The sequence below is a fragment of the Anabaena sp. 54 genome, assembly GCF_017355725.1.
GTDB lineage: Bacteria > Cyanobacteriota > Cyanobacteriia > Cyanobacteriales > Nostocaceae > Dolichospermum > Dolichospermum heterosporum.
Genome location: NZ_JAAVWA010000026.1, coordinates 1 through 57,671 on the forward strand (window position 1 = coordinate 1; position 57,671 = coordinate 57,671).

A 57,671-nucleotide genomic window follows, 5' to 3' on the forward strand; every position below is an offset into this window, starting at 1 on the left:
TAGGGGGAGTAGGGGGAGTAGGGGGAGTAGGGGGAGTAGGGGAGTAGGGGGAGTAGGGGGAGTAGGGGGAGTAGGGGAGTAGGGGGAGTAGGGGAGAAATTTCTTCCTTCTGAACTCCTGAACTCCTCTCAATTATGAATTTCTATGAAGATGCGATCGCTAATTTTTACTTCTTGATGACTTAATTGTTTTAATTTATGGGTTAAATCTGCCGTCAGCCTTTTGGCTTCTAGTTTTAAATTTCCATTCATATAATCTGCGGCTTTGATAGGTTCACCAATATGAATATTCACATCAGTACCCCAATTAGGATAGGGTTCACTGTAGTGGATACCGACAGGGATAACCTTAATATCTAATCCTGGATAGGTAGATTCAGCAGTCACAGCTAAACGAGCGATTCCCGGCTTCAGGGGGTGAAGTTGACCATCACGATGAATGCCACCTTCGGGATAAATAACTAACATTTCCCCCTGCTGCATTAACTCTACTGTATGCCGGAGAGTTGCGATCGCCGGACGTTCAATATTCACAGGAAAACCACCCATTCGCAGCACAAACCAACCTTGCAACCCTTGACATTCATTACTCGTTACCATAAATCGCATATCTCTACCCGTCACACAACGACCAGTAGCATAGGGCAAAACCAAGGAATCCCAGCGGGAACGATGGGTAGGGGCAAGAATTACCGGTCCACTTGTAGGAATATTTTCTCTTCCAGTCACCTTAATATGCCCAAAGAAAGATGGCAAAACTATGTAGTGTCCCAGAAAATAAGCAACACGGATTAACAAAGGCGAAACCCGCGAGGTATTCTGAAGCACCGAAGGTTGCCGAGGGGAGTCGAGGTGAGGATTTACAGGCGTATTTCTAGTTTGAGAATGGCGGTTAGTAGAAGCAAAGTATGATTTGATCATGACGGTGGCTGATTTTTTTGCGAATAAAAGATGACACAAACTTGATTATGTCCACCGTAGATTTTCTTGGGTAATTTGTGTTTTTCCATTTGGACAGTTTGATCTGTGTCTGTTATTTTTGCTGACGTTGGGTAACAAACCAACTTTGTAATTGTTCTCGACATTCTGATTCTAGAATACCCCCCACCACTTTCACTCGGTGATTAGATGCTGGGTGATCAGGAATGTTAATAACAGTACGAATAGCACCAGTTTTGGTATCGTCCACGCCGTAGATCAATTTTCCTAATCGGGCATGAACTATAGCACCGGCACACATCGGACAGGGTTCTAGAGTGACATATAAAGTACATTGATGCAAGCGCCAACTTTGTAAAACTTGACTAGCAGCCCGAATCGCCATAATTTCTGCGTGTGCAGTAGGATCTTGATCTCGCTCTTTGCGATTTTCACCCACAGCAACCAATTGATTATTCATATCAACAATCACAGCCCCCACAGGAACTTCACCAGCATCACCAGCCACTCGTGCCAATTCCAGAGCGTGATTCATCCATTTTCGATGTTTTAAATATTCTGGGTGTTCCAGCATTAGAGGAAGAAGTGGGTAGGGGCGCAGGGCCTGCGCCCAGGAGTCAGGAGTTAACGAACCACAAAGGCACGAAGGACACGAAGGAAGAAGAGGAAGAGGAAAATTACCAATTACCCATTACCCGCAACCTGACATAACAGAGGGTCAAGTTGAGCTTTTGCATCTAATTGATACAGGTCATCACAACCACCAATATGCTGATTATTAATAAAAATTTGGGGGACGCTACGGCGACCGTCGGCGCGTTCTGCCATGATTGTTCTAGCTGTTTCGTCACCGTCAATTTTGTATTCGGTGAAATTAACACCTTTCCATGATAGTAGCATTTTAGCGCGAATGCAGTAGGGGCAAGTTTGCCAAGTATAAATTTCAACATTAGCTTTGATTCGCTCTGGGTGGCGACCGAGAAGAGAGTTGAGAAAATTTAGCATATTCTTAATTAAGAGGTTTTTTGTAGGTAGGTCAGTAAAATTGATTATATAAAAGATTTGAATTTGATGTAGGGGTAGCGCCCCCGTGCCTACCCCGGTATTTGGGGCAACTATAAGGGGTTTGCCCCTATGTAATTCACGGGTTTAGGTATTTTCAAAATGTTTAATTTTGCTCTCATAAGAAGATATATTTGCCACGAGTATCAATAAATGTTTCAATTATGTGGAAACATCCAAAGAAGATTCTTGGGAAAAACAATTATGAAATTTAGTAAATTATCTGTAATTTTACAGGGGATAGGGATGCCTTTAGCGATCGCCCCTTTAATCATAATTCTGAGCGCCTGTAATGATCAACCACAAAATAATCCCAACACACAAAATCCCGACAGCACCCCCCAAGGACAAGTTACTCGCGTTCTCTGGAATCGCATTAAAAGCCGTGGACAGCTTGTTTGTGGCGTTAGCGGTGAACTACCAGGATTTAGTTTTGTCGGCACTGACGGCAAATATAGCGGCATTGACGTTGATATTTGTCGGGCTGTTGCAGCAGCAGTATTTGATAATCCAGATGCGGTAGAATATCGCAATCTCAACACTAAGGAGCGATTTACAGCTTTGCAAACTGGAGAAGTAGATATTCTCAGTCGCAATACTAGCTGGACTTTTAGCCGTGCAACTTCCCAGGGTTTAGATTTTGCCCCTGTGGTATTTTATGATGGTCAAGCGGTCATGGTGCGTAAAAATAGCAATATTAAATCTATCAAAGACCTGAAAGACAAAGCCATTTGTGTGCAAACTGGAACTACTACCGAACAAAATTTAGCAGACCAAATGCGGAAACGGGGAATTACTTATAAACCCGTTGTTTTTGAAGATGTGAATATCACCTTTGCCACTTATGCAGAAGGACGTTGTGATGCTGTCACTACAGACCGTTCTGCACTGGTTTCTCGACGCACAACCTTACCTAAACCAGAAGATAATATCATTTTAGATGATGTTCTTTCTTCTGAACCTCTAGCGCCAGCAGTTGCTAAGGGTGACACCAAGTGGAGTGATATAGTCACATGGACTGTTTATGCTTTGGTGAAAGCAGAAGAATTAGGCATTAATTCTCAAAATTTAGCCGCGTTTGCTAATAGTAAAGATCCCGATATCAAACGTTTTTTAGGAACAGAAGGAAACCTGGGCGAAGGAATTGGTTTAACAAAGGATTTTGCTGCCAAAATTATCAAGCACGTTGGTAACTATGGCGAAATTTATGATCGCAATTTGGGAGCAAAAACAAAACTAAATCTCCCCCGGGGACAAAATCAAATTTCCACAAAAGGAGGATTACTCTATTCTCCACCTTTCCGCTAAGGAAGCAAGAGAAATTTCTTACTATTAACAACTGACCAATGACTAATTCAAAACCTCCTCTCTGGCGTGATAATCGCTTTTGGCAAAATGCTATCCAGCTAATTTTTGTATTTTTAGCAGTATTTGTATTTGTTATCTTTTGGGGGAATGTCAGCCGAAATTTACAGCAATTAGGAATTCAATTTGGATTTAATTTTCTCAAGCAACAGGCATCTTTTGATATTGGGGAAACTCTCATTAACTACAAACCAACGGATGCTTATAATTATGCTTTATTAGTGGGATTAGTTAATTCTCTAAGAATAGCAATAATGGGAATTTTCCTCACCACAATTGTGGGAATTACTGCGGGAATTGCAAGATTATCAGATAATTGGTTAGTAAGAAATATTACGGTTATCTATGTAGAGGTTTTTCGGAATACTCCATTATTATTGCAATTGCTATTTTGGTATTTTGCAGTTTTCTTGAGTTTTCCCAAAGCCGAAAATAAAATTTCCTTTTTGGGTTTTGCTAATTTTAGCCAAAACGGAATTGAACTTCCTTGGTTTACCTTGTCTCCAGAATTTTCTAGTTTATTATTGGGGTTAACTTTTTACACAGGTGCGTTTATTGCGGAAATTGTGCGCGGGGGAATTCAATCAGTCCCGACAGGACAACTAGAAGCAGCCAAATCCTTGGGGTTAAACCCAGGTTTAGCAATGCGATTGGTTATTTTTCCCCAAGCTTTGCGGGTGATTATTCCCCCATTAACTAGTCAATATCTCAATTTAACCAAAAATTCCAGTTTAGCGATCGCTATCGGTTATCCTGATATTTATTTCGTAGCTTCTACCACTTTTAACCAAACTGGGAAAGCTGTAGAAGTGATGCTGTTAATTATGATTACTTATCTGACTTTGAGTTTGATAATTTCTCTAACTATGAATTTATTTAATCGTTCTGTGCAAATTAAGGAAAGATAATGTTGAACGCAGATAAACGCGGATAAACGCGGATGAATACGGGTGATGATTATTCTATGCAGTCTCACATTTTTATGATGATTAAACTTAGTTGGTTAAGGAAAAATCTCTTTAATAATTGGTACAATAGTTTACTAACTGTTGTTTGTTTTATCTTTCTATTTTGGTTAGTTCAAGGATTTGCAATTTGGTTAATTACCAAAGCACAATGGCAAGTAATCCAAGTTAATTTACATTTATTTTTAGTAGGAAGATTTCCCCAAAGTTTATATTGGCGGATTTGGGTTGTTTTGGGAATATCTACAACTTTAACCGCAATTACAGCGAGTGCATTTACCAAAAAAGCAATATTCACAAAACGCAATTCGTTGATTGCTGCTGTGATTATGGGGACTTTATTGTTTATTTTACCCATACCATTAACAAGCCGTTTATGGTTATTATTAATTACAGGTTTAATAGTTGCAGGTTTGATAATTGGTCAGAAATCTACTAAAATCATTACACCTTGGCTTTCGCTAACTTGGTTATTATCTTGTCCCCTAATTATCTGGTTAATTGGTGGTGGTTTAGGATTACAACCTGTATCTACAAACTTATGGAATGGTTTATTACTTACCCTATTAATGGCAATAATTAGTATTGTCCTTTCCTTCCCCATAGGAGTTTTCCTCGCATTAGGAAGAACCAGCAATTTACCCGTAGTCCGGTGGTTTTCTATTCTTTATATTGAAATCGTCAGAGGATTACCATTAATTGGGATTCTATTTTTAGCCCAAGTCATGTTACCCTTATTTTTACCAGCAGATTTACGTTTAGATAGATTACTCAGAGGTACTACCGGATTAATATTATTTAGTGCAGCATACATGGCTGAAAACGTACGTGGCGGACTACAAGCAATTCCCAGAGGACAAATAGAAGCAGGAAAAGCATTAGGATTAAATACACCTTTATTACTCATATTAGTAATATTACCCCAAGCCTTACGTGCAGTTATTCCTGCAATTGTGGGTCAATTTATTGGTTTATTTAAAGATACTTCTCTTTTATCATTAGTAGGATTAGTAGAATTAACAGGAATAGCGCGTTCCATATTAGCACAACCGCAATTTTTAGGAAGATATGCAGAAGTATATTTATTTATCGGTTTGATTTATTGGGTATTTTGTTATTCAATGTCCTTAGCTGCTAAAAACTTAGAAAAACAATTAACATCTTAGGTTGGGTTGACGTAAGGAAACCCAACATTCTTAAAATTTTAACCTACACAAAAGGAATAACTGTCAGAATCAGGATACCCAGGATGAAAAGATGAACAGGATAAAAAACAATGATTTTATCACCAATTACCCGTAGGTTGGGTTGACGTAAGGAAACCCAACATTCTTAAATATTGGTTCTTCGGTTATTTTTATGGAAAACCTGGTTCAAAATCATTGAAAGCCCTATTGTGTAGACATTTCATTGAAAATATGGAAATAATTGTTTATAACCCTTGTCCCGCAAGGGTTTTGTTATCATCAATCCTCAATCACCATAAAAGAGACGCAAGAGCCTAAATATTTAAATATAACTTGTATGACACAAAAGGAATATATGACAGAATCAAACCCGATAATTATTGCTGAAGATGTTCACAAATGGTATGGTAAATTTCATGCCCTCCAAGGTGTAAATTTAACTGTACAACGAGGAGAAGTCGTTGTTTTAATGGGACCATCTGGTTCAGGAAAATCAACCTTTATTAGAACATTTAACGCTTTAGAAGAATATCAACAAGGAATTATTACCATTGACGGAATTACCCTTAGTCATGATTTAAGAAATATTGAAACAATTCGTCGAGAAGTGGGGATGGTATTTCAGCAATTTAATTTATTTCCCCATTTAACAGTTTTACAAAATATCACCTTAGCACCAATATATGTCCGCAAAATATCCAAAGTTAAAGCGGAAGCATTAGCAATGCAATTATTAGAAAGAGTGGGAATTTTAGCCCAAGCACAAAAATATCCCGGACAATTATCTGGTGGACAACAACAACGAGTAGCCATAGCGCGTGCATTAGCAATGCAACCAAAAATTATGTTATTTGATGAACCGACATCAGCTTTAGATCCAGAAATGGTGAGAGAAGTTTTAGATGTAATGCGAAACCTAGCTAATGACGGAATGACAATGGTAGTTGTTACCCATGAAGTCGGATTTGCGCGAGAAGTTGCTGATAGAGTAGTGCTAATGGACAGCGGTTTATTAGTTGAATCCTCTACCCCCGACACCTTTTTTACTAATCCCAAAGAAGAAAGAACCAGGAAATTTTTATCCCAAATTCTCTAGGGTGATTCAATTCAGGCTAAAGATCCCCGACTTCTTAATTTAATCTTTTGTAAATAATGATAATTTATCAAAGAAGTCGGGGATCTAAATGCAGGTTTAACGATGTCCAAATATTGGGAAGATTTGATAATGTTCTTTACCCATAGACATCGCTAGGTTAACCGTATATATGGTATCTAAACTTACATTTATAAAAATTGTTTACACGATTTACAAGTATATTTGTACTATAAAAGAATAAATGTGATCATTCCATAGAGATTCCCACTGAGATTTTTTCCAACTGTAGGCTCTCTGAAACAAGGGAACAACATACTGTTTATTACCTTCAATAATCTCTTGCAGCTTAGTTTCTGATGCTTGCATGGTTAATGTACTCTGATTTACTCGATAGTTATGCTTTTAGTATAAAAGAATCTTGTATAAATAGCACAAGATAGCGTAACAAAATTAAACATCAAATATATCCAGGGAATAAATTCCCTGTCTAAAAGCAAAAGTCGGTTAAAACCGACTCATAAAAAATATCGGTTCTACCGCTCCCCTTATGGAGAAGAATATTAATTTTTGTAGGTTGGGTTGAGGGACGAAACCCAACACCCCTTGCTATCCTACCGCTAATGTTGGGTTTCACTTCGTTCTTTCTACCCAACCTTGTATCTTAGAGGTATGTTAGAAGAAGTGGTAGACCGTCCCAACCTGGGTCAGAAAAGACCGCTTTGTAGCAAGGATCACCACAACAATCTCCATGACAGAACTCGAACAGTCGCCTGGGGTAAAAACTATGAACAAAGACATAGATAATATAGCCCGTATCGTGCAAGGATGAGTGAAATCAAGGGGATGAATAAAAACAAAACAAATTAAAAAGAAGTAATTGAAATTGGAGAGTTAAAAATGGATTATATCTCCCAATGGGTAGGCATTGACGTAAGTAAAGCAACACTTGATGTTTATATCCGTCCAATGGGTAAAGCATTTCAATTTGCTAATACTGAAACAGAAATAGCTAATCTAGTTAAGCAACTTCAATCTAACGATTTAAACCTAATCGTACTGGAAGCAACAGGAGGACTAGAAACAGAATTAATCATTCAATTGCAAGCGGCTCTTTTACCAGTAGCATTAATCAATCCTCGTCAGGGAAGAGACTTTGCTAAAGCTACAGGTAAGTTAGCCAAAACCGATGCCATTGATGCACAGATTTTGGCGCATTTCGGTGAAGCAATGAAACCGGAGGTGTTAGCATTTTGATTGTGAAATGTCACGTCAATTAGGCGAATTAATTAGTCGCCGAAGACAATTAGTAGAAATGTCTACAGCGGAAAAGAATCGCCGTGACCGCGCTCGTGGTAAAGCTTTGACAGATATTGAATCCCATATTGATTATCTTGAGCAACATCTTCAACAACTCAATCAAGAAATTGAGACGTTGACCCAAAATAATCAACAATGGATTGATAAAGTCAATCTACTCAAAACTACTCCTGGCATTGGTCAAGTAATTTCTACCACTTTAGTTTCTGACTTACCAGAATTAGGTCAATTAACTGCCAAACAAATCTCTCGCTTAGTTGGTGTTGCACCAATTAATCATGATAGTGGTCAGCACAAAGGTAAGCGCATGATTAATGGTGGTCGCGCCCATGTTCGTGCCATTCTTTATATGGGTGCTGTTGTTGCCATGCGTCATAATCCTGTTATCAAAACTTTTTATGAGCGCTTGGTTGAACGTGGTAAACCCAAAAAATTGGCCATTACTGCTTGCGTTCATAAAATGTTAGTTATTTTAAATGCGATGATTCGAGATCATCTTCCTTGGTCTATTTCTCAAGACTCACAACCAATTTCTGCATAAAGTTCTACTGTCGTTTTTATACCTCCAATCTAGTTTGGTAATTTATGGCAATCTATAATTTACCTGTTTTGTTCTGTTCTGTTTTTCTCCTCTATTTTCTGACTTTTTTCCTAGACTTTAAATTTTTCCTTAACGATCGCTTGACAATCAAGACAGTCGCTACAATAAATGTTGTTTTACATAAAGGGAACGGTAGAGCCAAAATATCTTTTCCTCTTTGCGTGAGAAAATATTTTAACTTTGATTCACCATCCAAATTACCAAATTATCAGGTTGTGAAAAATCCAAAATAGCTTCCGAAATCTCATCTAAATTTTCACCTGATAACTCTTGAGTCATATATCTATGCTTGCATACAAAAGGGAGAAAACTCGGTTCAATTCCGAGGCAGTCCATTTACATTTTGCGTATTTGCTTGGGAAAAACCCTAAACTTTCATAAACTATCTAACTTGGCCAAAGATATTTTCACACAATTACAAACACCAAGCCAATCACGCTCTGACAAATGACCAATTAAAATAAAATTAGCTGAAGGTGGCAGTGTCACAATATAACTGCGAAAAATAGACGCAACTCGTAAACCAGCCTCATTCCAATCTTGAAGTATATAGTCAGTAATACCTAATGCAGTTGTTTGAGAAGTAATTAATCCAATGATAACATCAGGACGATTTGCGTGATAAATTACAGATGATAAAACTACAGCCGGACGGCGTTTAATACCTGTAGCGCCAGGAAAATCAACCGTTACCACATCCCCAGGATTAAATTTCACTGTGTTATTTCCTCACTTTCTGGAAATATCGAAGCAGCATATTGTAAAGAAAAAGAGGTGATATCAAGTTGGTCTTCTTCTGTCCAAGTATGACTTTCATCAATAACAGACAAATTTTTCTCAGCTAAATTATTTTCTAAAGCGTTGAGAATGAGTCTAGCAATTATATCTTGTTCGGTTTCAGGAAGTTGCTTTATTTGTTTAATGGCTTCTTCAAGTAATTGAGTCATAGTTTTTACCGCTAATCATTATCTATTATACTAGATATAAGACAGCCAGGGAATAAATTCCCTGTCTAAAAGCAAAAGTCGGTTAAAACCGACTCATAAAAAATATCTTTTCCTCTTTGCGTGAGAAAACATTTTAACTTTGATTGGCTATCCAAATTACCAAATTATCAGGTTGTGAAAAATCCAAAAGTGCTTCCGAAAGCTCATCTAAATTTTCACCTGATAATTCTTGAGTTTATGACTCTAACTTTGCAGATTTTGATTGTGATATTTCCTCAAAGCCGCAATAATTTCCCCATTCGCTTCTGGAAAAGTAAAATTATCCAATTCATCCAAACTCACCCAACGAATTTCATCGCATTCTATCGCTTGAGGAACACCCGCTAAATGCTGAGAATGATGGACTGTTAAAGTTACTCGTAAATGAGTGTAAGTATGATCAATAGTAATTAGATGTTCTCCAACGGCAATTTCTATGCCTAATTCTTCAGCAATTTCTCGTTTAATACATTCTTGAATAGTTTCACCAATTTCAATTTTTCCCCCTGGAAATTCCCATAAACCACCCATTGCACCTGTAGGTAAGCGTCTATCAATTAATATCTGTTTTTGGTCATTCCAAATAACAGCAACACCAATAATTTTATGAGGGATAGAAATACTTTCATTCATATAATTACCAATTATCAATAAATAACAAAAAAAACTCGGTAGATTAATTATATCTCTACTGAGTTGATATTTATTTTGATAATTTTCCTACAAAAATACTATTCAACTTCGCTACTGTTAGCTTCTGTTCCTTGAATAACTGTATCAAAACCCATTCTTTGTTCTGCATTGCGTAAAAAATAGCCACTAATCATAGCTGATGCTAATAAGCGACCCAAGTTTTCCCGACTAGTAGAAATAGTAATCCCGAACTGTTCAGAAGGGAGATTTCCTAAAAGTCCGATAATATTCCGTTCCATTACCTGCAAAACTTCCGTAGAAGTAGGTTTAGATAATTGGTTAACTGTTTCTGGACTTAATGATTTAACATATTGCCATAATAAATTACTTGTTTCCGACTCACTATTAAAAAATTCTGATACTCGATTAGATTTGTTACTCACGTTTGACCTCCTGTACTGCCACTATTAACGACGGTGTTTGTGACTGGAATAACTTGTAGTTATTGCTTATTCGATCTAGTTGACTATTATATAATTCATGTCAACCAATCTAACAGTTTATTCCTTTCGAGGGAGTCGGTTTAACCGTACTAAAATGGGAGTGTTTTTCACATATTGAGTGAGTATGGGTGGGGAAACTCCACCCACAAAGCAAAAAATAACTGACCATTAACTGATAACAACTGACTAACTGGCAAGATACTCATTCATAGTTGCTTTAGATTTGCGAAGTTTGTTGAGGGCTTCACGTTCAATTTGGCGGACTCGTTCCCGGCTAATATTCAGGATTTCACCAATTTTAGCCAAAGTTAAGGATTGCCCATCTACTAAACCAAAGCGGAGACTAATGACTTCCTTTTGCTGGGGTGTGAGTTCTGACATCATTCTTTCTAAGTCATAGGATAGGGAAGTTTGCATGACAAAATCTTCCGGTGTTGCCCCTGTGTCTTCTAGCATTTCTCCCAGTTCAGTGTCATAGTTATCTCCCAGACGTAAATCTAGAGATAATGGTAGACGGGCTTTTTCTAGGTACTCTCGCACCTGTTTGGGTGTTAAATCTAGTTCTTGGGATAATTCCGCTACTGTGGGCGCACGTCCTAGTCCTTGGGATAGTTGACGCTGGGCTTTTTTAATTTTGTTGAGTTTTTCCGTAATATGAATGGGCAAGCGAATTGTTCGGGCTTTTTCGGCGATCGCCCGAGTAATGGCTTGACGTATCCACCAATAGGCATAGGTAGAAAATCTGTACCCTTTGGTGGGGTCAAATTTTTCTACACCTCGTTGCATTCCGATGCTGCCTTCTTGAATGAGGTCAAGTAAATCAACATTGCGTTTAATGTACTTTTTGGCAACGGACACGACTAAACGGAGATTGGCTTCTACCATTTTCCGTTTGGCTATTTCACCAACAGCGATCGCTTGATTTAATTCTGATACTTCTATACCAGAGGCTGCTGCCCATTCTTCTACAGTTGGTTCATGACCTAACTGGGTAGCCAGACCTTCCCGGATCTCATGCAAGGCAGTAGATCGTTGCACCTGTTTACCATAAAAAATCTCTTCTTCGTGGGTGAGGAGTGGCACACGGCCAATCTCACGCAGGTAAGTCCGCACGAGGTCGGTGGCTGATTGAGCGGTCTTCATGGCGCTACTCTTGGGTAATGGTGGGTTTGCTGATAGGGTCGTTAACGAAATAATGTTTTGAGATTTGTCGCACCCGATAAACTCAGGTTGCCCATATTTGGGTAAATTAGGTACTTCACTGCCAAACGTTACATCTGTCTCCTTGTTTCCACAAGTATCTATAGTTAGATACACAGTAGCAAGTCAAACATTTTTTGTGTTTTCGGGAATATTAATAATTGTAACATTTATGAGAATAATTTGACTATAGGGAAACCCGCACTTCGGCAGTAATGTGAGATGACCTCAGACTCTGAAATTACTGAACGGCATACATTTCCTTAAATAACGGCTAATCCTCTAGCGGAAAAATAGCTTCCTCATATTTGTTAAAATATCTCAATGATAACGATAATGATTTTTTTGTAACAATTGCTTAATAATGTCGGACTATGATTTTTAGGATTATTTTGATGAAGATGAGGAAAACGTCTGAACTATGATTTTTCTGATTATTTTGATTAATATGAGGGATTTTCCCGATAAATCCGCAGGATTCATCATAAAAATCATCAAAGGTCTGAACTATGATTCTTGTGATTCTTTTAATTAAGATGATATATCTGTCGTAAAAATCATAGATTTCTGCGAAAAACTAGCCAAATAATCATAAAAATCATCAAAATCACAAAAATCATAGTTTAGACAATTAACTTCTTGGACAGTATTCTTGGATCACCTTGACATCCAAAGTTGTATTTTGCAGAGAACGGATAGCTGCGGCTGTGGCTCTAGCACCTGCAATAGTGGTAATAATGGGGATTTTGTAGCCTAATGCGGTGCGACGAATTAACTTAGAATCGGCATGAGCTTCTTCTCCAGAAGGTGTGTTGATGATCAGTTGAATGTTGCCATTTTTAATGGCATCCAGGACATGAGGACGACCTTCATGGAGTTTGAGAACTGATTTTACCTCTAACCCTTGTTCTTGCAAGACTTGGCGTGTCCCTTGGGTAGCCATGATTGTAAAGCCTAACTTAATAAACTCCTTAATGACATCTGCTGCGAGAGGTTTGTCTCTGTCACTCATGGAAACAAATACAGTTCCTTGAAGCGGTAATTTTTCCCCTGCGCCTAATTCTGCTTTGGCAAAGGCGCGACCGAAATCGCTGTCAATACCCATTACTTCGCCAGTTGAGCGCATTTCTGGACCCAAAATGGTATCTGTACCAGGGAACTTACTAAATGGTAAAACCGCTTCTTTAACAGCAATATGAGAGGGAATGACTTCTTTGGTAAATTTCACTTCCTCTAAGGTTTTCCCCGACATAATTAAGGATGCAAGTTTCGCTAATTGTACCCCTGTAGCTTTAGATACAAAGGGAACAGTCCGTGATGCTCTGGGGTTAGCTTCTAAAATATACACTTGGGGAGAATAGCCATTTGCACCGACTACGGCAAATTGAATATTCATCAACCCAACTACAGATAGAGCTTGTGCTAGTTGAACTGTCCATAAACGGATTTGGTTGAGGACTGCGGGAGAGAGGGAAATGGAAGGTAAGGAACAAGCTGAGTCACCGGAGTGAATCCCCGCTTGTTCAATGTGTTCCATGATGCCACCAATGACGACATTACCAGTATGATCGGCGATCGCATCTACATCCACTTCAATGGCGTTTTCTAAGAACTTATCAATTAAAATCGGGTGATCTGGTTCTACTTGCACAGCAAAGGTCATGTAACGTTCTAATTCAGTATCGGAATAAACGATTTCCATCGCCCTTCCCCCCAATACATAACTAGGACGGACTACTACAGGATAGCCAATGCGCTTGGCAACAATTAAAGCATCTTCATAGCTTCTCGCCATACCATTAGGTGGTTGAGCGATATTTAATTCTTGCAGAATCTTTTCAAACCGTTCCCGGTTTTCCGCCATATCTATAGAATCGGGAGATGTTCCCCAAATCTTGGTGATACTATTGGCGTTTTGTAAATACTCTTGCAGGGGAACGGCTAATTTTAATGGTGTTTGTCCACCGAATTGGACAATTATCCCCACGGGGTTTTCGGCTTCGATGATGTTGAGAACGTCTTCTTTAGTTAAGGGTTCAAAATACAGGCGATCGCTGGTATCGTAATCTGTAGAAACCGTTTCTGGGTTAGAATTGACCATAATTGTTTCATACCCGGCATCATGTAGAGAATATGCAGCATGACAACAACAATAATCAAACTCAATTCCTTGACCAATGCGGTTTGGACCACCACCCAAAATCATCACCTTGGGTTTATCTGTTGGTAATACTTCCGTTTCTTCTTCGTAGGTAGAATAGTAATATGGAGTCAGGGCTTCAAATTCCGCCGCGCAGGTATCAACGGTTTTGTAAACGGGGATAACTTCTAGCTGTTTGCGATATGTGCGAACTTCGTCTTCTTTGGTTTTTGTAGCATAAGCTATTTGGCGATCGCTAAAACCATTTCTTTTCACCTCATACATTTGCGCTTTTGTCAACTGTTTTAGAGGAGTGCGTTTGAGAAATTTTTCTATTTCTAAAATTTCTTGTAATTTATCTAAAAACCAAGGGTCAATTGCTGTTAGTTCGTAGATTTCCTCATTACTCATTCCTAGCTGCATAGCATGACGCACAGAAAAGATGCGTTCTGGGTTAGGAGTCCGCAATTGGGCGCGAATTTGTTCACCACTGGGCAATTTTTCGGCTTTATCACAACCCCAACCAGCGCGTCCGGTTTCTAAAGAACGCAAAGCTTTTTGAAAGGATTCGTTAAATGTCCGGCCAATAGCCATTGCTTCCCCTACAGACTTCATTTGGGTAGTTAAAATCGCTTCTGAACCAGGGAACTTTTCAAACGCAAACCGGGGAATTTTCGTAACTACATAATCAATTGTCGGTTCAAAGGAAGCGGGGGTTTTTTTGGTGATATCGTTTTGTAGTTCATTCAAAGTGTAACCCACAGCCAACTTCGCCGCGATTTTGGCAATGGGGAAACCTGTAGCCTTGGAAGACAAAGCCGAACTGCGGGAGACGCGGGGGTTCATTTCAATTACCACTACGTCACCATTCACGGGATTTACCGCAAACTGAATATTAGAACCACCAGTTTCTACACCAATTTCGCGGATAATTTTAATTGCCATATCCCGTAACCGTTGATATTCTTTATCGGTCAGGGTTTGGGCGGGGGCGACGGTGATAGAATCCCCTGTATGAATCCCCATAGGGTCGAGATTTTCAATAGAACAGATAATCACGACGTTATCGGCTAAATCCCGCATGACTTCTAGTTCATACTCTTTCCAACCCAATAAAGATTGGTCAATGAGAATTTGGGAAACGGGACTAGCGTCAATCCCTACTTGCGCCATTTCTTCAAACTCTTCTTGATTATAGGCGATACCGCCACCAGTCCCCCCCATTGTAAAGGCTGGACGGATAATTAAAGGATATGTGCCAATTTGCAGAGCGATCGCTTTTGATTCGTCTAAAGTAGAAGCTGTACCACTGGGACATACTGCAACCCCAATTTTAGCCATAGCCTCATTAAACAGTTTCCGGTCTTCGGCTTTTTCAATTGCGGGTAATTTTGCACCAATTAACTCGACGTTGTATTTCTCCAAAACGCCATTTTTGGCTAACGCTACAGCCAAGTTGAGGGCGGTTTGTCCTCCCATTGTTGGCAATAAAGCATCTGGACGTTCTTTGGCAATGACTTTTTCCACTATTTCCGGTGTCAACGGTTCAATATAGGTGCGGTCGGCGGTTTCCGGGTCGGTCATGATTGTCGCTGGATTGGAGTTCACCAGCACGACTTCATAGCCTTCTTCTCGCAAGGCTTTACAGGCTTGAGTTCCAGAGTAGTCAAATTCACAGGCTTGACCAATCACAATTGGTCCTGAACCTAACAGGAGAATTTTTTTGAGGTCTTGACGACGGGGCATAGTTTTTACCTTAGATTACAAAAATACAAATCTTGACTATTTTAAGGGTCTTTACGCCTCATCATGCCATTCATTATTAACTTTTCCGGGTTTTGATGACGGTAAGGGGAAGGATTTATAGATATGGGGGATTTTTGGTACTGGTTTTTACGTTTTTTCTCGGCGTTGCATAATTTAAGTATGAATTAAGCTCACGCAAAGGCGCAAAGGCGCAAAGGTAAGAGTTTGAAAAATTAAAGCAAGAGAATTTTATGTCTAAATTCTGAGTTTATTTAATTGTTATGGATTATAACAATAAGACTTCACAGATAATTAATTTATCTTTCTTTATCTGCGTTCATCTCCGTTCATCTGCGTTTGATAATTTATTGTTAGATATATAAAATATGTAATAAAAATAATTGGTTTTAAGTCCTAATATAAAGAATGGCAGAAAGGATAGGTTACACCTCTCTGCCAAAATTATTAATTTTGTAAAATTCTCAATTACTAAAATTTATTTAGTCTTGATTTAGTTGAATCGAGATTATCAAAAGTTTAATTTTCAGCCCGTTGCACAAAACCTAATGTTAAACTATCTTTAGCCAAAAAGTGAGCTAGATGATAAGCTCTCTCTTCAGTTTTTAAGAGAATTTTCTCGTATAAATAGCGTGTACCTCTATCGCCTAAACTTTCAGCCTGTGCAGCTTGGCGGCGAATTACACCAATTAATGCTTGTTCGGCAACTAGGTCATTTTCTACCATCTTTCGGGCAGAAAATACGCCATCTACTTCTGTTTCAAAACAGCATAATTCAGCTAATTTAGTGAAACTTGCTGCGGGGATGCCACCCAAACCATTTAAGCGCTCGCCAATTTCGTGGATGTGATCTTGTACTTCTTTGTAGCTGGCGTTAAAGAATTCATGCAGTGAATTGAATTCTGCACCTTCAACCACAAAATGATGTTTTTGGTATTGTAAATATAATGCCTGAAAACTAGCTAATACGACATTAAATCCTTCGACAACTGGCGCAGTGACACTGTGATCTAGTAAGACGGGATTGTCATAAACCTGACCAAAGTTGTGTAATATAGTTTGCGTATCAGACATGGTTCTCCTCTTTTTTTTACAGTTATGATTTTTAACTGCTTACTCCTCACATATTAGCATTTTCAAAATAAAATCAAGGCTACTAAATCTAAAAAACTTTGGCATTATTAGTAATCGTAAGTATCAATTTTTTTTCATATATCTGTGCTTAAAGATATATATTTGGTATTTATCTTGACTTCAATCTCAAAGTGTGCATATCTCTCAACAAAGAAAAAATGAGATTTTTTCTCAAAATTAATGACAATATTTTGCAGTTAGTGTATCCTAATAAAAGAGGCTAAACTCCGACTAAATCACAAATTTAGACGATGAGTTTTTAGTTTTACTGCAACTTTATGGCATTTTGAGGGCTACTCGCTTGAAATCTTTCAGTTCAGACACAGATAGAAAGCACGTTATTGATATAAATTGGGCAGACCGTTGGCAGGTTTATCAACGCTTACAAGAATTAGATATAATTTGTGTTTGTCAGACTAATCAGCCCTTAACCGTAGAGATAAATAACCCTGCCGCAGCTATTCAGCTTTGGAGTGTAATTCAACAATTCACTGCTTCTCGTCAAGACTTGATTGGGAATCTTGAAAATTGTTGGCGTTGTCGTTACCAAAAATTTTAGTGAGAAAAATAGGTTGAAAAATGAATATATCTACTAATTCAGCAGTCACAGAATTTTGTTTTGAAGGCAGATTTCTAGATTTTGTGATTAAGGATGGATATAAGCTGAGAGGATTGTTATTAGGGACTTCTGAGGGTGAATTTTATATAAAATTAGCCAAGCATTTACGGAGTGCTTTTGATTTGCGGTTAGCTAAAGGGACCTGGCTGCAAGTTGTGGGGACAAAACAATATAATCCGAAAAAAGATCAGGTAACTCTCGTAGCAGAAAGAGTTATGGCTGCAAGTTCCGATATGGGAATAGTTGCAGCACAGAATCAAATTAAGACGAAACCTGCTAAAACACAAACAATTTTAGTTTGTCAAAAATCTGATTGTATGAAGCGTGGTGGTAAAGCTTTGTGTCAAGCTTTGGAGTCGGAGTTAATAAACAGCGGGTTAGAAAATTCAGTCACGATTAAAGGTACTGGCTGTATGAAAAACTGTAAATCTGGTCCTAATTTAGTTATGCCCGATAAAACTCGTTATAGTAAAATTCAAGCTGTCCAAGTTCCCGCTTTAATAGATAAGCATTTTTCTGATAAAAGTCAGGACAAAGCAAAAAATATGCCAGAAAATATACACACTCTTGTTAAAGTTTAGTTATCTTGAGGATGCAATACGATTGAGGGCGCAGTCCCTGCGCCCCTACAGGCTTTACAATTTGCGCCTGACTCGGTGACTCCTTGAAAACTACAACTTATTTTTAGTAGGGATAATAATCATCGAGAAATAAGGTACATCAAGAGGGTCAACTTCGTCAAGAGGTAATATGCGCTGTTGTGTAGTTGTAGCGCGTTCAATGTATCTAGCCCGTGAAGCTAGTCCTAATTCATGGAGAATATCCCTGACCTTGAGAAAATGGCGACCAAGTTTCATAATAGCCGCCGCGTCAGTGGCTAGGAGTTGGCTAATTAAGGCTTCTCTGGGTAATGGTGCAGGTAAAACCGTGAGGACATCATTGTAATAGGTAAATGGTAAACCTAAAGCCACGGGACAAGCCATGAGAGAGGAAACTCCGGGGACGACTTCTGTTTTATACTTACCAGCCAATCTGGTAAAAAGATACATGAAAGAGCCGTAGAAAAACGGATCTCCTTCACAGATAACTACCACATCCCGACCTGCTGCTAAATGGTCAGCAATGGGTTGAGTTTCTTGGTCATAGATAGATTTAGCCTTTTCTGGTTCTAAGGCGCGAGGAAGATGAAAGGCTACCTCAATCTGACTATTATCCAAGTATGGAGAGACAATTTTTCTGGCGATACTTTCTTTATTTGTTGCTGATTGATAAGCAATAACTGGGGCAGAACGGAGGAGACGCAAGGCTTTTAAGGTGATGAGTTCAGGGTCTCCAGGTCCCACACCAATTCCATAAAGACGACCTCCAGGGTTATTCATTATTCTTCCTCACTAGCTAAGGCGTTAACAGCAGCAGCAGCGATCGCACTTCCGCCCCGTCTTCCATGTAAAGTTAAAAATGGTACGTTGCGGCTATCTGCGGCTAATGCGGCTTTTGATTCGGCTGCACCCACGAAACCAACAGGAAAGCCCAAGATTAACGCCGGTCGAGGAACTCCCTCGTCTAGCATTTCTAATAACCTAAATAGGGCTGTAGGTGCATTCCCAATCACCACAATTGCCCCTTCTATGTGGAAACGCCAGAATTCTAAAGCTGCTGCTGACCTTGTATTTCTTAATCTTTTGGCTAGTTGTGGTACTTCTGGATCATTGAGGGTGCAAAGAACTTTATTATTTTTGGGTAATCTTTTTTTGGTAACACCTTCGGCTACCATGTAAGAATCACACAAAATCGGTGCGCCGGCAATTAGGGCTTTTTTCCCGGATGCTACCGCTGTAGATGAATATTCTAAGTCTTTGACAATATCCGTCATTCCACAGGCATGAATCATGCGAACAGCAACTTTTGCTACATCTTCAGGGAATCTTTCGAGATTGGACTCTGACCGAATAATTTCAAAGGAATTACGATATATTTCGCTACCATCACGGATGTAATCAAACATGATATTTTCAGGTTGTAAAGGTTAAGTTGGGCGTTGTTTGGCTAAATAGTTGATTTAATTGATGGCTATGACGATCAATAAATTGTCCAAAAGTTTCGTGTAAAGTTAGACGTTGTTTTTGATACACTGCCAGCATTTCTTGAATCAAAATCGGAATTTTCGCTATAGTCACATATTCATAAAGTAAATGACCAAGAACATACACTTGATAAGCGGGAAAAGTTGCTTTTGCGGTTTCTGTAATAATACCAAGTAAGGTAATATCAGCTTGAGTGTGTTGAGCGCAAGATTTACTGCAACCACTAAAGTGAATATTCACAGGTGAGTCTAGAATCATCAGATTTTCTAGGTATTTTGCCAAGTTTATGGCATCATCTTTAGTTTCTGTGGCCGCAGCAGCACAACCCTTTTTACCGGAACAAGCTACTAGGAAACTTTTGATGTTGGTTGGTGATGAGTTTAAACCTAAATTGGCAATTTGTTGATCAACTTCGCTAATTTGATTTTGGGGAATATCGGTTAATAGTAAGTTTTGCCAAGGTGTTAACCTGATATTATCATCGCCATACCTTTTGGCAATATTAGCTAAACCCCTAATTTGCGAAGTTTCTAATCTTCCCAGGGGTAAGACTATGCCGATATAATATAATCCGGTTTGGCGTTGGGGATAAATACCAATATGAGTTTTTTCTCGCAGAGGCGCGGAGGCGCAGAGAGGAGTTTTTGTAAAGTTCAATATATCTGAGTTGAGGTTTTCTTGGATTTGATGAAGATATTCTTTGACTGTGATCTTATTGATTATTTCTCGTAAGCGTAGTTTACGGCGGTTTCTAGTATCTATGTGTTTGAGGTAAGTTTGCGCTAAGGCTGCTAAAGCTGTTGTTGTCTCTTCTGGTTTGAATAAGATTCCTGTATCCTGTGCTGGTTGTCCTTTTTCTCCATAACTGAGATATAACCGCAAATATACATTACGGTTAATTATTTCTGCTGCCAATATAATATCATTGGGTTGATATTTTACAGCAACTTTGCCTCCACCATCAAAGCAAACGCTAAATTTTGCCGATAATTCGGAAAGTTGAGAATGTGCGGTAATATATTTTTCCCAGGCTTTCACTAAGGGACGAGTATCTAGTAATTCTTCACCATCAATACCCGCTGTGGGATTGGTCATGATGTTGCGGATATGATCTATTTTGGCATTGGTAGAGGCTAAACCTAATGCTTGTAATTTTTTCAGAACCTCAACATTTATGCTGTTTTTAATTTCTCTAATTTGAATATTGGCGCGGTTAGTAATATCAATATAACCACTGCCATAATTATCAGCAATATCTGCGATCGCCTGAAATTGGTTATAATTGATGATTCCCCCTGGTATTCTCAACCGATAAAGAAGACCATCCTGGGCGGCTGTGTTGTAAAATAATCCTGGACAAGCGGTAAATGGAATTTGCAAAATCATGACTCCTTCTCTGTGTGACGCAGAGACAGAACGGAAGTGAACACTTGAGAGTTAGCATTCTGACTTACTCAATTTGGGATTCTGGATTTTTAGTTAAACTCCAATCATCTCTAAATTGCTTTACAGTTGCGGCACAGTCCCGGAATTGAACCGAAGTTTCCTAACTCTAAGATTTAGTAGCTTATCATGAGATGGTATTTTTGGCTATTATCCATGAATTTTGTTTCTCGCAAAGGTGCAAATGCAAGAGTTTAATTCCATACTTTACAAATTTAATCAAACCTCTTTGTGAAGAGGTGCGTTGGTAAACGCACCCTAGAAAATATTAACTGTCAGTTTTCATTTTCCAATCTGGTTTGACTACCTGACGACTTCTAGCAATTACCAAAGAATCATCTGGGACATCTTCTGTCACCGTTGAACCTGCGGCTATGTAGACATCATTACCGACAGTAATAGGTGCAACTAACACAGTATTAGAACCGATTTTGCTGCGATCGCCTATAGTTGTTCTATGTTTCTTCACACCGTCATAATTAGCAGTGATTGTCCCCGCACCGACATTGACCTGAGTTCCTGTTGTGGTATCGCCTAAATACGATAAGTGTGCTACATTAGTGCGATCGCCTAATTGGGCATTTTTCAACTCCACAAAATTACCAATTCTGCAACCTATACCCACCTCAGCATGACCACGTAAATGTGCGTAAGGTCCAATTCGAGTTTGAGATTGAATCACACTATCTGTAATTACAGAATAGAGAACCGTGACATTTTCACCCAATTCACTATTCTCAATTAAACTTCCCGGACCAATGCGACTACCAGCTTGAATTACCGTTCTTCCTCGCAAATGAGTTTGCGGTTCAAGAATCACATCCGGCTGTAATTCCACCGTTTCATCAATAGTAATACTTGCCGGATCAATTAACGTCACACCTGCTAACAACCATTTTTCCTTAATCCGTTTTTGTAAAATATCATTAGCAGTTGCTAATTGCAATCTATCATTAATTCCCAAAATTTCTTGATTATCTTTCACATCTACAGCCATTACCTTACCAACTTGAGTAACAGCATCAGTTAGGTAATATTCTTTTTGAGAATTATTAGCTTGCAAATCTGGTAAGATCTTAGCCAAATCAGGCCAATGAAAACAGTAAATACCAGCATTTACCCGATCATTTTCTCTTTGGTTAGGAGTACAATCTTTATCCTCAACTATTTTTTGGACAATACCCTCACTATTCCGAAAAACCCTACCATAACCTTGAGGATTTGCTAGTTGTGCAGTCAGAATAGTACAGGAATTTTGATTTTCTTTGTGAGTTTGTAAGAGGTTTTTTAAAGTTTCTGTCCGTAACAAAGGCACATCACCATTTAAAATCAATAAATCCCCAGTATAACCCTCTAAATGGGGAAGTAATTGTTGGATAGCATGACCTGTGCCTAATTGTACAGCCTGTTCTACAAATTCCACACCATAAATAGAATCCATAGCTGTTTTTACTTCTGTGGACTGATAACCAACAATCACTAACTTACGGGTAGGTGAAAGAGGTTCAGCACTTTCAATAACGCGTTCAACTAAAGATCTTCCACCCAAAGAATGTAAAACCTTGGGTAGATTAGATTTCATTCTTGTGCCTTTTCCAGCGGCGAGAATTGCTACAACAACCATAATTAAATATCAGTGAATTTGCGATAAATGCTTTTTTAATTTGCTTCCTTCCACGCCAGATCATATCAGTTAATCATTGCTAACTGTTGACTGTTCAGGCAAAATCTCCTGCGGTGTTGAGGATCTTAACCACCTTTTGCGCCACTGTGAACTTGATTCCAATGTAGAGACTTGAATTTCTTCTTGTCGTCGGTTGAGTATCATTGCCGCAGTATCACTCAAATTAGGATCTCGATAAGGAATAGCAGCACGAGTTAATAAATGTTCGGCTTCAGTTTGGGAAAGAGGCGGCAAATAGGATATAGTTGATTCCTCTTCATGTTGAGGATGTCCCGCAATAGTCCCCGGAGTCCGTCTTCCTATCGGTGGAGTCGAACTGACAACCAAACCCGCAGCTAACAGCGCAGTCCGTACCGCCGCAGCACAGGAATAAGTAGCTAGTAACCCATTCTCCTGCAAGCATTCTGATACTTTTTGTATAAATTCCACTGTCCATAATTGTGGACATTGCGGAGGTGAAAAAGGGTCAAGAAAAATTGCATCTGCTTGAAAGCCTGATTCATGTACTTGGAGGATTAAGTTTCTAGCATCACCAATTAGTAAAGTAGCTTGCAAATAATCTATGTGGATTTGATGTTCAAACGCTATTTGAGTTAAAATTTTTATATATTTGTCGTCCCAACCATTAAATAACTGATGGTTAATTGCCGCTTGGGGGACAATGGGATTTAGTTCTAACCCAATCAATTCCACATGGCAACGAGGATTTACTTGCCAAATTGTCTGTAAAGCTGCCGCTGTGTTGTATCCTAGACCATAACAAATATCTAACAGCCGCACAAATCCTGTTTCGGCTAATATTGGTAATCGAGTCGGAATCGCAAATTTCAGCAAACTTTCCTGTTTTGCTCCATAGTGACTATGAAAGGCTTCATTAAACTCTGTGGAAAAAAAGGTAAAAGAACCATCTTGCGTTTGTTGGGGTGTAAACATTTTAGGATTTTAGGAGTCAGGAGGTAGGGGCGCAGGGCCTGCGCCCAGTCAGGAGAAAGAAGAAAGAAGAAAGAAGAATAGTTTTCACCAATTACCAATTACCAATTACCCATGAATAATCAATTTATTGTTTCTCCAGAATGGCTGTTTGAAAATCTCAATAATTCTCAAGTTGTGATTGTTGATTGTCGGTTTTCTTTAGCTGATAGCCAATTAGGAAAACAACAGTATCAAACTAATCATATCCCAGGCTCTTATTATTTAGACTTAAATCAAGATTTATCTAGTCCTGTGCAAGAACATGGGGGCAGACATCCTTTACCAAATATCACAGAATTAGCTGAAAAGTTATCAGCAATTGGGGTAAATTCCCAAAAAACTTTAGTAGTGGCTTATGATGATTCTCGCTTGGCTTTTGCCTCTCGTTTATGGTGGTTATTGCGGTATTTAGGACATGAACAAGTAGCTGTTTTAGATGGCGGCTTTGACCGCTGGCAAAAAGCGGGTTATGCCATTACAGATGTTATTCCTACTGCGGAAAGAGGAACATTTATTCCCCAATTACAAGCGGATAAAGTTGTAGATTTTACTTATGTCAAAAATCACCAAGATAGTCAAAGTGTGGTTTTAATAGACTCTAGGGAAGGAGAACGTTATCGAGGAGAAAAAGAACCAATTGATAAAATTGCTGGACATATTCCCGGTGCTGTTAATTATCCTTGGCAAGAAGTAACGGACGCTTCTGGGTGCGTAATTCCCCAGTTAGAACAATCTCAACGGTGGCAAAATATAGATACAAATAAAGAAATTTTAGTTTATTGTGGTTCTGGTGTCACAGCTTGTGTAAATTTACTTTCTTTAGCCATAGCTGGAATTCCCACCGCTAAACTTTACGCTGGTAGTTGGAGTGATTGGATTAGTTATTAGTCAATTCTCAGATCCCCGACTTCTTCTTTGATAATGTCAATAAGTGATGAATCAATCCTAGAAGTCGGGGATCTGGTTTTATATTTTTAGTTGTCAGCTACGCTAGATTAAATCTAGGCAATCTGACTATATATAGTTCAACAGCCTATTTTTAGTTAAAAAAGTAGAAATTTATGACTTTTGATTACGACTTGTTTGTGATTGGTGCTGGTTCTGGGGGTTTGGCGGCTTCTAAACGGGCGGCTAGTTATGGTGCAAAAGTGGCGATCGCCGAATATGATTTAGTTGGTGGTACTTGCGTAATTCGTGGTTGTGTCCCCAAAAAACTCATGGTTTATGGTTCTCACTTCCCCGCCCAATTCCAAGAAGCCGCCGGTTATGGTTGGACAGTAGGAGATGTAAAATTTGACTGGGAACATTTCATCACATCCATAGATAAAGAAGTTAACAGACTATCAGCACTTCACATCAGCTTTTTAGAAAAAGCCGGAGTAGAATTAATTTCCGGTCGTGCTACCTTCATAGACCCCCACACAGTTGAAGTCAATGGAAAACAATATACAGCCGCGAAAATTTTAATTGCTGTCGGTGGTCGTCCCGTTAAACCAGAGATTCCAGGTATAGAACACGCCATTACTTCCAATGAAATCTTCCACCTGAAAACTCAACCCAAACATATCGCTATTATTGGTTCTGGTTATATCGGTAGTGAATTTGCCTGTATCATGCGCGGTTTGGGTTCAGAAGTCACCCAGATTATCCGCAAAGAGCAAATTTTGAATGGTTTTGATCAGGATATTTGCACCAGTATCCAAGAGGGAATGAGTAATCATGGCATTCGCATTGTTGCAAATACTGAGGTGACAGCCATAGAAAAAGTGGACGCAGGACTGAAATTAACTTTATCTGGAGACAATCAAGAACCAATCATTGCTGATGTATTGTTAGTAGCAACCGGTCGCAGTCCTAATATTGAAGGATTAGGCTTAGAAAATGCCCAACTTGATTGTGTTCCCAGTTCTGAAGAAGAACCAGGATACAGCACCTCAAATGCAATTCCCGTCAATGAATATAGTCAAACTTGCCAACCCCATATTTATGCTGTTGGTGATGTCACAGACCGCCTAAATTTAACCCCCGTCGCCATTGGTGAAGGACGTGCCTTTGCTGATACTGAATTTGGCAACAACCGCCGCGAATTTAGTCACGAAACCGTTGCTACGGCCGTATTCACCACCCCAGAAGCGGCAACAGTCGGGTTAACAGAAGCCCAAGCTAGAGACAAATTCGGTGATGATAACATCAAAATTTATCGTACCAGCTTCCGCCCCATGTACTACACTTTGGCAGGTAAGCAAGAAAAAACCATGATGAAGCTAATAGTAGATACTAGCACTGATAAAATTCTAGGCGCTCACATGGTGGGAGATAGTGCCGCAGAAATTATTCAAGGTGTCGCTATTGCAGTAAAAATGGGTGCAACCAAAGCTGATTTTGATGCCACTGTAGGTATTCATCCCTCCGCAGCAGAGGAATTTGTCACTATGAGATAATTGTATTTGGTAGGGGTTTAGCAGTGCTAAACCCTGACAATTGTGATAGATTTAGTTTGCGTATATTTCATCAAAGTGAAAACTATTGGTATTTAGTTTCAGCCAATTTTTCTTTAATTAAGTTCTCCACTTGCTGCAACTCATGATTTGATTTTGGTATATCAAAAATCTCGCTGGGAGTTTCTGAAGCAAAACGATCAATAAATGTATGAAATGCTGCTTTATCATTGGGGTGAGCAATTATATAAGCTCTTAATTCAGTTTTAGTCATGCTAATAAAGTTAGGTATAATCACAAAAACCTCCATAAACCATTAGGATATATTTCTATTTCTATGTTATCTCCTGCCAAGATAAACAGATTACCTGTGCGCTCATCTAAACGGACGATGAAAATAGGTGTAAATGTATTTGTCAAGGTTTGACAGAGAATAACACATCTAATACTTTGTTCGGAAGTTGGCAAGATATATTTATCTCCTAATTATATAACTTAAATAATTATATTGCATCAAGGTTGATAACCGCTATAAAGGCGTGATATTATTTTCTTTGAATAAATGATGATAACAAATGATCAAATTTATAGACTTATTTAGTGGTACAGGTGGATTTAGATTAGCAATTGAAAAGATTTGTCATATTTATAAAATTGATTCTCAATGTGTTTTTTCCAGTGATATTGATATAAATGCCCAGAAAATCTATTCAGAAAACTTTGAAGAAACACCCATAGGAGATATTACAAAAATTGACGAAAATGATATTCCTGACCATGACATATTATTAGGTGGTTTTCCTTGTCAACCCTTTAGCATTTGTGGAGAACTAAAAGGTTTTCAAGATACCAGAGGAACATTATTTTTTGATATTGCCAGAATTATTAAAAATAAACAACCGTCAGCCTTTATATTAGAAAATGTCAAACAATTACAAGGACATCAACAGGGGCAAACATTAAAAATAATTATTAATACCTTAAAAGAATTAGGCTATTATACAGATTATAAAATTCTCAATGCTCTTAATTTCGGTTTACCACAAAAACGAGAAAGAATTTTAATCGTCGGCTTAAAAAATCAGAATCATTACCATAACTTTAATTGGCCATTAATCAAAATGCCCATGCAGCCCTTGTCAGAAATATTAGAAAAATCTGTTTCTGAATTTTATTATGCTTCCGAAAAAATTCGCCAAAATCGGTTACAAAAAGTCAAAACTGAGCAAAAATATGAGCAACCCACAATATGGCATGAAAATAAATCTGGTAATATTAGTATACATCCTTATTCCTGTGCATTAAGAGCAGGAGCATCTTATAATTATTTATTAGTCAATGGCGAAAGAAGATTAACCGAAAGAGAAATGTTGAGGTTGCAAGGTTTTCCAGAATCTTATAAAATAGTGGGCAGTTACCAAACTATGCGAAAATTAACTGGTAATGCGATCGCTATTCCTTGTGTTGCTACTGTGATTGATTCTGTAATTAATGCAATATTAGTAAATCTGAATGTTAAAAAAATTTCTCATTCCCATACTCTGTATGGGAATGAAGTCTAGAAAGCTCTGCCTTAATTTTCTCGTTTTTCTCGTTCCCATACTCTGTATGGGAATGAATTATAGAAGGCTCTGCCTTCATTCTCCATAACAGTAGAGGCAGAGCCTCTGTGATAGTATTCCCAGTCAGAGACTGGGAACAAGATATATAATCACCAATTATCAATCAATGACAAATGCTTAAATTTATTCGTTCCGATTTATCCCAACTTAACGCTTATAAAGCTCATCCTGGTAGTGATAGTGCTGAACCAGTCGCTATCCAATTTGACAGACTAGATACTAATGAAAGTCCCTTAGATTTACCATCGGAAATCAAAGAAAAATTAGCTTGGACTTATCAACAACTTATTGAAACTAATCGTTATCCCGATGGTGGACACGAATCTCTCAAAAATGCCATTTCCCAGTATGTAAATGAATCAGCGAATCTAGCAAATTCAGCTTTCACCGCTGCGAATATTTCCGTCGGTAATGGTTCAGATGAATTAATTAGATCCCTATTAATTGCTACTTGTTTAGGGGGAGAAGGCTCTATACTAGTCGCCAATCCTACCTTTTCCATGTATGGAATTTTAGCTCAGACTTTAGGCATTCCTGTAGTTACAGTAGGCAGAAATCACAGCAACTTTGAAACTGATTTAACAGCCGCAAAATCGGCAATTTCCCAAACACAAAATCCGCCCATTCGCGTCGTTTTTGTTGTTCACCCCAATTCCCCTACCGCTAATTCTTTAACAGCAGCGGAACTAGAATGGTTAAAAAGTTTACCAGAAGAAATTTTAGTAGTCGTTGATGAAGCTTACTTTGAATTTAGTCAAAGGACTTTAGCCGGTGAATTATTACAACATCCTAACTGGATTATATTACGCACCTTTTCTAAAGCCTTTCGTCTTGCCGCCATGCGTGTAGGTTATTGTATCGCTCATCCAGAGGCGATCGCAATTTTAGAAAAAGTTCGTCTTCCCTACAATCTTCCCAGTTTTTCCATCGCCGCCGCCCTCATGGCATTAGAAAATCGGCAACTTTTGCTAGAGTCAATCCCCCAAACCCTCAGCGAAAGAACGAAAATGATCACAGCCTTATCTGCACACCCAACCCTGGAAATTACACCCAGCAGCACCAACTTTATTTACTTGCGGATTAAAACCGATGACTCTCAATTATCAACCACCGTTTTAACAAATCTCAACCAAAAACTGAGAAATCAAGGGACTCTGATTAGACTTTTACCCAATGGCTTAAGAATCACCATCGGTACACCCGCAGAAAACACCCGCACCCTGGAGCGAATACAAGCATTATTGTAAAAGTAGCAACTAATTACCACTCATTTATTTTTGGTATCAATGCCTACGCGACGAACAATCGTTACAGTTTGTGTTAACACACCTACTAACATCGCAAAAGCCTCATCTGGGATACAAGCCACTATTTCAGACGGGAAAAATACCTCAAACTGATCAAGAATCTTTTGTACTCGTTCTTTAGCAATTGGACTCTCAGTAATTTGTTTAATTAAACGTATCCATTGTCGCCTAAGCAAATAAGCTTTCTGACGATGTTCATGGGATTCAGGAGTCAACAAAGAAAGATTGCCTATGGGTAAAATCCCTTGGCAATCACTATCATGATCTCCACCAATCGCTGCTCCAGGTCCGGCAAACTCCGCATGATATTCTTTAAAAAGTATTAACCCATTCCTTCTCCGACTATTAACCATAAAAACCTTGCCACCATGAATTAGTGTGAGGAGATTAGAGCCATTAAATTGCCCATTTCCATCTGGCATGATAATTTGGTTAATAACACTGTTTTGAATGTGATAGTTTGATATAAGTAGGTGAACACAATAAAAACAAACTGTGTAAAGAAATGTAAAATCGCCTAAACCCTCTTCACTCTTGCCTCTTGCCTCTTGCCTTTTGCCTTGCCATAACGACAATTTTCAACGCCAACCTACTTACTGTTCTCTGATATTACTTGAACAGTATCATTTATTTCAGAAATAAACACGCACTTTTAGTTATTTTAATTATCCTATTCTATGGGATTAATGCTGGATTTCAATCAATCCAGAGTCAATACTCCTCGGTTAAGCCTAAAAAGTCATTATCCGGTAGGTTGGGTTGTGGAACGTATCCCTGACGGGAGGCGTATCCCTGCGAACTGCTTGCAGCAGCGCTTCGCTATCGCCGGAGGCATCAGCCATAACCCAACATTATCAAGGATTTGGTTGGGTTTTGCTGTCGCTCAACCCAACCTACATTTCCTTAACTTTACTTTCCGTTACTTAGAGGGTGTCTGAAAAAGTTGTCTGTGAGGGCTAGAAGTATGGCTAACGCCACGCTACGCTATCAGGAGGTAGGGGCGCATGGCTTGCGCCCATTCAGGAGTATGGCTAACGCCACGCTGCGCTATCAGAAGGTAGGGGCGCAGGGACTGCGCCCATTCGGGAGTATGGCTAACGCCACGCTGCGCTATCAGGAGGATTTAGAAGAAGTTATAAGTAATATCAAGTCTGGAAAATTGAGCGATTTTTGATGCTATGACATATTTTTCTTGCACCTCATTTACCTTTTATACAGATGAAACTCTTCATGTGTCTGGGTTGTAGGTTTATATGGCTAACGCCACGCTACGCTATCAGCAAACCCTACTTAGGCACTTTCATGAAATCCAAAATGTGACTTTCTTCTGCCTTCCTTCTCTCCGACTTCTCCTATATACGTTTATGCAGTAATATCTCACGTGAGCGATTAAGGAAAAGCGCATCCCAGGGAGATTCAACCTTATGTACGCGATATGCCAACTTAAAATAAAGCTGACGGGCATGATGATTATGTTCTAAAACGTGGAGATATAAATCTTGAAATCCCCATTCCTGGGAAATTTGCTCACAGCGAATCAATAAACTAGAGCCTACACCCAGTCTACGGCAACCCGGATCAACAGCTAAATTAGATATATAAGGGAAACCCGGATTTACACCAATCCAAGGATAATTACCCCTAACACTCATTTCTATAGTTCCCATAATTTTCTGATTTTCAGTGGCAGTATCAACAGCAACTAAACAAATATGATGGGGTGTGGGAGAATTGATCCGATGCCTTAGATCCTCATAAATACCTATACGAAACAAAGGTAAAGCCCAACTCCACAAACCTTCTTGGGAGTGAAAGCTTTCAGCCACAATTTGGGCAATACTTATTAGATCATCAGGTGTAGCTACGCGAATTTGGAGTTTTCCAATAGTTAGAGTCGCAGTTTCTCGGTTTACTGGGGGTTGGGTAGGGTTAAAAAACCAGGATTTCAAAGCTAGTTAGGGATTAATTTGATTGATTGCAGGAATAAGGTTGAAAGCCTTTTGGTGGCTGTTAATCCACAATATACTAGTACAACACGGCATAAATAAACCAACCATTCTAAATCGTTAAAAAGCCTATACTGTCTTCGTTTTGACTTTTGACTTTTGACTTTTGACTTCCGCCCTGCGGTACTAGCCACTCAGCGGCTTGGCTCCCTGAGAGAGTGAAGGTTCATTACATAATTTCAGTTTTTTCTGTTCACCTACCTAGTTAGGATAACTTATTAATAACGTAGTAAAATCTATCTAAACTAGATATTTTAGCGGATGAGAGCTAAAAATTTTCCTAATTGAGAACTGGAGAGGCTGATAAGATAAATACTGAGTAGTGGATATGGGAATAATAACCTATAATGATCGCCATGTTCACCACCCTGAAAGTAAGAGACTTCCAATTAAAAAAATATCCGGCTCTTGCGTCTCTTTTATGGTGATTGAGGATTGATTGTTACAAAACCCTTATGGGACAAAGGTTATAAACAATTATCCCCATATTTTTAATGAAATGCTCACACAATGCGGCTGCCAATGATTTTGAACCAGGTTTGTAGTTATTCACTCCCCCCCTCTAAAATTATCGAAATCCTTGATCTCTCTTTAAAGATAGGGGGGAGTGTGAACAGTTACCCAGATTTTCTATAAAAAGAACCGAAGAACTAGTAGTCTGTCAACCCGAAAATGACGGGTGAAGGCAAGCAGGGGGAGAAGAGAGGCACCGGGGGCAGGGGAGGGAAGAACAGAAGTTTTTTCCGCTCATTACCCGTCAAAATAAATTTGACGAACTACTAGTAGTCTGTCAACCCGAAAATGACGGGTGAAGGCAAGCAGGGGGAGAAGAGAGGCACCGGGGGCAGGGGAGGGAAGAACAGAAGTTTTTTCCGCTCATTACCCGTCAAAATAAATTTGACGAACTACTAGAATATTCAAGTTTTGAATTAACATGATGCCAACGTTGATCAATAATCATTTAAGCGATAGTTCAATTACATCTCAACCATTGAGACGACATAGTGATCCACCTTGGTTATGGACTGTTGTATGTATTGGTTCTGTCTCTATTCATTTGTTAGTATTTTGGTTAATGCGTTCATCTAATGAATTTCAAGCTTGGTTTCCTCGCTCTAACCAAAGTTCGATTCCCATTGATCTTATTGAAATTGCTTCCGAACCAAAATCCACAATTAAACATCAATCAACAACTCCAAAGATTAAACCGCAATCTTCTTTTTCATCTTCACCAAAATCACCACCCACTACACCCAACAATCAAAATGATGGTGAGATAATTTCTAAAATTCATTTAACAGAACAAGATAAAACTCAAAAGCCTGAAGTTAAAAAGCCTGAAGTTAGAAAAATTGAAGTTAAAAAGCCTGAAGTTAGAAAAATTGAAGTTGAAAAACCTGAAGTTAGAAAAATTGAAGTTGAAAAACGTGAACCTGAAAAAACCGAAGTTGAAAAACCTGAACCTGAAAAAACCGAAGTTGAAAAACCACGAGTTAGACAACAATTCTATCCCACAAACCCAATACCAGAAGCAACACCAGAAGCAACACCAATAATTCCAGATAGTGAACTTCCCTGGAATCGTCGTCAAGAAGTGAAACTAGGAAAGGGAACTCTCCTCCGTCAAGATATTCCTACTGATTCCCCAACTCCCACAGCAGAACCTTCCGTAAATCCTAACCGAGAACCAGAAGCGTCCCCAACCACCAATGGAGGGGGTGCTATAGCTACCGTTAGTCCTCTACTCAAAGAAGAAGTTAGTGAATTAATACAACAAAAACAACTCATAACCGATGCTTTACCAGATGTTATAGCTGAATACAAAGGAAGTACAGAAAAAGATTTAGAGGCTAGTATACTTCCCAGTGATGAGGATCTCAAACCAGCAAATATACTGGCTAGTTTAGTAATTGATAAAAATGGAAAATTTCAACAAGCGATAATCATCACGATTGAACCCGCCGCACTCCGCAGCCAAGCAAATATTTATGAACAAGCACTTAACCAGATATTTGCACAAGAAAGTTTTCTTGCTGCTCATAATCAAGACGGATCAAAACCAGATTTAAGCAATTTATATATTCGTCTCAAAATTAAATCCATAAATTCTCCATAACTACTTGCAATTTTATAAAAGCCATGTTATCTTAATTAAGTCAGAAGCACGCGGGTGTAGTTTAGTGGTAAAACTCCAGCCTTCCAAGCTGATCATGCGGGTTCGATTCCCGCCACCCGCTTCTTGAGAAAAAAATAGTTCGACTGCTCACCTTATGGAGAAATAGGAGGGAATTCTGGCGTTGCTGGTTAAGAGTATGATTTTGTTTCACGCAGAGGCGCTCCAGTCGCAGAGAGTAAGAGTTTGAAATCATTGATTTTTCAATTTCATACCCTAATTCAGCAGCGCCGGAATTCTTAGCTGGGAACAGATAAGAAACACTCATTTGCTGAGTTTAGAGCTTCAGTCAAGAAAAAGATGTTTTTAAAAGATGCGTAGCACGAAAAAAAACAGTGTCATTATTTCAATCTCATGTTTTTAAACATGAGTTTTTTCTGTTCCCTGTTGCCCGTTCCCTGTTCCCTCTGAATGAATTTTCAATATATAATTGTCATTTTTTCAATAATTTATAATAAGTAAAATGTCCGCAAGGGCGGACATTATCAGGGCTTCTGTCACTTTTATTGGCTACAATCATGTCTGAAACATGATGTTTTTATTGTTGATGATGAGAATAAAAAAATCAAGTCTTTCTCAGATATAAACTAGACATAATTAAGAGAGTTATATCTTAAAGGAGTCAGGAGAAAGGAAGAAAGAAGAAGGATATTATGTTTAATAGAAAAAACATCATTCCTGAGAATTATATCGGCGGGAAGTATAAACCCAAATATTATGATCTTGCTGGATTTGTCGAGTGTGGGAAGAACCAATAATAATGACAGTTCGCATATCCGCTAATGCTGGTTCTAATTCCTTTAGAGTCGTAACCTGGACTTCTTCTCCCTTTCTTCCTAAATTTCGTCCCAACACAACTGGGGTATCAGGTTTGCGGTATTCCATTAAAATCTTTTTCGCGGCGGCTAGTTGCCAAGTGCGTTCTTTTGATACAGGATTATAGAAAGCAATGACAAAATCACTTTTAGCCGCAGCGGTAATTCGTTGAGCGATAATTTCCCAAGGTTTCAAAATGTCAGAGAGAGAAATCACACAGAAATCATGCCCCAAAGGCGCACCAATAGTGGCTGCTGCGGCTTGCATAGCCGAAATACCAGGGGCGACTTGAATATCAATGGTTTGCCATTCTGGTTTGTGATATTGCTCTAAAACCTCAAACACTGCCGCCGCCATTGCGTAAATACCGGGATCGCCAGAAGATACAACTGCTACATATTTTCCCGATGCAGCCAAATCTAGCGCCTGATATGCCCTTTCTGCTTCCACGCGGTTATCTGATTCATGAACACGCTTACCATCTGCAAGATGTCCAATTAAATTAATATAAGTTTTATAACCGACTAAATCCGTCGCTGCTGCCAAAATTTCCTTTACCTGGGGTGACATCCATTGAGATGCACCAGGACCAGTACCAATAATAGCTAATTTGCCTTGGGTTTGTCCAATGGTGTCGAGGTTGATAATTTTCGTGGAAATGGCAACAGCTATATGGGAAAATGGGGATGGTACAATTCGACCATCTGCACCTGTAGCCGCCAAAACTAATTCCGTCAATTCATTGGTGGGTAGAAAGCGGGTAGGAACGCCCAAAGTTGTCGCTATAGAGTGAAGTTGGGAATTATTCGCCAGTTGTAGCGGTGCAAATATTCCTGCCACTGCGGCAGGTGCTAAATTAGATTCTGCGAGGATTTGGTGAATTTGAGTGATTGTATCTGGTTCTGGGCTGGTGAGAGCGTTGCCTTCGGCGAGCAAAGCTATCGCAATTTTCTCAGGATGATAAACTAAACAATTAGGATCATAATTACCCAAATTTTCAGTAATTTGAATAATTAACTCACCATTTTCATCAATAGGTAAATTACTCTCACTCAACCAAGGTGCTATTCCTTGTAATTTAACCTTTCCCCCAGTTAATAAATCAGCAATAAATTTTTTCCCATGTTCTGGGTTAGCTAAATGATATCCAGCAGGAGGAGATAACAAAGCAGTGTGAAAGCGGATATCTCCCGTTGTGGTAATTGCTGGTTGGATATTCAGTGCTAACCCCACCTGACGCGCTAAATCATTTACACCACTTAAACCACCCAAAAGCGGAACAACAGCACTACCATCTTCAGCTACAGCTAAAACTGGCGGTTCTTGTCCCTTATCAGTTAACAACGGTGCAATTGTTCTAATTAGAATCCCCGCCGCACAAATACCAATTATCGGTGTACCAGCAGCGAATAATTCTCGTAAAGTTTCGCCAAAATTGGTAAAGCTAATATCAACATCATGAGTGCGATTAACCAAACCGTATAATTTCGCACCAGCTAAGACATTAGTAATTTTTCGCCCCACTGTAACGCTATTTTGACTCAAGACCACAACCGCAGGGCATACCCTAATATTCATAAAAATTTTTAATCTTGTAAATCCTTAAATTTTGGGCGTTGCTGAATATACTCTAAACGGCTTAATCGTTTGATTCTATAGGTAGGGGTAAAGCAAAAGCTCATTGGTGTCAACTTAATCTCAAATCCTGATGATATCTCGTTCCCAGTCTCTGACTGGGAATGCTATTACAGAGGCTCTGCCTCTGTTTTCATAGAAGGCAGAGCCTTCTAGAATTCATTCCCATACAGAGTATGGGAACGAGAAAGGGTGAAACTGATATTTTACAAGGCTTTCACGTTAAGTTGACACCAATGAGCTTTTGCTTTACCCCTACACATCTAGCTTTTTTGTTATTTTGTAAAAATTCAAATCTCCGCCGTTTTTAGTATAACTTTAGATAACATCCTGGCTCAGTCAACGACAAAAACTTAGGAATGTGAATTAAGGAACTTCCAATTAAAAAAATACCCAAAAATTTCTTGTGGTGCGGGACGAATTGCCCGCTAATTATCAAGGATGGGCAGGATGCCCATCCCACAAAATTGGGTAATTTATTTTTTGGTGTTCCCTAAATTAAATAAATTGCAAAAGTAGGGTGTGTTAGCGACAGCGTAACGCACCATTCCCAGTTTAAATCAGAATTGCAGGTTATTAAATTTGCATTCCTAACTATCCATCAGCTTGATCAAAATTGCTTCTAGTCTTTCTAAAGCAGCATTGGTTGATTTTTGATTCTCTGCAAAATTGCTTTGGAGAGTAGCAAGGTTAGTATCTAATCTTCCTACCGTTTCATTTAGTCCTACTACCACATCGTTAAGGATGGCATTTCTCCCCAAAACACTGGTAGCAGTTCCCATAAAGTCATCAACCTTATATATCAGTTCCGTCAGGTTAACTGCTGTAGTTTCCTGTTGAACTGCCACGCGCTCTAATATCGCTTCTATCCGGTCTAATCTATCTACTGGTGGTGTATTCATATTGTTTTTGAGTAGTTGACGATACCTGCGGACTTAGCCTGGCGATCGCAAAATGGTTAACTTGCTTTTTGATCTTCCGGTTTGTAAATCTGAACTGCTCTTGTCACAAGCCTTTCTACAAGATTTGATAGTGTCCTGTCTTCTGAACTTGCAATACTTTCTAACTCTTCACGTAGTTCATATGAGCAAGTAAATGTAATTTTTGCTTTTTTAGTTTGACCCATAACTCATAACACGATAGATAACTTTAGATTACATCCTGGTTTAGTCAACGACAAACACTTAGGAAGCCATCAGAAGTTATCTATTGCTTCTGAAGCCACAGATCAGCATAACACTATAGCCAAGGTCATGCAACCCCCTTGTAATCTCGCTGTCAAATAATACCTGTTTCAACTATATTTCTCCTCTAGGTAATTAACATAACTTTCCTCTGGATTTTCTAATTCTAAGCGAATTACACCTATGAGGCTTTGTGTCCAGGGGTCAAGTTCAGATAAGGTTTCTAGGGTAGGTTGAGGAGGAATAGAAGATAGTGTTTCTTGTTGAATTGATGCTAGTAAGGTTTGTACAAGAGTCCAGCGTTCTTTGATTGGTAATTCTAATACCTGTTCTTGCAATTCTTGTAATTTCATCACTACTTTGCTGGTAACTTTATCAATTTATTATCATTAATTCTACGTTACGCTGTTATTGATTATTGTTGGGTTTCCTTGCGTCAACCCAACCTACTAAATTACTAATAAAACTTAGGTAAAAAAGACTACCTTGTGGAAATTGACACAGAAGCGATCGCTACGGTAGACAAAGGGATCACTCTATGCAACAATTCTCAATCTGGTAAATTTAACTTAACTATTGTGCAAAGTTACAGATTGCACTTGTAAATATATAATTAGGTAATTGCTGTCAATATCAAAAAATGATTACTCAAGAAAATTTTAAATCCGTTCTACTATCTTTAGACTTTCAAGAAAATAAAAGTATATTCTCAAAGAGTTTCCCACACACTGAGGGAATTCTGAAGGTAGATTTTAATAAAAAAGAATTAATTTATCCTGAAGATCACGGCTTAACTATTAATGAGCGTCAGACTTGTAATTTCTCTCAAAATGAAAATTTTGTAGTGTTTGAATGTGTACATCGGCTATTATCAAAAGGCTATAAACCTGAACATATAGAACTAGAACCTAAATGGAAAGTTGGACATGGTGCTAGTGGAGGTCGTGCAGATATTTTAGTAAGAAATCAACAGGGGAAACCAATGTTGATTATAGAGTGTAAAACCGCAAGTAAAGAGTTTGATAACGCTTGGAAAGATACTAAAAACGATGGCGGACAGCTAATTTCTTATGCTCAACAAATTATAGAAACTGAATTTTTGTGTCTTTATACTTCTGATTTTCTGGATAATATTTGTATTTTTGAGTATTACGTTATATCTCATAAAGACAACCAAAAAATTCTAGCAGAGGATGATAAACTACTTAGTTTTGAGAAAGCAAAAGATGTAAAAGAACGTTTCAAAGTTTGGAAAGAAACCTATCAACTAGAAGCAACTACTAAGGGTATTTTTGAAGATAATATTCCTGCATATCAAATTGGTAAAGATAAATATACTATTGAAGACCTTAAATTTATTGATGCTAAAGATAAAGACAAAAAATATCACATTTTTAGAACTATTTTGAGAAAGTATAATGTTTCTGGTCGAGAAAATGCCTTTGATATTTTAGTTAATCTTTTCTTATGCAAAATTGTAGATGAAACTCAGCATCCCCAAGAACTTAAATTTTATTGGAAAGGTATAGCTTATGATAATTATTACGATTTTATAGATCGGTTGCAAGGTTTATATAAATATGGCATGGAAAAATATCTAGGCGAAGACATTACTTATGTAAGTAATGATGACATTGAAAATGCGTTTTGGCCTACTAACCGGAATGCTATTAAAACTACAATTAAAAATTATTTTCGTCAATTAAAATTTTTTACTAATAATGATTTTGCTTTTATTGATGTTTATAACAAAAATTTGTTTAATAAAAATATTAAGATTTTGCTAGAAATTGTGCAAATGTGGCAAGATTTACGCCTAAAAAATCAAGAACAAAATCAGTTTTTAGGTGATATGTTTGAGTTCTTTTTAGATAACGGTATTAAGCAATCTGAAGGACAATTTTTTACACCTATTCCTATTACTCGGTTTATCTGTATGTCTCTACCTTTAGAAAACATTATTAAAGATAATTCTGAGTTACCCAGAGTGATAGATTTTGCTTGTGGTTCAGGGCATTTTCTCACTGAGTTAGCAATTGAAACAAAACCTTTTATTGAAAAATATAAAAAATTAGAACCTTCAGCTTTTTTCAGAAATATCTATGGTATAGAAAAAGAATCTCGACTATCAAAGGTTGCTAAGGTATCAGCTTTTATGTATGGACAAGAAGGTATTAATATTCTACCCCATGATGCCCTTGATGATATACCAGAAATTAAGTTAGAAAGTTTTGATATTTTGGTAGCTAACCCACCTTTTGCAGTAGAAGATTTTTTAGATACTTTATCGGAAGAACAACGACAAAAGTATGAGCTTTTTAGCACTATTTCTGATTTGGGTAATAAAAATATTCAATGTTTCTTTATTGAACGAGCTAAACAACTACTTGCACCTAATGGAGTTGCGGGAATTATTGTACCATCATCTGTGCTTTCTAATTCTGATAATACCCATATTGCTACTAGAGAAATTCTATTGAAATATTTTGATATTATTTCCCTTGTAGAATTGGGTAGTAATACTTTTAGTAAGACGGGAACAAATACAATTGTATTATTTATGCGGAGAAAATCACAACGTCCTGAACCTGCGGAACAATACAAAAATCGGGTTTTAGACTTTTTTGAAAATTGGCAATATGAAATAGAAGCAAATGGGGGAATTTATGGAGATATTTATTTGGTGAAAAGGTATTGTGAGCATATTAATATAGGTTTTGAAGATTATCAAACTCTTTTATTTGGTGTTCCTTCTGAGCAGTTATTAGAATATGAACTATTTAAAGAATATAAAAATGAGTTTGATAAAAGCACTGATATTGTTAATTTGAAAAAGAGAAAATCTTTTAAGGATTTATCATCTTTAGAAAAAGAGGTGGAACTGAATAAGCGGTTTTTAGAATATCTGCAAATAATTGAAAAAGATAAGCTCTATTATTTCATCTTGGCTTTTAATAATCCCCAGAAGGTTCTAATTGTGAAAAGTCCTGCGGATAATAAGGAACAAAAACAATTTCTTGGCTATGAATGGAGTAATGCTAAAGGTAATGAAGGGCTAAAATATATTTCTGGTAGTCATATTACACCGCTTTTTGATCCTGATAATCGCTATAATTCTGAAAAAATAAATTATTGGATTCAGCAAAATTTTCATGGTAATAGTGAAGATGTTGAATTGAAAAATCTCAGCGAATATATTACTTATGCTAGTTTGGTAGATTTATTAGATTTCTCTCGTAAGGATTTTAATAAAACTTTTTCACTTACTCCTAAGAAAAATTTGAAAATTGAAACTAAATGGGAGTTGGTAAAGTTAGAAAATATATGCGAAATTGTTAGAGGTGCATCACCTAGACCAATTGATAAATATATCACAACAGATATAAATGGCATAAATTGGATTAAAATAGGTGATGTTAGTGAAGGATCAAAATATATTACTCAAGCAGCAGAAAAAATAACTTTAGAAGGTGCTGAAAAATCCAGAAAAGTAAATGAAGGAGACTTTATTTTATCTAACTCAATGAGCTTTGGAAGACCTTATATTATGAAAATATCTGGCTGTATTCATGATGGTTGGTTACTCCTATCTAAATTTAGTGAAAAACTCAATAAAGATTATTTGTATGAAATTTTATCCTACAAAGATACTCAACAGCAATTTTCAGAAAGTGCGGCTGGAGGAGTAGTACAAAATCTTAATACTGAAAGAGTAAAAGCTACTAAAATTCCTTTACCACCTTTAGAAGTGCAGCAGCAAATAGTAGATGAGTGTGAGGAGATAGATCAAAATGTAATTAAGGCCAAAGAGGCAATTGAACAGGCTAAAAATGAAATTGAGAATAAATCTGATAATATTTATGGTCAATATAATTTAGTAAAGTTAGGATCAATTTGTGACAAACCTCAGTATGGTGCTAATGAGAGTGCTATTGATGGAAATCCTCTGACAGATTATCGTTATATTAGAATTACAGACATTAATGATAATGGAGAATTAAATTCTGAGTGGAGAACTGCTGCAAACATTGAAGAAAAATATATTTTGAAAGAAGGTGATTTTCTTTTTGCTAGATCAGGAGCTACAGTTGGAAAAACTTTTTTATACAAAAACAAGTATGGCAAAGCCCTATATGCAGGCTATTTAATTCGTTTTCGCACTAATAAAGATAAATTATTACCCGATTTTTTGAAATTAGTAACTCAGTCTAGTTTTTATAAAAAGTGGGTTGCCGATACTCAAACAGGGACATCACAACCTAATATTAATGGTCAAATGTATTCAGATTTACAAGTTCCTTTACCACCTTTATCAACTCAAGAAAAATTAGTTTCAGAAGTAGAGAAACTAGAGCAAGTAATTACTAATAATCAGAAAATTATAGATGAATCTTCTACTCTCAAGCAACAAGTGATGAAGAAATATTTATAGTTAATTTTCCTCTTTATGGCTGATAATTTTATCTTACCTAGCGTGAATGTGAGATGATTAAAAATTAACATCCTGTAAATCCTTAAATCCTGGATATCCTGATTCAGACAATGGTTATGAATGCACGTTTTCACACTATGTCAAAATCTAAGTTGTAATAGGCTTTTTTACAAGAAAATCAATCTTATACATTTCGATCTTACTTTGAAATGCCCTATGAATCTGATGAAATATTAGCAGAGTTGGATTATTCGGTTCTTCGGTTATTTTTATGGAAAACCTGGTTCAAAATCATTAAAAGCCCTATTGTGTAGGCATTTCATTGAAAATATGGAAATAATTGTTTATAACCCTTGTCCCGTAAGAGTTTTGTTATCATCAATCCTCAATCACCATAAAAGAGACGCAAGAGCCGATTATTCTTTAATAAGAAAACATCTTACCTTACCACGAAGCGATCGCCATTTAGAAAGACTAGAAGAATTAAAACTTAATTAAAAGCATAAGTGCTTATGCACAAAAGATAATTCTTCACCCTGACTTCTAGCCATAACGCAAAGACTTTTTTAACAAACTCTATTTAGTAATTTTACTCATATAACTACCCCAAAGTTGTGCCGCTTGGGCGCTGCTGCCGGAGGTAGGGGAATTATTATCATTTCCTAGCCAAATGCCGGTGACAAGTTGACGACTAGGAATAAAACCAATAAACCAGAGGTCTACATTATCATTTGTTGTTCCGGTTTTACCTGCTTCACCTAAACCAATAGCTGCGCTACGACCTGTACCATTAGTAATTACTCCTCGCATCATAGTAGTCATTTGATTGGCAACTGCTGTCTTTAGCACTTGTTTAGAACCATTTGGATCTGTATCGAAGGAGTAAATCACCCGACAGGTTTCAAAATCTTTAAGATCCTTGCAATCACTACTGTCACGAATTTTACTAATAGCATGAGGGGGATTCCAGACTCCACGATTACCAATCGCCCCAAATGCGCCAGTCATTTCTAAAACATTAACCACACTTTGACCTAATACCAAACCAGGTACTTCCTCAAGATTTGATTTAACACCCAAACGCTGCGCCATATCTACGACTTTATTCAAACCAATTTCCTTGGCTACCCGCAAAGCAATGGGGTTTTCTGACATTGCCAAACCAGTGGCTATGTCTAAACTACCACCAGCACCAGCCCGACAGGGTTTATAGGTAAAACCTTGCCAAGTTAAAGGACTGCAAGAATAACTTCTGTAGGTCGAAAACCCTTTTTCTATAGCCGCAGCGTAGGCAAAAATTTTAAAGGTAGAACCCGGTTGTCGTTGGGCTTGAACGGTGCGATTAAACTGGCTTTTTTTGTAATCAGTCCCGCCTACCATAGCCACAATACTCCCGGTTTTTGAGTCCAGAGTTACCATTCCTCCTTGAGAAAATCCAAAATTTGAGCCGGCTTTGGTGACGGAATTTTTTAACTCAGCTTCGGCTTTGGCTTGGATAGTTGGATCAAGTTGGGTTTCGATGATATAGTTACCCTCTCTAGCTGCTGCTGGTCCTAGTCTTGATGTGAGTTCTTGAAAGACGTAATCATAGAAATAGGGGGCAATGGTTTTGGCTTGCCTTTCGCAAACTTTGGGGCTAACTTGAACGGTAGAACGGCGAGCGCGGTTGGCTTCTTCTTGGGTAATTTTGCCCATTTCTAGCAGTCGTTTAATGACTCGATTGCGGTAGTCGGCTGCACCGAGTTTCCGCCGACCACTGCCACAAAAATCGAAGGCATTGGGGGCGGGTAAAATCCCTACTAAGGTGGCTGCTTCGGCTAGGGTTAATTCTTTGGCGGATTTGTTAAAATAATATTTGGCTGCATCTTCAAAGCCGGAGGTGTCTGCACCTAAAAATACCCGATTTAAGTAAGTTAGTAAAATATCGTCTTTGCTGTAAAAGGTTTCTAGTTTGAGGGAGACGACGGCTTCTTTAACTTTCCGTCCTAAAGAGTCTTGACTGCCTACATATTCCCGGAATAAACTTCGAGCTACTTGTTGGGTAACTGTACTTGCCCCCTGTTGAACGTCACCGCTACGACTGTTGATAAGTACGGCTCGCAATACACCCAAGGGGTCTACCCCAAAGTGCCAGTAGTAGCGACTATCTTCCGAGGCTACGACCGCAGCAGCTAAATAGGGTCCAAAGTCTGATAATTGTTTCAGGTCTACGTGGGCGATATTACGGGGTTCACGGAGTGGGGTTGAGCCATCACGGGCATAGACAACGACAGGGGCGCGAGTGGCTGTAGGTAGGGGTCTAACGGAAAATTTCAGCCATTCTGCACCTATGGCTAAGGCAATTAAAGCCGTGACACCACCGACTCCATAGGCTGTCCAGGTGGCAGCTTTGACGTACCAAGCTGGGGGGTCTATGTATTGAATACTCACAGCATCAGCTAGATCCTGTGGTCCTAAGTTAATAACATCACCATGACGCAGTTCTAGGGTATTTATGCGCCTTTTGCCAAGATAAATCCCGTTGGTGGAGTTTTCATCTTTGATTGTGAAAACGGGGGTGTTTTGGGTGGAATCCCGCGATAATGAGAGGTGAACTGTGCTGACAAGTGGGTTACGGATGACGATATCAGAGGATTTTGAACTACGTCCTAGTATATAGCGATCGCCTAATAAATCATATTCTTCTTCTTGGTTCCCGCCGGCATCATGGACCAATAGTTTTGGTACTTTCGCATTGGGTTTGAGCTTCATGGAAAAGTTGACTCTAGCATGAATGGTGCTGACCGCTTGAGTTACTTGACCAATTATAGTTTTTGGCTTTTGAGGAGGTTGGGGAGAACTCATAAACAATTGCAAGTTAAAAGTTAAAAATTAACGGGAAAGTAGGGGAATTTCCAAAAGAAGAATTAAATTTTTTAATTACTTGGTGTTTTTTTCCATGAGGCAATTAACAAGCAGACTATACCAATACTAATAAAAGAATCAGCCATATTAAACACGGCAAAATTAATTAACCGAAAATCAAGAAAGTCAATGACATACCCTAGTATAAATCTATCAATACCATTGCCCATTGCTCCCCCTAAAATCAAACCATAACCCATTTGCTCCCAAAAACTTAACAATGGTCCAGTTAATGCAATGGTTATCAATACTAAACTAACACCCAAAGATAGCCAGCGTAACCATTCTACTTTGCCACTTAATAAACTAAAGGCTGCACCTGTATTAGTCACATAGGTAAAATGAAATATCCCGCTCAACAGTGGTAGTGTTTGTCCTGGGTTAAAGGTCTTCACTACCCAGTATTTTGTCAGTTGGTCTAATAGAAATGCTATCAGAGCGGCAATCCAGAAGAAGCGATTTTTTATACGCATGATAAATTTGTCGGGTGTCAGTTGTTTTTTCGGCGTTGCTGAGTAAAAGTATGATTTTATTTCACGCAGAGACGCTCCAGGCGCAGAGAGTAAGAGTTTGAGAGATGGAATTTTCGACTTTCATACCCCAATTCACCAACGCCGTTTTTTCTTGCTACTGACCAATGACCAATGACCAATGACTAATAAAACATTATGTGTCGTAGCACATAAGCTACTATGGTAACGGCACAAACAACCACTAGTTGTCCTGGCAGTGCAAAGCAGGAGTATTTAAGAATAGCTTGAATCAGTGATAGATTGTCTGTTCCTCTCCAGGGTAAGATATAACTGATGATTAAATAAGCAATACCGCAGATGTGAACGGTGAATAAGCCACAAAGACAACTAAAAGCTAGAGTTTCTAGCCGAGGTCGAGCTTTAAAGGCTAAATATCCACAAATCCAAGCTCCGGGAATAAATCCCAGTAAATAGCCAAACTGAGATAGTTTAACATAACCGATACCGCCTCCTTCGGCAAATACAGGCAATAAGGTTAATCCCATGACTAAATAGGCAATTTGCGAGAGCGCACCAGCATTTTGACCTCCTAAACAGCCTACCAGTAGGACTGCACCAATTTGATAGCTGACACCTAGTGAAAGGGTTTGAATTCCGTGCTGACTCCAGTTCCAAGGTGAGGTAACACCATAAGCTTCCAGGAAAGTACCACCCATTGTGAGGAGCAAGCCTATCATAGACCATAGCAGTTGATTCGAGGCAGCAAACATTGATTAGGCGCAAGGGTTAATTAACAGTAGATACAAGGTCAAGAAGTTTACGATTACACCGTCATTCTCGCAAAGGAGAAAAATGGAAATGATCATGCTTTTTGTCCTTTTTTTCAGGGCTGTCTTTCTCAAGGAGATACTTTTGAAGAAGCGATCGCTAATATAACAGAAATTGTAAAATTATACATTGAAATTCTCCTAAGTAGGGTTTGCTGAATAAGTTGCCTGTGAAGGCAGGGAACAGGGAACAGGGAACAGGGAATAGGCAAGAGGCAATAGGCAATAGGCAATAGGCAATAGGCAAGAGTCAAGAGGTAATAGGCAATAGGCAATAGGCGAGAGTAAAGACGTTTTCAGCGATTTTACGTTTCTTTACACAGTTTGGTTTTATTGTGTTCACCTACTTAGGGACTTCCAATTAAAAAAATACCCAAAAATTTCCTGTGGTGCGGGACGAAAAGCCCGCTAATCATCAAGGACGGGCAGGATGCCCATCCCACGAAATTGGGTAATTTATTTTTTGGTGTTCCCTTAATGGATAATCAACCTATCTTTAAGAGGATGTTTGACAAGTTTTCAGTGAATATAATGAAATCCCAGACGCACTGACCCGAACTGGAGGCTTGATCAACTCAAATAGGATTGCTCTACTTAAAATCAGTTTCATGAAAAATCATCGCCTGATAGTTGCAATATCTGTATTAACAGTAGTAATTAGTCTATCAGCTTGTGGAGAAACTAACTCAAAGAATCCAATTATAAGTGAGTCTCCTGGTAAAACGACAAATACAACTACTGCCAATTCTCAGAAACTAGATTTAGGAGGTAATGTAGAATTAATCGGCGCGGGTGCTTCTTTTCCTGCACCACTTTATCAAACTTGGTTTACAGAGTTAAACAAAAAATATCCCAATTTAAAAGTTAATTATCAGTCTGTGGGTAGTGGTGCGGGTGTTGAGCAGTTTACCCAAGGAACATTAGACTTTGGTGCTAGTGATGTAGCAATGAAGGATGAAGAAATTAACAAAGTTCCGGCGGAAAAAGGTGTGCTACTATTACCTCTAACTGCTGGTAGTATTGTCCTCGCTTATAATTTGCCAGAAGTTCCTCAACTCCAGTTATCACGAGCAGTTTACACTGATATTTTGTTAGGTAAAATTAAATTTTGGGATGATCCGGCGATCGCTAAAATCAATTCTAATGTAAAATTACCAAAAGAGGAAATCAAAGTTATTTATCGCGCTGATGGTAGTGGAACTACGGGCGTTTTCACCAAACATCTTAGTACCATTAGTCCAGAATGGAAAACTCAGGTAGGTGAAGGTAAAAGTGTAAAATGGCCGATAGGAGTTGGTGCTAAAGGTAATGAAGGTGTCACCGCCCAAATTCAACAAACTCAAGGTTCTATTGGTTATGTAGAATATGGCTATGCTAAGGAAAGTAAGCTCAAATTTGCATCTTTAGAAAATAAATCCAACCAGTTTGTTTTAGCTTCTGAAGAATCAGCATCTAAAACTCTTGCATCAGTAACTTTACCAGAAAATCTCCGTGCTTTTATTTCCGATCCTGAAGGTGCAGAATCTTACCCAATAGTAACTTACACTTGGATTCTCGCCTATAAAAAATATACTGATGCCGGCAAAGCTAAAGCAATGGAAGCAACTATTGAATATGCTTTAACTGATGGACAAAAGATAGCTAGTGAATTAGGATATGTCCCCTTACCAGCCAATGTAATTAATAAAGTCGCAGCAGCGGCTGATCAAATTAGTCCTGATTATCATATTTCTGTTGGTGCTAATTCCCAAGGTAAGAGGTAGGGGCGCAGGGCCTGCGCCCTCTGTCAGGAGTCAGGAGTCAGGAGAATGACTATAAACTTTCCAGAAGATCCATTAACCACGAAAAACCGTTCGGAAATAGATAGAAATCTAGATCGGAGTTTTATTTGGATAACCCGAATTTTTGCTCTAGCGATCGCTGGTATTCTATTATGGATTGCCTTGCAAATTACTACTAGTGCTTTACCAGCTATCCAAAAATTCGGGATTAATTTCTTTTTTACCAGCAGTTGGAACCCTGTTAATAATGAATATGGGGTACTCCCAGCAATTTACGGAACTCTCATCAGTTCTTTAATTGGACTGATTTTAGCCCTCCCTATTGGTGTAGGAACAGCAATTTTATTGAGTGAGAATTTCCTCCCCCCCCAGGTAAATTTAGTCCTGGTATTTTTAGTAGAACTCCTAGCGGCTATTCCCAGTGTTGTTTATGGAGTCTGGGGAATTTTTGTGTTAATCCCTGTGTTAAAAAATCTAGGCACATGGCTACATACTTATCTAGGCTGGTTGCCAATTTTTAGTTCTGCACCCACTGGACCAGGGATGTTACCAGCAGGAGTAATATTAGCAATTATGATTTTGCCAATTATCACGGCTATCTCTCGTGATGCCTTGATTTCTGTGCCTTCAAGTTTGCGTCAAGCCGCTCTAGGAATAGGTGCAACCCGTTGGGAAACCATTTTTCAAGTTATTATCCCTGCTGCCTTTTCTGGCATTGTCAGTGCAGTAATGTTGGCACTTGGGAGGGCAATGGGTGAAACAATGGCTGTGACAATGTTAATAGGTAATGCTAACAATATTCATATCTCTCTCTTAGCACCATCAAATACGATTTCTTCTTTATTGGCAAATCAATTTGCGGAAGCTAATGGGTTGCAAGTTGCTGCTTTAATGTATGCAGCTTTAGTTTTATTTATCTTAACAATGATCGTCAATATTCTGGCGGATTTTATTGTGGCACGAGTGGGGCGAATTTAGAATGCATAAGATCCCCGACTTCTAACATCAATTTATAGTTTCTGGACACAATAAATAAAAGAAGTCGGGGATCTGAGGATAAACGCAGATAACTTTGTGTTTTATGAAATTAGTAAAAGTTATATTGGTTAAATTATGAATTCTTTGTTTCCGCAAGGAGGCCTAACTCGTTCTCTTTCGTCTCCTCGAACATTGGTTAATATGGTCATGACTGGATTAGCTTTTGTCTGTGGAGTTTTGGCACTGATTCCTTTATTGGCAGTGCTTTATTATATAGTAATTAGAGGGTTTAGTAGTTTAGACATCCATATTTTTACACAGTTGCCACCTCCTCCCTTTGGTAAAAATGGCGGCTTTGGGAATGCCATTTTGGGAACATTATTAATGGTAGGAATTGCTGCTATAATTAGTGTTCCTGTTGGTGTGTTGGCGGCAATTTATTTAAGTGAGTTTAGTTCTCGAAGAATTGCCAGATGGATACGTTTCGCTACTAATGTTCTCAGTGGAGTTCCCTCGATCATTGCTGGGGTATTTGCCTATGGAATTGTGGTTTTAACCTTGGTAAAGCTGAATTTAGGCTCTTACTCAGCCCTGGGTGGTGGAGTCGCCCTAGCAATTTTGATGTTACCGATTATTGTGCGAACTACAGACGAGGCATTGCAATTAGTGTCTCAAGATTTACGGCAAGCATCTATTGGACTAGGAAGCACTAATTTGCAAACTGTGATCTTGGTGGTATTACCAACTGCATTACCTGCAATTGTCACTGGTTCTATTTTAGCGATCGCTCGTGCGGCTGGAGAAACTGCACCATTAATATTTACGGCTCTTTTTTCTTCTTTTTGGCCAGATAGTATCCTCAAACCAACTGCTTCTCTAGCAGTTTTAGTATACAATTTTGCCACTTCTCCCTATCAAACTTGGCAATCTTTAGCTTGGGCTGCGTCTTTAATTCTTGTATTCATGGTTTTAATTACTAGTATTATTGCTCGCTGGGTTACTAGAAAAAAAGATTTAATTTAGCTATCACCAAAAAAAACTTTTTCATCAAGCCCGATTTTATGAATACTATCATTAGCACAATTAATGGAACTGAATCGGTTTTACGCACAGAAAACTTAAATATCTATTATGGCAATTTTTTGGCTTTACAAAATGTTTGGTTAGATATTCCTAAAAATCGAGTCACCGCTTTTATCGGTCCTTCCGGTTGTGGTAAAACTACCTTATTGCGATGTTATAATCGGCTAAATGATTTAATTGACTCATTTAGAGCCGAAGGTAAAGTTTATTTCTACGACAAAAATATCTATGCAGCGAATATTGATCCTGTAGAAGTGCGAAGACGCATTGGTATGGTATTTCAAAAACCCAACCCCTTCCCCAAGTCAATTTATGAAAATATTGCCTTTGGTGCGAGAATCAATGGCTACAGAGGTGATATGAATGAATTGGTGGAACGGAGTTTGCGACAAGCAGCTTTGTGGGATGAAGTCAAGGATAAATTGCGACAAAATGGTTTATCCTTATCCGGTGGACAACAACAGCGTTTATGTATTGCGCGGGCGATCGCTGTGCAACCAGAAGTTATCCTGATGGATGAACCATGTTCTGCCCTTGATCCTATCTCTACTGCACGGATAGAAGAACTAATTCACGAACTCAAAGAACAATATACCATCGTCATTGTCACCCACAATATGCACCAAGCATCACGAGTATCTGATAAAACCGCGTTTTTTAACGTTAAAGCTTCCGAAACAGGTGGACGTAGTGGCTACTTAGTAGAGTACAACTCAACTGAGATGATTTTCAGTGATCCTCAACAGGAAGACACCAAAGCTTACATTAACGGTAAATTTGGTTAATTCTTTTATCAAAAATTAACTTAAATTGAGCATCTATGTTAACCTTGTGGCTGTAATCCTTGATTTAAGGTAATTTAGAACTTATTAGATACTAACTTGCTGCCAAACATGATTTTAATAGCAGATTAATTGTGATGAATATAGCTAATTTCCCGTGGCTGACGACGATTATTTTATTTCCCATAGCCGCATCACTACTCCTTCCCATTATCCCAGATAAAGATGGAAAAACCGTGCGCTGGTATTCTCTCATTGTCGGGTTGATAGATTTTGTCCTCATTGTCTGCGCTTTTTATACTGGATACGATTTCTCTAATCCCGATTTGCAACTGGTGGAAAGTTATCCCTGGGTTCCGCAATTGGGCTTAAATTGGTCTTTAGGGGTTGATGGCTTATCCATGCCCCTAGTTCTCTTAACAGGATTCATCACCACCCTGGCAATCTTAGCAGCTTGGCCTGTAACACTAAAGCCGAAATTGTTTTATTTCCTAATTTTGGCAATGTATGGCGGTCAAATTGCCGTTTTTGCCGTCCAGGATATGCTGTTATTTTTCCTGGTGTGGGAACTGGAACTTGTCCCCATATACTTCCTTTTGTCAATTTGGGGAGGGAAAAAGCGCCAGTATGCAGCGACTAAATTTATTTTGTACACCGCTGGTGGTTCGCTGTTTATTTTGCTGTCTTCCTTGACAATGGGGTTTTATGGCGATACAGTGACATTCGATATGCGATCGCTCGCCTTAAAAGATTTTGGACTCAATTTACAACTTTTACTCTACGCTGGCTTCCTGATTGCCTACGCTGTCAAGCTGCCCATTATCCCCCTCCATACCTGGCTACCAGATGCTCACGGTGAGGCTACAGCCCCCGTGCATATGTTACTAGCAGGTATTTTGTTAAAAATGGGTGGTTATGCCTTAATTCGCATGAATGCCCAAATGCTACCCGATGCCCACGCTTACGTTGCACCAGTGTTAGTGGTTTTGGGGGTAGTAAATATCATCTACGCTGCCCTAACTTCCTTTGCCCAAAGGAATTTAAAACGGAAAATTGCCTACTCTTCAATTTCCCACATGGGCTTTGTTCTCATTGGGATTGCCTCTTTCACCGACTTGGGTTTAAGTGGCGCAGTTTTACAAATGGTTTCTCACGGCTTAATTGGGGCAAGTTTGTTCTTTTTAGTCGGTGCAACTTACGATCGCACACACACCCTCATGTTAGATGAAATGGGTGGTGTCGGTAAGAAAATGCAAAAGATTTTCGCCATGTTTACAACTTGTTCAATGGCTTCTTTAGCATTACCAGGAATGAGCGGTTTTGTCGCCGAATTAATGGTATTTGTCGGCTTTGCCACTAGCGATGCTTATAACTCGACATTTAAAGTTATTGTCATTTTCTTGATGGCTGTTGGTGTGATTTTAACGCCAATTTATCTCCTTTCAATGTTGCGCGAAATTTTCTACGGACAAGAAAATGAAGAGTTAGTTTCTCATCAGAATTTGATAGATGCTGAACCCCGTGAAGTCTTTATCATTGCTTGTTTGTTGATACCTATTATTGGTATTGGTTTTTATCCCAAATTGCTAACCCAAATGTACGACGCTACAACTGTACAATTAACAGCAAGATTGCGTGATTCTGTACCAACCTTAGCCGCAACCAAAGCAGTACAAAATGTCTCTTTGAGTGCGCCGATAATTGGTAATTAATTTGTAATTGCAACTGGGGTGGGTTTGATACCTAAACCCCCTGTGGTTGCCCCAAATATCGGGGTAGGCACGGGGGCGCTACCCCTACATCTAAATCTAAGTAGGTTAGCATTGAAAATCGTCGTTATGGCAAGGCAAAAGGCAAGAGGCAAGAGGCAAGAGTGAAGAGGGTTTAGGCGATTTTACTTTTCTTTACACAGATTGGTTTTATTGTGTTCACCTACTTAAACCAATTAATTTTAATTTTCGCCAGAAGTTGACCAAATTATTAATTCACCTTGTTCACCACCAGCGGCTAATAATTGTCCTTGGGGATGCCAAGATAGAGTAGAAAAACCGGCTTCAGTGTCAGTAAAAATCTGTGAAACTTCTTTGTTTTCATTCCACAAACATAGCCAACCGTCAGCACCAGCAGAAGCGAGAATAAAACTTTGGGGTGCAAAAGCGATCGCATTAATGATATCCAGATGATTAGTTAATACTTGCGCCTCCCAGCCTACAGATTCATCTACCGACTTCTCCCATGCTACTATGCCATCAACGCTAGAAACAGCCAAAATGGGCGCATCTGTGGGAGTTTTTATGTCTGACCAAGCTAGATGACGAATTTTCCCTGGAAAACCCCGCATCACCCAAGGATCAGGATGTTCCCATTGTAAAACAGTGAGAGTCCGGTCCATATTTCCAGATGCCAAATACTTACCATCATCAGACCACGCCATTGCTGTACTGACGGTAGACAGAGGAAGAATAAATGGTTCATCATCCCAATCTTGAGTAGACCAGATTTTTATGCCTTTATATCCATTAATAGCCAAATATTTGCCATCTTTACGCCAATCAATTCCCAAAATAGAGGAATCATTAAAGTTAAGAGTTGTAACAACTTCTAATGTGTCTGCATCCCAAATTTGCACATAACGACCTAAACTAAAAGCTAATTGGTTATCGGTGTGACTCCATGCTAATTGGTCAACCCAAATCGGGGCATTTTCTAAAGTGCTAATTAATTTATTTCCGCACCAAATTTTCACTTTTCCATCTTGTCCACCAATAGCTAAATATTTACCATCGTGGGAAAAAGCCAAACAATTTACCGCTTTATCTGTCGCTGTTTGTAAATTAGTTAATTCGCCATTTTCCCATAAAACAACTTCTCCAGCAGCCGAACTAGCTGCAAGTATTTCACCGTCAGCAGACCAAGCCAAAGCAGTCACATAATCTGCAAGTTTTGTAGAATAATGTTTTGTAAATTCTGGAGATTTATTAATTGTTAAGTTCATAGTTGTGATATTTTATTTTTACAGCAATTCGCCAAACCTGTAGGGGCGAGGAAACCCCGCCTCCATTAGACATCTGGTGAAAATTAAATATGCGTGACATGAAACCCCTGTAGAGACGTTCCATGGAACGTCTCTACAATCTTTACCGGAGATGTCTATTGTATTACTAACTCATACAAGCAAAAAAGTCTGCTTTTAATTTGGCTTCATCTAAATTTCTACCAATAAATACAAGTTCATTTTTGCGAGTTTCATTGACTTTCCAAGGTCTATCCGCTTTACCATCAAATATCATGTGTACACCTTGGAAAACAAAGCGATTATCTTCATTTTCAATATTTAAAATTCCTTTCATTCTGAAAATATCTAGACCTTGATTTCTGAGTAATTCTGTCATCCAGGCATTTAATTTTTCACCGTTAATTGTCCCTTCTGATACTATCGCTACAGAATAGACGCTTTCATCATGAACGTGAGCATCTTCTCCTAAGAAATTAGGATCAATTTCTAACGCATGATCTAAATCAAATGCTTGCACTCCTAATAAAGCTGACATTGCTAATTCAGAATTATGGGTGCGGTAGATTTTTGCCATTGCATTCATTGAGCGAATGCGAGTTTCTAATTCATCTAAAACTTCCGGTGTTACTAAATCAGTTTTATTCAACAAAATTACATCTGCAAAAGCAATTTGCTCTTGAGCCTCGTCCGCTTCCCAATGTTGCCAAATATGTTTAGAATCAACAACTGTGACTACTGCATCTAATGACAACTGACTTTGTAAATCTTCATCAACAAAAAACGTTTGAATTACAGGTGCAGGATCTGCTAAACCGGTGGTTTCAATGACTAAATGATCAAATTTATCTCGGCGTTTCATTAAATTGCCAATAATGCGAATTAAATCACCGCGAACTGTACAACAAATACAGCCATTATTCATTTCAAAGATTTCTTCATCTGCATCAATTACCAATTGATTATCAATACCTACCTCGCCAAATTCGTTAACAATAACGGCAACTTTTTTACCGTGTTCGTAGGTAAGAATATGATTTAATAATGTAGTTTTACCCGCGCCTAAATAGCCAGTCAAAACGGTTACTGGTACTGAATTGAATGTTTCTGAAATCATCATAGTCTATCCGTTTACTTATTTTAGGAACAGAGTATTAACGCAAGACGGAATGCAAAAGGCGTACAGGGTAAGTTTTACAGTTATTCGCCGTCTTGTAGTTTCCAAATAATAGCTTAGAAGTTAGAAAGATTGAATGTCAAGGGAAAAATGTTTGGCTTTCGGTACTTATTATAAGTAATGAGACAGAATTAATTACACAATGTTATTGTGTAAGCGTTGCGTGGCGTTAGCCATATGGAACGAAGTGAAATGAAGCAATCGCAAGGGTTGTGATTGCTTCCCTTCCCTCGCAATGACTGTAAATATTTTTGTCCAATTACTTACTCAACAGGGTTGGGACATGGACTTTTAAGAATTACGAAAAACCTAGATTTGTAGGGGTAAAGCATGAGCTTATTGGTGTCAACTTAACGTAAAACCCATAGCCCGCCTGGGAATAAATTCCCAGTCTCATAGCAGAAGTCATCTGAAGATGACTAAAAATCCCCATAAATCTTTGACTATTAGCCCTGATAGCGTAGCGTAAGCCATAATTCATTTCTGGGCGGGTGTGGAAGCAATGTCAACTTAACGTAAAACCCATAGCCCGCCTGGGAATGAATTCCCAGTCTCATAGCAGAAGTCATCTGAAGATGACTAAAAATCCCCATAAATCTTTGACTATTAGCCCTGATAGCGTAGCGTAAGCCATAATTCATTTCTGGGCGGGTGTGGAAGCAATGTCAACTTAACGTAAAACCCATAGCCCGCCTGGGAATGAATTCCCAGTCTCATAGCAGAAGTCATCTGAAGATGACTAAAAATCCCCATAAATCTTTGACTATTAGCCCTTTTTCTAAAATCGCTAAATCATCTAATAAAATAATTTGATAATCTTGTCCAATCTTATTAGAAATTTCTGTTTGTTTAGGGGAATTAATAGCTAGTAAACCTCTCTTGATTTCAAAATAAGTATACAACTTCAGATAAGTTATTAAATTGTTCTTTGGTTAAGTTTTGCTGAACGATATGATATAAATGTTCAACCATTTCTCTTGGATTAAGTTCTTCTTTAAACAAAGAACGTTCTTCCATTAAAATAGCCACAATTTTCTCAATTCTGTTGATCATGAATTCTTGTTGAAGTTCTGTTGATAACATAATATTTCCTCCAGGGAAATGTAAATGATATTTATGGATGTTATATATTCTAGCATTTGTCCTAGAGTTTCAGATCCCCGACTTCTCAGAGAAGTCGGGGATCTTGTTGTTCATAAAGATTTTGAAGTTAATTTTTTAATTATTAAGTTTTATATATGATGCCGTTTTGGTTTAGTATAATATTAAAGTGGGTAATGTTTACCTTGTAATTACAAATAAAACAATGCCAGCAAAGGATACTTACCATGATGCGGTTAAAAATGCTTTAATTAAGGCTGGTTGGACGATTACCGCTGATCCTTATCCGATTAAGTATGAAGAAATCAGACTTATCGCTGATTTAGCTGGTGAAAAAACGATTGCTGCGACAAAAGAGAGTGAACAAATTGTTATTGAAGTTAAAAGTTTTTTGAGTCGTTCTCCCATGCGTGAATTTGAAACAGCTTTAGGTCAATATCTGATTTATCAAACTTTTCTTTTGGCTACTCATCCTGAATATAAAGTATTTTTAGCAATCAGTAAAAATATTTATGAAAAGTTTTTTGAACAAGTTGCTATTCAACTGATTTTACAAAAATATCAAGTTTCACTATTAGTTATTGATATTAATCAAGAAGAGGTGATCAAATGGACAAGCTAACTCATTATCAAAACTTAATCAAACAAATTTTAACTGAATATGAAAAAATCTCATCACAAGTAATTGATCCTGATATAGATGAGGTGTTAATGTTTGATGATCAAAGAAGTCAATATCTTTGGTTTAATATTGGTTGGAAAAATGATAAACGAGTAAAAACAATTTCTGTTTATATTCGCATTAAAAATGAGAAAATTTACATTGAGGAAGATTGGACTGAAGAGGGAATAGCTACGGATTTATTAAGAGAAGGTGTACCGAAAGAAGATATTGTTTTAGCTTTTTATGATCCAGAAACTCGGAAGTTGACTGAGTTTGCTGCTGTTTAATTCTCTGTTTAAAATGATGCGATACCTAATTATCTCATTAATGCTTGAAAACTAGCTTGAATAAAATGCTTATCAAAAGTTAAAGCTTGAGTAACTTTATTTTGTTTCATGACCACAAAAGAAACACAATCAACTAAACCCCATGATTTATCTTGATGTTGTTTGTATAAATTTAATGCTTCCTCAAATAATTCAGGATTTAACCGGATAACTTCTATATCATCAGAATTTAAAAAAGTTTCCATTAATTCAACTGCTTCACTTTTATAATTACTTGATAAAGCATTACCAACTTGTAATAAAATTGCATCAGTGGTTATCAAAGGATAATTTTCAAATTTTTGAGCTAATTCTAAAGCTTTGAGATGATATTGATCCCGTTTGTTTATTAAGGCTACAATAAACAGCGTATCAATAAAAATTTTATCCCTCACTTACATCTCTCCCTAAACTAACACTAACTTGAATCGAGAAATCTTCAGGAGCATCAATTTTAATTTTGCGTAATTTGGACATGAGACTAGGTTTTTTAACAGCATTTTCTGCATCGCTTAACTGTTCAATAATCCCATAAACTTGATTAAGTTGTTCTTCTGTTAAATTTTTGAGTTTCTCTTGAATCATTTGTTTTGTAATCATAGTAACTTACCTAAAATAACTATTCTTAAGCACAATTATAGCAAATGACTCTTGAAATTTTCTGGTTTTGTACATAGTAGTATTTTTGAGTTGTGTGATGTTTGTTCATTACTCCAGTGTTAATTTCTAAGTAATAGATTGTGTCAGATAACGAGATAAATTTTCTCGTTTTTAGGATTAGGTTGCTAATTTTGCTATGATTGATGTATTGTAGACTATATGTCACAGCAAACATTCATGTCAATTATCGAATGCAAGGAACACAAATTTCTTTTTTTCCTAACGAGGATGAGCATAATCCTAGCCAAAAGCAAAAGAAGCCGAAATTAGGACGTTATGAGCGTATTCAGCGCGAACTAGATGAAGATAAATCTGATCCATATAAGATATTTACTGATGTTAGTTCCCCACCCAGTCCATTATCTAAATATACTTTTGTGGATCTGTTTTGTGGTGCTGGGGGAATCACACAAGGTTTATTTCAAGCTGGATTCACACCATTGGCTAGTGTAGAAATTAGTCCAATTGCTTCTGCTACGCACAAAAAAAATTTCCCACAATGTCATCATTTCTGTGGAGATATTGAACAATTTTCTCCCCAATATTGGCTGCAACAAATCGGCTCACCTGATGTAAATATTGTTGTTGGTGGTCCA

At 38.2% G+C, this 57,671-nt stretch carries 58 protein-coding genes, 1 tRNA gene and 2 pseudogenes (1 of these 61 running past the window's edge); 26 read left to right on the forward strand and 35 right to left on the reverse strand.

Translation table 11 applies throughout. From position 1 onward, the window contains the following. Positions 1-128: 128 nt before the first annotated feature. From HEQ36_RS19405 to grxC, 3 genes are all read right to left on the reverse strand, one after another. Positions 129-920, reverse strand: coding sequence for a 1-acyl-sn-glycerol-3-phosphate acyltransferase (locus tag HEQ36_RS19405; protein WP_081424213.1), 792 nt, complete (start codon positions 918-920; stop codon positions 129-131). 112 nt (positions 921-1,032) lie between these two features. Continuing rightward, complete coding sequence (tadA, locus tag HEQ36_RS19410) at positions 1,033-1,512, reverse strand: tRNA adenosine(34) deaminase TadA (protein ID WP_027404948.1); 480 nt, start codon at positions 1,510-1,512, stop codon at positions 1,033-1,035. A 110-nt stretch (positions 1,513-1,622) separates the two neighbouring features. Continuing rightward, the gene (grxC, locus tag HEQ36_RS19415; protein ID WP_168637013.1) at positions 1,623-1,943 is read right to left on the reverse strand and encodes a glutaredoxin 3; all 321 of its coding nucleotides are present in this window, start codon (positions 1,941-1,943) and stop codon (positions 1,623-1,625) included. 261 nt (positions 1,944-2,204) lie between these two features. Between grxC and HEQ36_RS19420 the strand changes: the two genes are divergently transcribed. The 4 genes from HEQ36_RS19420 to HEQ36_RS19435 all read left to right on the forward strand — a co-directional run bounded on the left by HEQ36_RS19420 (position 2,205) and on the right by HEQ36_RS19435 (position 6,613). Further along, positions 2,205-3,308, forward strand: a complete 1,104-nt coding sequence (locus tag HEQ36_RS19420) for an amino acid ABC transporter substrate-binding protein (protein ID WP_168637012.1) — start codon at positions 2,205-2,207, stop codon at positions 3,306-3,308. Between the two features lie 38 nt (positions 3,309-3,346). Next, a complete protein-coding gene (locus tag HEQ36_RS19425) occupies positions 3,347-4,273 on the forward strand; it encodes an ABC transporter permease subunit (protein ID WP_168465798.1) in 927 nt (308 codons plus the stop codon). Between the two features lie 77 nt (positions 4,274-4,350). Next, entirely contained in the window at positions 4,351-5,496 is a 1,146-nt protein-coding gene (locus tag HEQ36_RS19430) for an amino acid ABC transporter permease (RefSeq protein ID WP_168637112.1), read from the forward strand. A 376-nt stretch (positions 5,497-5,872) separates the two neighbouring features. After that, entirely contained in the window at positions 5,873-6,613 is a 741-nt protein-coding gene (locus HEQ36_RS19435; RefSeq protein ID WP_168637011.1) for an amino acid ABC transporter ATP-binding protein, read from the forward strand. Between the two features lie 210 nt (positions 6,614-6,823). Here the strand turns inward: HEQ36_RS19435 and HEQ36_RS19440 are convergent, their stop codons facing one another. After that, the gene (locus tag HEQ36_RS19440; protein WP_233455576.1) at positions 6,824-6,979 is read right to left on the reverse strand and encodes a DUF262 domain-containing protein; all 156 of its coding nucleotides are present in this window, start codon (positions 6,977-6,979) and stop codon (positions 6,824-6,826) included. 531 nt (positions 6,980-7,510) lie between these two features. Between HEQ36_RS19440 and HEQ36_RS19445 the strand changes: the two are divergent. Then, positions 7,511-8,471, forward strand: a pseudogene (locus HEQ36_RS19445) (IS110 family transposase). A 234-nt stretch (positions 8,472-8,705) separates the two neighbouring features. On the opposite strand, the gene HEQ36_RS19450 reads toward HEQ36_RS19445, so the two are convergent. The 9 genes and pseudogenes from HEQ36_RS19450 to HEQ36_RS19485 form a co-directional block, all read right to left on the reverse strand. Then, the gene (locus HEQ36_RS19450; RefSeq protein ID WP_152540522.1) at positions 8,706-8,810 is read right to left on the reverse strand and encodes a DUF4351 domain-containing protein; all 105 of its coding nucleotides are present in this window, start codon (positions 8,808-8,810) and stop codon (positions 8,706-8,708) included. Between the two features lie 96 nt (positions 8,811-8,906). Further along, positions 8,907-9,248, reverse strand: coding sequence for a type II toxin-antitoxin system PemK/MazF family toxin (locus tag HEQ36_RS19455; RefSeq protein ID WP_168637010.1), 342 nt, complete (start codon positions 9,246-9,248; stop codon positions 8,907-8,909). Continuing rightward, the gene (locus HEQ36_RS19460; protein WP_027404956.1) at positions 9,245-9,478 is read right to left on the reverse strand and encodes a hypothetical protein; all 234 of its coding nucleotides are present in this window, start codon (positions 9,476-9,478) and stop codon (positions 9,245-9,247) included. Before HEQ36_RS19460 ends, HEQ36_RS19455 begins: the two co-directional genes overlap by 4 nt. Positions 9,479-9,611: 133 nt before the next feature. Continuing rightward, positions 9,612-9,698, reverse strand: a pseudogene (locus HEQ36_RS26070) (hypothetical protein); the annotation flags it as partial. A 23-nt stretch (positions 9,699-9,721) separates the two neighbouring features. Then, positions 9,722-10,150 (reverse strand): 8-oxo-dGTP diphosphatase MutT, encoded by a 429-nt coding sequence (gene mutT, locus HEQ36_RS19465; protein WP_053539193.1) that lies wholly within the window; start codon positions 10,148-10,150, stop codon positions 9,722-9,724. Between the two features lie 98 nt (positions 10,151-10,248). Continuing rightward, positions 10,249-10,593, reverse strand: coding sequence for a DUF760 domain-containing protein (locus HEQ36_RS19470; protein WP_053539192.1), 345 nt, complete (start codon positions 10,591-10,593; stop codon positions 10,249-10,251). Between the two features lie 246 nt (positions 10,594-10,839). Then, positions 10,840-11,796, reverse strand: coding sequence for an RNA polymerase sigma factor, RpoD/SigA family (locus HEQ36_RS19475; protein ID WP_053539191.1), 957 nt, complete (start codon positions 11,794-11,796; stop codon positions 10,840-10,842). Positions 11,797-12,484: 688 nt separating this feature from the next. Continuing rightward, positions 12,485-15,739: a carbamoyl-phosphate synthase large subunit gene (gene carB, locus HEQ36_RS19480; protein ID WP_168637009.1), complete on the reverse strand. Its 3,255-nt coding sequence runs from the start codon at positions 15,737-15,739 to the stop codon at positions 12,485-12,487. Between the two features lie 537 nt (positions 15,740-16,276). After that, a complete protein-coding gene (locus tag HEQ36_RS19485; protein WP_027404961.1) occupies positions 16,277-16,831 on the reverse strand; it encodes a Dps family protein in 555 nt (184 codons plus the stop codon). Between the two features lie 361 nt (positions 16,832-17,192). Between HEQ36_RS19485 and HEQ36_RS19490 the strand changes: the two genes are divergently transcribed. Continuing rightward, positions 17,193-17,450: an Asr1405/Asl0597 family protein gene (locus HEQ36_RS19490; RefSeq protein ID WP_053539187.1), complete on the forward strand. Its 258-nt coding sequence runs from the start codon at positions 17,193-17,195 to the stop codon at positions 17,448-17,450. A gap of 20 nt (positions 17,451-17,470) precedes the next feature. After that, on the forward strand, positions 17,471-18,091 hold the full coding sequence (locus HEQ36_RS19495) for a (2Fe-2S) ferredoxin domain-containing protein (RefSeq protein ID WP_053539186.1): 621 nt from the start codon (positions 17,471-17,473) through the stop codon (positions 18,089-18,091). 90 nt (positions 18,092-18,181) lie between these two features. Here HEQ36_RS19495 and HEQ36_RS19500 read toward each other — a convergent pair whose 3' ends face one another. The 5 genes from HEQ36_RS19500 to HEQ36_RS19520 form a co-directional block, all read right to left on the reverse strand. Further along, complete coding sequence (locus HEQ36_RS19500) at positions 18,182-18,889, reverse strand: precorrin-2 C(20)-methyltransferase (RefSeq protein WP_168637008.1); 708 nt, start codon at positions 18,887-18,889, stop codon at positions 18,182-18,184. Continuing rightward, a complete protein-coding gene (locus tag HEQ36_RS19505) occupies positions 18,889-19,515 on the reverse strand; it encodes a precorrin-8X methylmutase (RefSeq protein WP_039202415.1) in 627 nt (208 codons plus the stop codon). Before HEQ36_RS19505 ends, HEQ36_RS19500 begins: the two co-directional genes overlap by 1 nt. Positions 19,516-19,522: 7 nt before the next feature. Continuing rightward, positions 19,523-20,980 carry a precorrin-3B synthase gene (gene cobG / locus HEQ36_RS19510; RefSeq protein ID WP_233455575.1) on the reverse strand — a complete coding sequence of 486 codons (1,458 nt, stop codon included), beginning with the start codon at positions 20,978-20,980 and terminating at the stop codon, positions 19,523-19,525. Positions 20,981-21,305: 325 nt separating this feature from the next. Beyond that, on the reverse strand, positions 21,306-22,661 hold the full coding sequence (glmU, locus tag HEQ36_RS19515; protein WP_168637007.1) for a bifunctional UDP-N-acetylglucosamine diphosphorylase/glucosamine-1-phosphate N-acetyltransferase GlmU: 1,356 nt from the start codon (positions 22,659-22,661) through the stop codon (positions 21,306-21,308). A 69-nt stretch (positions 22,662-22,730) separates the two neighbouring features. Further along, positions 22,731-23,654 (reverse strand): MnmC family methyltransferase, encoded by a 924-nt coding sequence (locus HEQ36_RS19520; protein WP_168637006.1) that lies wholly within the window; start codon positions 23,652-23,654, stop codon positions 22,731-22,733. 111 nt (positions 23,655-23,765) lie between these two features. Here HEQ36_RS19520 and HEQ36_RS19525 point away from each other — a divergent pair, with 111 nt between their 5' ends. Both HEQ36_RS19525 and gor read left to right on the forward strand, forming a co-directional pair. Beyond that, positions 23,766-24,581 (forward strand): sulfurtransferase, encoded by an 816-nt coding sequence (locus tag HEQ36_RS19525; RefSeq protein WP_053539181.1) that lies wholly within the window; start codon positions 23,766-23,768, stop codon positions 24,579-24,581. A 173-nt stretch (positions 24,582-24,754) separates the two neighbouring features. After that, on the forward strand, positions 24,755-26,134 hold the full coding sequence (gor, locus tag HEQ36_RS19530) for a glutathione-disulfide reductase (protein WP_168637005.1): 1,380 nt from the start codon (positions 24,755-24,757) through the stop codon (positions 26,132-26,134). Between the two features lie 82 nt (positions 26,135-26,216). Here gor and HEQ36_RS19535 read toward each other — a convergent pair whose 3' ends face one another. Together HEQ36_RS19535 and HEQ36_RS19540 are read right to left on the reverse strand one after the other, a co-directional pair. After that, a complete protein-coding gene (locus tag HEQ36_RS19535) occupies positions 26,217-26,405 on the reverse strand; it encodes a hypothetical protein (protein WP_205748626.1) in 189 nt (62 codons plus the stop codon). A 20-nt stretch (positions 26,406-26,425) separates the two neighbouring features. Next, positions 26,426-26,599: a hypothetical protein gene (locus tag HEQ36_RS19540; protein WP_168465800.1), complete on the reverse strand. Its 174-nt coding sequence runs from the start codon at positions 26,597-26,599 to the stop codon at positions 26,426-26,428. Positions 26,600-26,706: 107 nt separating this feature from the next. Between HEQ36_RS19540 and dcm the strand changes: the two genes are divergently transcribed. Together dcm and HEQ36_RS19550 are read left to right on the forward strand one after the other, a co-directional pair. Then, positions 26,707-27,693, forward strand: a complete 987-nt coding sequence (dcm, locus tag HEQ36_RS19545) for a DNA (cytosine-5-)-methyltransferase (RefSeq protein ID WP_290708304.1) — start codon at positions 26,707-26,709, stop codon at positions 27,691-27,693. Positions 27,694-27,866: 173 nt separating this feature from the next. Continuing rightward, positions 27,867-29,000, forward strand: a complete 1,134-nt coding sequence (locus HEQ36_RS19550) for a histidinol-phosphate transaminase (protein ID WP_039202409.1) — start codon at positions 27,867-27,869, stop codon at positions 28,998-29,000. 20 nt (positions 29,001-29,020) lie between these two features. Here the strand turns inward: HEQ36_RS19550 and HEQ36_RS19555 are convergent, their stop codons facing one another. Continuing rightward, positions 29,021-29,482, reverse strand: coding sequence for a hypothetical protein (locus HEQ36_RS19555; RefSeq protein ID WP_233455574.1), 462 nt, complete (start codon positions 29,480-29,482; stop codon positions 29,021-29,023). 605 nt (positions 29,483-30,087) lie between these two features. Here HEQ36_RS19555 and HEQ36_RS19560 point away from each other — a divergent pair. Beyond that, positions 30,088-30,234 (forward strand): hypothetical protein, encoded by a 147-nt coding sequence (locus tag HEQ36_RS19560; RefSeq protein WP_168637004.1) that lies wholly within the window; start codon positions 30,088-30,090, stop codon positions 30,232-30,234. A 178-nt stretch (positions 30,235-30,412) separates the two neighbouring features. Here the strand turns inward: HEQ36_RS19560 and HEQ36_RS19565 are convergent, their stop codons facing one another. Further along, positions 30,413-31,009, reverse strand: a complete 597-nt coding sequence (locus HEQ36_RS19565; protein ID WP_168637003.1) for a GNAT family N-acetyltransferase — start codon at positions 31,007-31,009, stop codon at positions 30,413-30,415. 1,409 nt (positions 31,010-32,418) lie between these two features. Here HEQ36_RS19565 and HEQ36_RS26075 point away from each other — a divergent pair. From HEQ36_RS26075 to HEQ36_RS19575, 3 genes are all read left to right on the forward strand, one after another. Next, a complete protein-coding gene (locus HEQ36_RS26075; RefSeq protein WP_367272416.1) occupies positions 32,419-32,622 on the forward strand; it encodes a hypothetical protein in 204 nt (67 codons plus the stop codon). 38 nt (positions 32,623-32,660) lie between these two features. Next, positions 32,661-33,182, forward strand: coding sequence for a hypothetical protein (locus tag HEQ36_RS26080; protein WP_367272417.1), 522 nt, complete (start codon positions 32,661-32,663; stop codon positions 33,180-33,182). Between the two features lie 50 nt (positions 33,183-33,232). Beyond that, positions 33,233-33,303: transfer RNA gene (locus HEQ36_RS19575), tRNA-Gly, on the forward strand. Positions 33,304-33,911: 608 nt separating this feature from the next. On the opposite strand, the gene cobJ is transcribed toward HEQ36_RS19575, so the two are convergent. From cobJ to HEQ36_RS19595, 4 genes are all read right to left on the reverse strand, one after another. Further along, a complete protein-coding gene (gene cobJ, locus HEQ36_RS19580; RefSeq protein WP_168637001.1) occupies positions 33,912-35,633 on the reverse strand; it encodes a precorrin-3B C(17)-methyltransferase in 1,722 nt (573 codons plus the stop codon). Positions 35,634-36,280: 647 nt separating this feature from the next. After that, the gene (locus tag HEQ36_RS19585) at positions 36,281-36,592 is read right to left on the reverse strand and encodes a hypothetical protein (RefSeq protein WP_053539173.1); all 312 of its coding nucleotides are present in this window, start codon (positions 36,590-36,592) and stop codon (positions 36,281-36,283) included. Positions 36,593-36,648: 56 nt separating this feature from the next. After that, positions 36,649-36,816: a hypothetical protein gene (locus HEQ36_RS19590; RefSeq protein ID WP_081424362.1), complete on the reverse strand. Its 168-nt coding sequence runs from the start codon at positions 36,814-36,816 to the stop codon at positions 36,649-36,651. A gap of 168 nt (positions 36,817-36,984) precedes the next feature. After that, positions 36,985-37,227 (reverse strand): hypothetical protein, encoded by a 243-nt coding sequence (locus HEQ36_RS19595; RefSeq protein WP_168637000.1) that lies wholly within the window; start codon positions 37,225-37,227, stop codon positions 36,985-36,987. Positions 37,228-37,514: 287 nt separating this feature from the next. On the opposite strand from HEQ36_RS19595, the gene HEQ36_RS19600 reads away from it, so the two are divergent. After that, positions 37,515-41,306, forward strand: a complete 3,792-nt coding sequence (locus HEQ36_RS19600) for an N-6 DNA methylase (RefSeq protein ID WP_168636999.1) — start codon at positions 37,515-37,517, stop codon at positions 41,304-41,306. A 330-nt stretch (positions 41,307-41,636) separates the two neighbouring features. Beyond that, the gene (locus tag HEQ36_RS19605) at positions 41,637-41,804 is read left to right on the forward strand and encodes a hypothetical protein (RefSeq protein ID WP_168636998.1); all 168 of its coding nucleotides are present in this window, start codon (positions 41,637-41,639) and stop codon (positions 41,802-41,804) included. Positions 41,805-41,882: 78 nt separating this feature from the next. On the opposite strand, the gene HEQ36_RS19610 is transcribed toward HEQ36_RS19605, so the two are convergent. The 3 genes from HEQ36_RS19610 to HEQ36_RS19620 form a co-directional block, all read right to left on the reverse strand. Further along, positions 41,883-44,150 (reverse strand): transglycosylase domain-containing protein, encoded by a 2,268-nt coding sequence (locus tag HEQ36_RS19610; RefSeq protein ID WP_168636997.1) that lies wholly within the window; start codon positions 44,148-44,150, stop codon positions 41,883-41,885. Between the two features lie 71 nt (positions 44,151-44,221). Continuing rightward, a complete protein-coding gene (gene lspA, locus HEQ36_RS19615) occupies positions 44,222-44,683 on the reverse strand; it encodes a signal peptidase II (RefSeq protein WP_027400649.1) in 462 nt (153 codons plus the stop codon). 182 nt (positions 44,684-44,865) lie between these two features. Beyond that, a complete protein-coding gene (locus tag HEQ36_RS19620) occupies positions 44,866-45,453 on the reverse strand; it encodes a biotin transporter BioY (protein WP_053539164.1) in 588 nt (195 codons plus the stop codon). Positions 45,454-45,516: 63 nt separating this feature from the next. Between HEQ36_RS19620 and HEQ36_RS19625 the strand changes: the two genes are divergently transcribed. The 6 genes from HEQ36_RS19625 to ndhD1 all read left to right on the forward strand — a co-directional run bounded on the left by HEQ36_RS19625 (position 45,517) and on the right by ndhD1 (position 51,846). After that, on the forward strand, positions 45,517-45,669 hold the full coding sequence (locus HEQ36_RS19625; protein ID WP_168465821.1) for a type II toxin-antitoxin system HicB family antitoxin: 153 nt from the start codon (positions 45,517-45,519) through the stop codon (positions 45,667-45,669). 449 nt (positions 45,670-46,118) lie between these two features. Further along, positions 46,119-47,273, forward strand: a complete 1,155-nt coding sequence (gene pstS, locus HEQ36_RS19630) for a phosphate ABC transporter substrate-binding protein PstS (protein WP_168636996.1) — start codon at positions 46,119-46,121, stop codon at positions 47,271-47,273. Positions 47,274-47,318: 45 nt separating this feature from the next. Further along, positions 47,319-48,269, forward strand: a complete 951-nt coding sequence (gene pstC, locus HEQ36_RS19635) for a phosphate ABC transporter permease subunit PstC (protein WP_168636995.1) — start codon at positions 47,319-47,321, stop codon at positions 48,267-48,269. A 135-nt stretch (positions 48,270-48,404) separates the two neighbouring features. Next, positions 48,405-49,292 (forward strand): phosphate ABC transporter permease PstA, encoded by an 888-nt coding sequence (gene pstA, locus HEQ36_RS19640; RefSeq protein ID WP_168636994.1) that lies wholly within the window; start codon positions 48,405-48,407, stop codon positions 49,290-49,292. Between the two features lie 38 nt (positions 49,293-49,330). After that, positions 49,331-50,137, forward strand: coding sequence for a phosphate ABC transporter ATP-binding protein PstB (gene pstB, locus HEQ36_RS19645; protein ID WP_039201133.1), 807 nt, complete (start codon positions 49,331-49,333; stop codon positions 50,135-50,137). A gap of 134 nt (positions 50,138-50,271) precedes the next feature. Next, positions 50,272-51,846: a photosynthetic/respiratory NAD(P)H-quinone oxidoreductase subunit D1 gene (gene ndhD1 / locus HEQ36_RS19650; RefSeq protein ID WP_053539161.1), complete on the forward strand. Its 1,575-nt coding sequence runs from the start codon at positions 50,272-50,274 to the stop codon at positions 51,844-51,846. Between the two features lie 239 nt (positions 51,847-52,085). Here the strand turns inward: ndhD1 and HEQ36_RS19655 are convergent, their stop codons facing one another. The 4 genes from HEQ36_RS19655 to HEQ36_RS19670 all read right to left on the reverse strand — a co-directional run bounded on the left by HEQ36_RS19655 (position 52,086) and on the right by HEQ36_RS19670 (position 55,407). Continuing rightward, positions 52,086-53,129, reverse strand: coding sequence for a WD40 repeat domain-containing protein (locus HEQ36_RS19655; protein ID WP_168636993.1), 1,044 nt, complete (start codon positions 53,127-53,129; stop codon positions 52,086-52,088). Positions 53,130-53,295: 166 nt separating this feature from the next. Next, positions 53,296-54,267 carry a GTP-binding protein gene (locus HEQ36_RS19660; protein ID WP_027400657.1) on the reverse strand — a complete coding sequence of 324 codons (972 nt, stop codon included), beginning with the start codon at positions 54,265-54,267 and terminating at the stop codon, positions 53,296-53,298. A 782-nt stretch (positions 54,268-55,049) separates the two neighbouring features. Next, positions 55,050-55,226, reverse strand: coding sequence for a hypothetical protein (locus HEQ36_RS19665; RefSeq protein WP_199924434.1), 177 nt, complete (start codon positions 55,224-55,226; stop codon positions 55,050-55,052). Beyond that, positions 55,210-55,407, reverse strand: a complete 198-nt coding sequence (locus tag HEQ36_RS19670; protein WP_168636992.1) for a hypothetical protein — start codon at positions 55,405-55,407, stop codon at positions 55,210-55,212. The genes HEQ36_RS19665 and HEQ36_RS19670 overlap by 17 nt, the downstream gene beginning before the upstream one ends. Positions 55,408-55,630: 223 nt before the next feature. Here HEQ36_RS19670 and HEQ36_RS19675 point away from each other — a divergent pair, with 223 nt between their 5' ends. Beyond that, positions 55,631-56,047 carry a XisH family protein gene (locus HEQ36_RS19675; RefSeq protein WP_168636991.1) on the forward strand — a complete coding sequence of 139 codons (417 nt, stop codon included), beginning with the start codon at positions 55,631-55,633 and terminating at the stop codon, positions 56,045-56,047. After that, positions 56,035-56,376 carry a XisI protein gene (locus HEQ36_RS19680; protein WP_168636990.1) on the forward strand — a complete coding sequence of 114 codons (342 nt, stop codon included), beginning with the start codon at positions 56,035-56,037 and terminating at the stop codon, positions 56,374-56,376. Before HEQ36_RS19675 ends, HEQ36_RS19680 begins: the two co-directional genes overlap by 13 nt. Before the next feature lie 29 nt (positions 56,377-56,405). Here HEQ36_RS19680 and HEQ36_RS19685 read toward each other — a convergent pair whose 3' ends face one another. Together HEQ36_RS19685 and HEQ36_RS19690 are read right to left on the reverse strand one after the other, a co-directional pair. Beyond that, positions 56,406-56,810: a PIN domain-containing protein gene (locus HEQ36_RS19685; RefSeq protein ID WP_168636989.1), complete on the reverse strand. Its 405-nt coding sequence runs from the start codon at positions 56,808-56,810 to the stop codon at positions 56,406-56,408. Beyond that, complete coding sequence (locus HEQ36_RS19690) at positions 56,800-57,015, reverse strand: hypothetical protein (RefSeq protein ID WP_168636988.1); 216 nt, start codon at positions 57,013-57,015, stop codon at positions 56,800-56,802. The genes HEQ36_RS19685 and HEQ36_RS19690 overlap by 11 nt, the downstream gene beginning before the upstream one ends. Before the next feature lie 251 nt (positions 57,016-57,266). Here HEQ36_RS19690 and HEQ36_RS19695 point away from each other — a divergent pair, with 251 nt between their 5' ends. Then, positions 57,267-57,671, forward strand: partial view of a DNA cytosine methyltransferase gene (locus HEQ36_RS19695; protein ID WP_168636987.1) — the start only. Its footprint extends 789 nt past the window's final position; 405 of the gene's 1,194 nt are visible here — the first part of the coding sequence; it begins with the start codon at positions 57,267-57,269; the stop codon falls past the right edge of the window.

Coding starts and splice junctions, on each gene's coding strand:
- HEQ36_RS19420 (WP_168637012.1), top strand. CDS start 2,205: ATGAAATTTAGTAAATTATCTGTAATTTTACAGGGGATAGGGATGCCT.
- HEQ36_RS19450 (WP_152540522.1), bottom strand. CDS start 8,810: ATGACTCAAGAGTTATCAGGTGAAAATTTAGATGAGATTTCGGAAGCT.
- HEQ36_RS19485 (WP_027404961.1), bottom strand. CDS start 16,831: ATGTCTGATACGCAAACTATATTACACAACTTTGGTCAGGTTTATGAC.
- HEQ36_RS19590 (WP_081424362.1), bottom strand. CDS start 36,816: ATGGGTCAAACTAAAAAAGCAAAAATTACATTTACTTGCTCATATGAA.
- HEQ36_RS19680 (WP_168636990.1), top strand. CDS start 56,035: ATGGACAAGCTAACTCATTATCAAAACTTAATCAAACAAATTTTAACT.
- pstS (WP_168636996.1), top strand. CDS start 46,119: ATGAAAAATCATCGCCTGATAGTTGCAATATCTGTATTAACAGTAGTA.
- HEQ36_RS19595 (WP_168637000.1), bottom strand. CDS start 37,227: ATGAAATTACAAGAATTGCAAGAACAGGTATTAGAATTACCAATCAAA.
- HEQ36_RS19605 (WP_168636998.1), top strand. CDS start 41,637: ATGGAAATAATTGTTTATAACCCTTGTCCCGTAAGAGTTTTGTTATCA.
- carB (WP_168637009.1), bottom strand. CDS start 15,739: ATGCCCCGTCGTCAAGACCTCAAAAAAATTCTCCTGTTAGGTTCAGGA.
- HEQ36_RS19620 (WP_053539164.1), bottom strand. CDS start 45,453: ATGTTTGCTGCCTCGAATCAACTGCTATGGTCTATGATAGGCTTGCTC.
- HEQ36_RS19560 (WP_168637004.1), top strand. CDS start 30,088: ATGGCTAACGCCACGCTGCGCTATCAGAAGGTAGGGGCGCAGGGACTG.
- glmU (WP_168637007.1), bottom strand. CDS start 22,661: ATGGTTGTTGTAGCAATTCTCGCCGCTGGAAAAGGCACAAGAATGAAA.
- HEQ36_RS19435 (WP_168637011.1), top strand. CDS start 5,873: ATGACAGAATCAAACCCGATAATTATTGCTGAAGATGTTCACAAATGG.
- lspA (WP_027400649.1), bottom strand. CDS start 44,683: ATGCGTATAAAAAATCGCTTCTTCTGGATTGCCGCTCTGATAGCATTT.
- HEQ36_RS19520 (WP_168637006.1), bottom strand. CDS start 23,654: ATGTTTACACCCCAACAAACGCAAGATGGTTCTTTTACCTTTTTTTCC.
- HEQ36_RS19535 (WP_205748626.1), bottom strand. CDS start 26,405: ATGACTAAAACTGAATTAAGAGCTTATATAATTGCTCACCCCAATGAT.
- HEQ36_RS19525 (WP_053539181.1), top strand. CDS start 23,766: ATGAATAATCAATTTATTGTTTCTCCAGAATGGCTGTTTGAAAATCTC.
- HEQ36_RS19670 (WP_168636992.1), bottom strand. CDS start 55,407: ATGTTATCAACAGAACTTCAACAAGAATTCATGATCAACAGAATTGAG.
- HEQ36_RS19500 (WP_168637008.1), bottom strand. CDS start 18,889: ATGAATAACCCTGGAGGTCGTCTTTATGGAATTGGTGTGGGACCTGGA.
- HEQ36_RS19610 (WP_168636997.1), bottom strand. CDS start 44,150: ATGAGTTCTCCCCAACCTCCTCAAAAGCCAAAAACTATAATTGGTCAA.
- pstC (WP_168636995.1), top strand. CDS start 47,319: ATGACTATAAACTTTCCAGAAGATCCATTAACCACGAAAAACCGTTCG.
- mutT (WP_053539193.1), bottom strand. CDS start 10,150: ATGAATGAAAGTATTTCTATCCCTCATAAAATTATTGGTGTTGCTGTT.
- HEQ36_RS19690 (WP_168636988.1), bottom strand. CDS start 57,015: ATGATTACAAAACAAATGATTCAAGAGAAACTCAAAAATTTAACAGAA.
- HEQ36_RS19430 (WP_168637112.1), top strand. CDS start 4,351: ATGATTAAACTTAGTTGGTTAAGGAAAAATCTCTTTAATAATTGGTAC.
- HEQ36_RS19505 (WP_039202415.1), bottom strand. CDS start 19,515: ATGTTTGATTACATCCGTGATGGTAGCGAAATATATCGTAATTCCTTT.
- ndhD1 (WP_053539161.1), top strand. CDS start 50,272: ATGAATATAGCTAATTTCCCGTGGCTGACGACGATTATTTTATTTCCC.
- gor (WP_168637005.1), top strand. CDS start 24,755: ATGACTTTTGATTACGACTTGTTTGTGATTGGTGCTGGTTCTGGGGGT.
- cobG (WP_233455575.1), bottom strand. CDS start 20,980: ATGATTTTGCAAATTCCATTTACCGCTTGTCCAGGATTATTTTACAAC.
- pstA (WP_168636994.1), top strand. CDS start 48,405: ATGAATTCTTTGTTTCCGCAAGGAGGCCTAACTCGTTCTCTTTCGTCT.
- HEQ36_RS19660 (WP_027400657.1), bottom strand. CDS start 54,267: ATGATGATTTCAGAAACATTCAATTCAGTACCAGTAACCGTTTTGACT.
- HEQ36_RS19440 (WP_233455576.1), bottom strand. CDS start 6,979: ATGCAAGCATCAGAAACTAAGCTGCAAGAGATTATTGAAGGTAATAAA.
- HEQ36_RS19495 (WP_053539186.1), top strand. CDS start 17,471: ATGAATATATCTACTAATTCAGCAGTCACAGAATTTTGTTTTGAAGGC.
- pstB (WP_039201133.1), top strand. CDS start 49,331: ATGAATACTATCATTAGCACAATTAATGGAACTGAATCGGTTTTACGC.
- HEQ36_RS19460 (WP_027404956.1), bottom strand. CDS start 9,478: ATGACTCAATTACTTGAAGAAGCCATTAAACAAATAAAGCAACTTCCT.
- HEQ36_RS19475 (WP_053539191.1), bottom strand. CDS start 11,796: ATGAAGACCGCTCAATCAGCCACCGACCTCGTGCGGACTTACCTGCGT.
- dcm (WP_290708304.1), top strand. CDS start 26,707: ATGATCAAATTTATAGACTTATTTAGTGGTACAGGTGGATTTAGATTA.
- HEQ36_RS19600 (WP_168636999.1), top strand. CDS start 37,515: ATGATTACTCAAGAAAATTTTAAATCCGTTCTACTATCTTTAGACTTT.
- HEQ36_RS19555 (WP_233455574.1), bottom strand. CDS start 29,482: ATGCCAGATGGAAATGGGCAATTTAATGGCTCTAATCTCCTCACACTA.
- HEQ36_RS19675 (WP_168636991.1), top strand. CDS start 55,631: ATGCCAGCAAAGGATACTTACCATGATGCGGTTAAAAATGCTTTAATT.
- HEQ36_RS19585 (WP_053539173.1), bottom strand. CDS start 36,592: ATGAATACACCACCAGTAGATAGATTAGACCGGATAGAAGCGATATTA.
- cobJ (WP_168637001.1), bottom strand. CDS start 35,633: ATGAATATTAGGGTATGCCCTGCGGTTGTGGTCTTGAGTCAAAATAGC.
- HEQ36_RS19405 (WP_081424213.1), bottom strand. CDS start 920: ATGATCAAATCATACTTTGCTTCTACTAACCGCCATTCTCAAACTAGA.
- grxC (WP_168637013.1), bottom strand. CDS start 1,943: ATGCTAAATTTTCTCAACTCTCTTCTCGGTCGCCACCCAGAGCGAATC.
- HEQ36_RS19425 (WP_168465798.1), top strand. CDS start 3,347: ATGACTAATTCAAAACCTCCTCTCTGGCGTGATAATCGCTTTTGGCAA.
- HEQ36_RS19655 (WP_168636993.1), bottom strand. CDS start 53,129: ATGAACTTAACAATTAATAAATCTCCAGAATTTACAAAACATTATTCT.
- tadA (WP_027404948.1), bottom strand. CDS start 1,512: ATGCTGGAACACCCAGAATATTTAAAACATCGAAAATGGATGAATCAC.
- HEQ36_RS19550 (WP_039202409.1), top strand. CDS start 27,867: ATGCTTAAATTTATTCGTTCCGATTTATCCCAACTTAACGCTTATAAA.